This is a genomic window from Streptomyces sp. NPDC033165, from assembly GCF_055577965.1.
Genome location: NZ_JBVIPK010000010.1, coordinates 111,270 through 168,940, shown reverse-complemented (window position 1 = coordinate 168,940; position 57,671 = coordinate 111,270). Strand labels below are relative to the sequence as shown.

Here is a 57,671-nt window from a genome sequence, read left to right as displayed (position 1 = left end):
ATCCTCGTACGGCCCCGTCGGCGGCGCCGCTGACCGGACCGGCCGCGCCGTGCTGGGTCAACCTGATGACCCGGGACCTGGGGGCCGCCCAACGGTTCTACGCCGAGGTGCTGGGCTGGTCGTTCCGGCCAGGGCGGCTCGGCGCGGAGTTCTCCGTGGCGCGCCGCGGGGAGGTGCCGGTCGCCGGTGTCGTCGCCGTCTCGTCCGCGTATCAGGTCGCGGTGGCCTGGATGCCGTACTTCGCGGTGTCCGACGCGGATGTGGCCGCCGCCCGGGTCCGTGAACGCAGCGGGACGGTGGCGGTGGGGCCGCTGACGATCGCCACGGGGCGCGGGGTGCTGGCGTCGGACCGGGACGGGGCGGCCTTCGGCCTGTGGGAGCGCGCCGGGGCCGCCGCCTCGCCGCCGGCCCCGGCCGACCACGCGCACGCCTGGCTGCGGCTGCGGACCCGCAACGCCTTCGACGCGGCGATCTTCTACGGCGAGGTACTCGACTGGGCGAGCGGACGGCCCGGATGCTGCGATGTCGCGTACGAGGGCGAGGAGGTCATCGTGCGCTGCGAGGGGCGGCCGCTGGCCCGGATCAGTTCCGGGGCGGTGGAGTCCGCGGCCGATCCCCTGGTGCGCCCTCACTGGCAGGTGCAGTTCCCGGTGGCGGACCTCGCGGAGACGGTCGCAGCGGCCGGCCGGCACGGTGGCAGGCTCGTCGAGGAGCGTACGGTCCTCGACGGCACGGAGGTCACGCTGCGGGATCCCGACGGCGCGCTGTTCACGGTGACCGACGTACGTACACCGGTGGGCTCGGGCACCGTCTGAGGGCTGTCCCGCAATCCCTGGCGGGCGCGCACGGCGCCAGGGATTGCGGGACAGCCCTCAGGGCTCGCGCTGCGGTTCCTCGTCGCGCGGGCCGGACCGGTCCCGGGCCAGTGCCCAGACGGGCAGGACGAACCAGCAGATCACGAACCAGAGGGCCATCGCACCGACCAGCCACAGGGCGAGGGCGTCCGCCACGGACAGGCGCAGGATCAGCAGGAGCGTCGAGCACATCGTGCAGAACAGCATCACCAGCCCGAGGACGGTCAGCCGCGAAGCCCAGATGACCGTCTGGGGCTTCATCCGGCGGCCGGTGAGCAGCCGGTGGTACGAGACGGGGCCGATGAGCGTCGCCGCTGTCCCGGACCCCAGCATGACCGTCACCACGTAGATGGTCCGGTCGGTGTCCCCCAGTTCCGTGAACCTCGACTGGAAGACCACGGCGAGCAGGAAGCCGAAGAGGATCTGCACCCCGGTCTGCGCGACACGCAGTTCCTGGAGCAGCTCGGACCACTGCCGGTCCGCCCGCTCCTCCTGGGTCTCCTGACGTCCACTGCTGGCTGTCACGCGGCCTCCCTCTCCGTTCCGTGCACCGGGGCGTGCCGTCCGCCTAAGATCGTCCGCAGGGCATCGCGCGTCGGTCACCGGCCGGGTGAGGCGTGGAGGTAGCCCGTGAGATGCCTGTTGGAGGCATTCCACCGTGTCAGTCGAGTTGAACCACACCATCATTCATTGCCGGGACAACCGGGAGTCCGCCGCGTTCCTGGCGGATCTGCTGGGCCTGGCGGTCGGAGCGGAGTGGGGTCCGTTCGTTCCGGTCGTTCTCGCGAACAGCGTCACCCTGGACTTCGCGACGATTCCCGCGGAGTCGATCACCCCGCAGCATTACGCCTTTCTGATCTCGGAGGCGGAGTTCGACACCGCGTTCGCGCGCATCCAGGAGCTGGGCATCGAGTATTCCGCCGATCCGCACGGGAAGCGCCCGGGCGAGATCAACCACAACGACGGCGGCCGGGGGGTCTACTTCCCCGATCCGAGCGGTCACGGTCTGGAGCTGATCACCCGCCCGTACGGCGGCTGATCACCACCAGGCACTCTCGGGGCCCGGCCCGCCGCACGCGGCCGGGCCCCCGTGATGCTCAGCCGGTACGGAGCAGGAGCTCGGGGCGGTCCCACAGCACGGCGGGCGGGTTGGCCCGTACCGTACCGACGGGCTCGGCTCCCACACTGCGGTAGAAGCCCTCGGCGGGCGGGTGGGAGACGATCCGGACGCCGCTCAGGCCGGCGCTCCTGGCCTCCTCGCGCAGATGGCCGATGAGCAGGCGGCCGATCCCGCGCCCCTGCGCCTCGTCCGCGACGAACATCAGGTCCAGCTCGGACGGGTCGAGGAGCAGGGCGTAGAAGCCGAGGACCCGGTCCGTGCCGACGTCCGCGGCGACGAAGACCCGGTGCGTCTCGATGTAGTCGGGGCCGATCCGGTAGCCCTCGACCATCGGGGCGTACGGGCCCTCGTAGGCGCGGGAGGTGCGGACCAGCCGGGTCAGCCGTGCGGCGTCGCCCGCAAGGGCCCGGCGGATCGTCGCATCAGCGGATCGTGCGGCACGAGGGGGGCGCGGCATGCCTGCTGTCATACGGTGAGTATGACGCACCGCAGCGGCGGCTTCGGGCCGGTCTTCCCTGTTCAGCCACTGATCACGAGGCCCTCACGCAGCCGCCTCAGCGCTCCTTCGGGCACCCGCAGCCCGTTGCGCACATAGCCGTCGAGGCCGCCCCAGCGCTCGTCCATGGCGTCGAGCGCCGCCTCCAGGTAGCGGGGACGGACCTCGATGATCGCCGCCGCCGCTGCGGGGTCGCCGCCGCCGTCGAGGAACTTCTGGACGTAGGGGGCGAAGGCCCGCCGCACCGCGGGATTCACCGCGAGGAAGTCCGCCCGCACGCTCTCGCGGGACGCCCCGAGGATCATCAGCAGGACGGCCGCCGCCCAGCCGGTGCGGTCCTTGCCCGCCGTGCAGTGGAAGAGCACCGGACGTGCGCCGGGGTCGGCGGCGGTCTCCAGGAAGGCCCGGTAGGCGGCCGCGGCACCGGGCGAGAGCACCATCTTGCGGTAGGTGTCGGCGAAGAGTTCCTCGGCCCGGCCGCCCCCGAGGGTCCGCTCCGCCTCGTCCGGGTCGGCGAGCAGGGACCGCAGTCTGGCGGGCGCGACGCCCGGGTGGTCGCCGAGCACATCGGCGACGAAGAGCCTGGCCCGGTCCGGGAGCCGGTCCGGGGCCCACTGGCGTTCGTCGGCGGTGCGCAGGTCGACGACGGTCCGGATGCCGAGCGCGGCCACCGCCCGGTCGCGGGCCGGGTCGAGCTCGCTCAGCTGTCCAGAACGGAACAGGACGCCCTGCCGCACCCTGCTGTCACGGCCCAGGGTGATACCCCCCAGGTCGCGCAGATTGACAACGGTGGCGGCCGGAACGGTCCGGGCGGTCTGCACGATGAACTGCCTCTTTCCCCGATGAATTCCAGGAATTCCACATACCAGGCGGCGTCCGGACCCCGGGTCCGGCAGGAGTCCGGTCCGGCGGGAGCGTCAGTCCGACAGGAGCTTCGTCTTCTGCTGCACGAACTCCTCGTCGCTGAGCACGTCCCGCTTCCACAGGTCGGCGAGCCGCTCCAGCCGGTCGATGATGTCGTCGCCCACGGCCTCCTCCGCGTCGGTCCCGTCCGTGCCGAGGCGCTCGTGCGCGACGAACGCGCCTCCCGCCGCACGGACGGCACGGGCGACCGGGGTGGTCCACAGGTCCTCCCGGACGACGAGCGCGGCGAAATCGCCCTCGGGCACGCTGCCGCCGAGCACTTCGATGTCCTCGGGGTTCAGCTCCGGCGCCGCCCCGCCCTCCTCTGCGTCGAGCGGCACGACCCCTTCCGGGTCCAGCTCCCGCAGCCCCGCCCGGACCAGTGAGCCGTCCTCGGCCCGGCGGACGAAGGCCAGGTCCGCGGCGCGCGGGGATCCGGACGCCACGGCGTCGGCGAGGGCGGGGGCGACGGCCCCGGTGAAGCGGCTGCCGGGGAAGGCGATGACGAGGTACTCCACAGGTCCGACGGCCACGGTCGCGTCCTCTCCGTATCCCGGCGGCCTCGGGCACGCCGGGGTGGATACGGGCATTCCAGGGATTGCACAAGAAATCAGGAAACTTCGCACATAATATGCATCTACGTCCCATTTCACGCCGATGTCGAGAGCCGCCGTGTTGCCCGGAGCCCGGCCACCGCGCCGGTTACGCGACCGTACGTAAAGGATCAAGTGCATACCCGAGAGGGCAAGGTCACAGCACGTGCCCCTGCTGCTCATTCCGCGCACTGGCCTAGCATCTGAGCATGACGGTCCAGCCTGCTGACGGGCTCTCTCAGGCCGCCGCGTTCCCCGACCCCTCCCATGACCAGTGGCAACGCCTCGTCGAAGGCGTACTGCGCAAGTCGGGCAAGGAAGTCTCGGGCTCGGCCGCCGAGGAAGCGCTGTCCACCACACTGGAGGACGGGCTCATCACCCGCCCCCTCTACACCGCGCACGACAGGTCGCCGGACACCGGCTTTCCCGGCTTCGCCCCCTTCACCCGGGGCAGCAGGGCCGAGGGGAACGCGGCGGGCGGCTGGGACGTGCGCCAACGCCACACCCTCACCGACCCCGCCCGGCTGAACGAGGCGGTGCTCGGCGATCTGGAGAACGGGGTCACCTCGCTCTGGCTCACCGTGGGCGGCCCGGCGGGTGTCCCCGCAGACGCGCTGGCCCGCGCGCTGGACGGGGTCTACCTCGACCTCGCCCCCATCGCCCTGGACGCCCCGGCCGACACCGACGCCGCGGTGGGCGCGCTGCTCGCGCTGTACGAGGAGCGCGGCGTCGCCAAGGGCGAGGCGCGCGGCACGCTGGGCGTCGACCCGCTCGGCCACGAGGCGCGGACCGGCGTCGAGGGGGACCTCGCCGCCGCGGTGCGCTGGGCGCGGGTGTGCGGCGCGGAGTACCCGGGCCTGCGGGCGCTGGCCGTGGACGCGCTGCCGTACCACGAGGCGGGCGGTTCGGCCGGTGAGGAGCTGGGGCTCTCCCTGGCCACCGGCGTCGCCTATCTGCGGGCGCTGACCGAGGCCGGGATGAGCGTGGACGCGGCCTGCGGCCAGCTGGAGTTCCGTTACGCGGCCACCGCCGACCAGTTCCTGACCATCGCCAAGCTGCGCGCGGCGCGCCGGCTGTGGGCGCGGGTCGCCGAGGCCTCGGGCGCGCCCGGGGCCGGGGCCCAGCGGCAGCACGCCGTCACCTCGCCGGTGATGATGACCCGCCGCGATCCGTGGGTGAACATGCTGCGCACCACGCTGGCCACCCTGGGCGCCGGGGTCGGCGGCGCGGACTCCGTGACCGTGCTGCCGTTCGATCACGCACTGGGCCTGCCCGACGCGTTCGCGCGCAGGATCGCCCGCAACACCTCCACGATCCTCATGGAGGAGTCGCATCTGGCCCGGGTCATCGACCCGGCGGGCGGCTCCTGGTACGTGGAGCGGCTGACCGACGAGCTGGCCGCGGCCGCCTGGGCGTTCTTCCAGGAGACCGAGCGGGCGGGCGGGCTGCCCGCCGCCCTGCGCTCCGGAATGGTCGCGGAGCGGCTCGCCGCCACCTGGACGGCGCGCAGTGCGAAGCTGGCCCGCCGCAAGGAGCCGGTCACCGGGGTCAGCGAGTTCCCGATGCCCTCCGAGCGCCCGGTGGAGCGCGAGCCCGCGCCCGACCCGTACGCCGGGGCTCCGGGCGGTCTGCCCCGGGTCCGCCGGGACGAGGCGTTCGAGGCGCTGCGGGCCCGCTCCGACGCGCACCTCGCCGCGACGGGCGCCCGGCCGAAGGTGTTCATCGCCGCGCTGGGACCGGCCGCCGCGCACACCGCGCGGGTCTCCTTCGCCGTCAACCTCTTCGGGGCGGGCGGGATCGAGGCGGTGCACGATCCGGTGTCCGTGGACGCGGAGACGGCGGCCGGCGCGCTGACCGCCTCCGGGGCGGGCGTCGCGTGTCTGTGCTCGTCGGACGCGCTGTACGCCGAACAGGCGGAGCAGGTGGCCGGGGCGCTGAAGTCGGCGGGCGCGGCACAGGTGTTCCTCGCGGGACGCCCCGGCGAGTACGCCGGTGTCGACTCCTACGTCTTCGCGGGCTGCGACACGGTCGCCGTTCTCACCTCCGTACTCGACCGCATGGGAGTGGCGTGATGCCGACACCGCCCACGGACCGGACGTCCTCCGTTCCCGACTTCTCCGACGTGCCGCTCACGTCCACCGCAGCACCCGCCGGCTCGGCCGAGGAGTGGCAGGCGGCCGTGGCGAAGGCGGCGGACGGCTCCGAGGCCGCCCCGCTGTGGGAGACGCCCGAGGGCATCACGGTCAAGCCGCTCTACACCGGCGACGACCTCGAAGGCCTGGACGCGCTGCACTCGTACCCGGGCATCGCCCCGTATCTGCGCGGGCCGTACCCGACAATGTACGTCAACCAGCCCTGGACGATCCGTCAGTACGCCGGGTTCTCCACGGCCGAGGAGTCCAACGCCTTCTACCGCCGCAACCTCGCGGCCGGGCAGAAGGGCCTCTCGGTCGCCTTCGACCTGCCGACCCACCGGGGCTACGACAGCGACCACCCCCGGGTGACCGGCGATGTCGGCATGGCCGGGGTGGCGATCGACTCGATCTACGACATGCGCCAGCTGTTCGACGGCATTCCGCTGGACCGGATGTCGGTGTCGATGACGATGAACGGCGCGGTGCTCCCCGTACTGGCCCTGTACATCGTGGCCGCCGAGGAGCAGGGCGTACCGCCCGAGAAGCTGGCCGGGACCATTCAGAACGACATTCTCAAGGAGTTCATGGTCCGCAACACCTACATCTATCCGCCGACGCCCTCGATGCGGATCATCTCCGACATCTTCGCGTTCACCTCGCAGAAGATGCCGCGCTACAACTCCATCTCGATCTCCGGGTACCACATCCAGGAGGCCGGGGCGACGGCCGATCTGGAACTGGCGTACACGCTGGCCGACGGGGTGGAGTACCTGCGCGCCGGTCAGGAAGCAGGCCTGGACGTCGACGCGTTCGCCCCCCGGCTGTCGTTCTTCTGGGCGATCGGCATGAACTTCTTCATGGAGGTCGCCAAGTTGCGGGCGGCCCGGCTGCTGTGGGCGCGCCTGGTCGAGCAGTTCGACCCGAAGAACGCCAAGTCGCTCTCCCTGCGTACCCATTCGCAGACCTCGGGGTGGTCGCTGACCGCGCAGGACGTGTTCAACAATGTGACGCGTACGTGCGTGGAGGCGATGGCCGCGACGCAGGGGCACACCCAGTCGCTGCACACCAACGCACTGGACGAGGCGCTGGCGCTGCCCACCGACTTCTCGGCGCGGATCGCCCGCAACACCCAGCTCCTGCTCCAGCAGGAGTCGGGTACCTGCCGGGTCATCGACCCGTGGGGCGGCAGCGCGTACGTGGAGAAGCTGACGCGGGACCTCGCGGAGAGGGCCTGGCAGCACATCGAGGAGGTGGAGGCGGCCGGCGGGATGGCGAAGGCGATCGACGCGGGCATCCCCAAGCTCCGGGTGGAGGAGGCCGCCGCCCGTACGCAGGCGCGGATCGACTCCGGGCGGCAGCCGGTGATCGGGGTGAACAAGTACCGGGTGGAGACCGACGAGCAGATCGATGTGCTCAAGGTCGACAACTCCTCGGTGCGCACCCAGCAGATCGAGAAGCTGCGGCGGCTGCGCGAGGAGCGCGACGAGGTGGCGTGCCAGGAGGCGCTGCGGGCACTGACGGCCGCCGCCGAGCGGGCCCCGGGGCCGGGCCTGGAGGGCAATCTGCTGGCGCTGGCGGTCGACGCGGCCCGCGCGATGGCCACGGTCGGGGAGATCTCGGACGCCCTGGAGAAGGTGTACGGGCGGCACGCCGGGCAGATCCGTACGATCTCCGGTGTGTACCGCAAAGAGGCAGGGGAATCCCCTTCGGTGGACCGCACCCGCAAGCTGGTCGACGCGTTCGAGGAGGCGGAGGGGCGCCGTCCGCGCATCCTGGTCGCCAAGATGGGCCAGGACGGCCACGACCGGGGCCAGAAGGTGATCGCCACGGCCTTCGCCGACCTGGGCTTCGACGTGGACGTCGGCCCGCTGTTCCAGACGCCGGGCGAGGTGGCGCGGCAGGCCGTCGAGGCGGACGTGCACATCGTGGGCGTCTCCTCGCTGGCGGCGGGGCACCTGACCCTGGTGCCCGCGCTGCGCGAGGAGCTGGCCGCCGAGGGCCGGGAGGACATCATGATCGTGGTGGGCGGGGTGATTCCGCCGCAGGACATCGAGGCCCTGCACGCGGCGGGCGCGGCCTCGGTCTTCCCGCCGGGGACGGTGATCCCGGACGCGGCCCACGATCTGGTGACGCGGCTCGGCGCCGCGCTCGGCCACGAGCTGTGAGCCGCTGACCGGATGGCTGTGAAGATCGACATCGACGGTTATGTGCAGGGAGTGCTCGGCGGCAAGCGGGCCTTCGTGGCCCGTGCGATCACGCTCGTCGAGTCGACGCGGGCCGAACACCGGGTGCTGGCGCAGGAGTTGCTGAGCCGACTGCTGCCGCACGCGGGAGCGGCGCGGCGGATCGGGATCAGCGGGGTGCCGGGCGTGGGCAAGTCCACGTTCATCGATGCGCTCGGCACGATGCTCACGGGGCTCGGGCACCGGGTGGCGGTGCTGGCCGTGGACCCGTCCTCCAGCCGTACGGGCGGCTCCATCCTGGGCGACAAGACCCGGATGGAACGCCTCGCGGTGGACCCTGCGGCCTTCGTCCGCCCCTCCCCCACGGCGGGCACGCTGGGCGGGGTGGCGAAGGCGACCCGGGAGTCCATCGTGGTGATGGAGGCGGCGGGGTACGACGTGGTGCTCGTGGAGACGGTGGGGGTCGGGCAGTCGGAGACTGCGGTGGCCAACATGGTCGACACGTTCCTGCTGCTGACCCTGGCCCGGACCGGCGACCAGTTGCAGGGCATCAAGAAGGGCGTCCTGGAGCTGGCCGACGCCATCGCGGTGAACAAGGCCGACGGTCCGCACGAGCGCGACGCCCGCTCGGCCGCACGCGAACTGGCGGGCGCACTGCGGCTGATGCACCCGGCGGACGCGGCCTGGACGCCCCCGGTACTGACGTGCAGCGCACGCGAGTCGACGGGGCTCGACACGCTCTGGGACCGCCTGGAGCAGCACCGTACGGTCCTGGAGTCGACCGGGCGGCTGGCGGCCAAGCGCCGGGACCAGCAGGTCGACTGGACCTGGTCGATGGTCCGGGACGAGCTGCTGGAGAGCCTGCGGTCCCATCCGGCGGTGCGGAAGCTCACGCCGGAGCTGGAACAGCGGGTCAGGGAAGGCACGTTGACGGCGACGCTGGCCGCCGAGGAGATCCTTCGGGTGTTCCGGGGGGACGCGGGGACGTCCGGCTGAACCGTCCGGCGCGACGACGTGCGGGACGGCGGAGAGAGAAGCGAGGGGCCCCCGCAGGGAGGGGCCCCTCGGCGCTCTCGGGCGCCCGCGGCGGGCACGGGACGTCGCGCGTCCGGCTGTCAGACGCCGACGGCGGGCACGCGGACGGTCGGGACGGCCGGGGTGTCCCGGAGGCGCTGTTGGGCAAGGTCCGTCGTACCCCGGACAACGCGACGTTCCTGCGTCAGGTGCAGCCGCCCCCGTGCCAGGCGCCTGAGGACCGGGGCCGGTACCGCCTCCGACGCGTCACCGGGGGTCTCCTCCACGGCCGCCACGGCCCTCCGGGACGAGAGGACCGGGTACGCGCGATCGCTGCGGGGCGAATCGGCCGATCAGCGCGGGGAGTTCGTCCGGGCCCTCGACGGGCTCCGCAGGCACATCGCCAAGGTGGAGGACGGTCTCCTCCCGGCCTCCCCACCGAACCGACCGGGGATCAGCGGGACCGGTCCATAGACGCCTGGCGCACGGTCCGCTCCCGCCGCCCCGTACGCGCCCGAGGGCCGGTCCGCCCCGGACGCGTACGGTCCGGATCAGGCGCTGCCGAGCGCCTCCGAGACCAGGGCGCGCGCCTCTTCCTGGACCTGGGCGAGGTGTCCGGGCCCCTGGAAGCTCTCCGCGTACACCTTGTAGACGTCCTCGGTGCCCGAGGGGCGGGCGGCGAACCAGGCGCTGTCGGTGCAGACCTTGAGGCCGCCGATCGGCGCCCCGTTGCCGGGTGCCTCGGTGAGGACGGCGGTGACGGGTTCCCCGGCCAGGGTGTCGGCCTTGACCTGCTGCGGGGAGAGCTTCGCCAGGACCGCCTTCTCCTCGCGGGTGGCGGGCGCGTCGATGCGCGCGTACGCCGGGCTGCCGAAGCGGGCGGTGAGCTGCGCGTAGTGCTGGGAGGGGGTGGAGCCGGTGACTGCGGTGATCTCGGAGGCGAGGAGGGCGAGGAGGATGCCGTCCTTGTCCGTCGTCCAGACGCGGCCGTCGCGGCGCAGGAACGAGGCCCCTGCGGACTCCTCGCCGCCGAAGCCGAGGCTGCCGTCGTAGAGGCCGTCGACGAACCACTTGAAGCCGACCGGGACCTCCACCAGGCTGCGGCCGAGGTCGTGGGCGACCCGGTCGATCATCGAGGAGGAGACCAGGGTCTTGCCGATGCCTGTTCGGGCGGGCCAGGCGTCGCGGTGGGTGTAGAGGTAGTCGATGGCTACGGCCAGATAGTGGTTGGGGTTCATCAGACCGCCGTCGGGGGTGACGATGCCGTGGCGGTCGGCGTCCGCGTCGTTCCCGGTGGCGATGGCGTACGCGTCGCGCTGCTCGATCAGCGAGGCCATGGCGTGCGGGGACGAGCAGTCCATGCGGATCTTGCCGTCCCAGTCCAGCGTCATGAACCGCCAGGTGGGGTCGGCGAGCGGGTTGACCACGGTGAGGTCGATCCGGTGGCGTTCCGCGATGCGCCCCCAGTACGCGACGGAGGCGCCGCCGAGCGGGTCGGCGCCGATCCGGATGCCCGCCTCCCGTACAGCGTCCAGGTCCAGGACGGCGGGCAGGTCGTCGACGTACGTGCTCAGGAAGTCGTGCCGGTGCGTGGTGCCGGCGGCCAGGGCGCGGGCGTACGGAATGCGGCGGACCTCGCCGAGTCCGGCCTCGATCAGGGCGTTCGCCCGGTCCTGGATCCAGGAGGTGGCGTCCGATGCGGCCGGTCCGCCGTTGGGCGGGTTGTACTTGAAGCCGCCGTCGGCCGGCGGGTTGTGCGACGGGGTGACGACGATGCCGTCGGCCAGGTGCCCGGTGCGCCCCCGGTTGTACGTGAGGATGGCGTGCGAGACGGCGGGGGTCGGGGTGTAGCCGTCGGCGCTGTCGATGAGGGCGGTGACCCCGTTGGCGGCGAGCACCTCCAGGGCGGTGACCCGGGCCGGTTCGGACAGGGCGTGGGTGTCGGCCCCGAGGTACAGCGGCCCGTCGGTGCCCTGGCGGATGCGGTAGTCGCAGATCGCCTGGGTGGTGGCGGCGATGTGGTCGTCGTTGAACGCGGCGGCGAGCGAGGACCCGCGGTGGCCCGAGGTGCCGAAGGTCACCCGCTGGGCGGGGTCGGCAGGATCGGGGTGCAGGGCGTAGTAGGCCGTCACCAGTCGTGCCACGTCGACCAGGTCCGCGGACTGCGCCGGCTGCCCGGCCCGTTCGTGCGCCATCGGGTCTCCTCGTACGTCTTCGTCGTCGGCCGGGCCGCGGGGAGACGGGCCCGGCGCACCGGGGACGAGGATCGCCCCCGGTCCGTACCCGATTCTGTCGCCTCGGCCGCCCCGGTGCGCGACCGGTTCGCGCCTTCCTTGCGTCGCTCCCCCGGCCGGGGCGGCACCGCGCCCCGGGCCGCGGGGGACCCGGTGGCGGGGAGAGCGTGGGCACGCGTGCTCAACGGCCTTGCAGGGCCTTCAGGTTGTCGCCGAAGGTCCAGCCCCTGGAGCCGTCCCAGTTCAGGGACCAGGTCATCAGTCCCTTGAGCGCGCCGTCGTAGTGGTTCCACGCCTGGGCGACGAGGCCGGTGGACATGTGGCCGCCGCCCGCTCCGACCTGGGCGGGCAGGCCCGGGGCCTGCTTGTCGTAGGGCACCTTGATGGTGGTGCCCTGGATGACGAGCCCGGCGTCGAGGCAGTCGGTCTGGGCGATGAAGCCCTCGACCGTACCGGCGGAGTAGGAGTCGCCGGAACAGCCGTACATGCTGCCGTTGTAGTACTGCATGTTCAGCCACCACAGTCGGCCGTTGTCGGCGTACTTCTTGATGATCGGGAGGTACGCGCCCCAGATCGAGCCGTAGACGACGCTGCCGCCGGTGACGTACGCCGTCTCGGGGGCCATGGTGAGGCCGAAGCCGGGGGGCATCGCGGCGAGGACGCCGTCGATGATGCGGATCAGATTGGCCTGGGAGGCGGAGAGTTCGTTGATGTTGCCGGTGCTGATGAGGCCGGTCTCGATGTCGATGTCGATGCCGTCGAAGTTGTACTTCTTCAGGATCGGGACGATCGTCTCGACGAACCGGTCGGCCACCGTGCTGGAGCTGAGGTCGATCCCGGCCGTGGCGCCGCCGATCGACATGAGGATGGTGCTGCCGGAGGCCTTGGCCTCGCACATCTCGGCGGGGGTGGCGACCTTGACGGTGTTGTCCATGCCGTCCTCCCACAGCACGGTTCCGTCGGAGCGGATGACGGGGAATGCCGCGTTGATGACGTTGTAGCCGTGTTCGGCGATACGGGAGTCGGTGATCGGGATCCAGCCGAGCGGCGGGTGCACTCCGTTGGCCGCGCCGTCCCAGTTCTCCCAGTACCCCTGGAGCACCTTGCCGGCGGGCTTCGACTTGACCGCGCAGGTCTCGTCGGCGGCCTTCGGGGGTGCGGCCCCGACCAGCATCGGTACGACGAGTGCCGCGGCCAGTGCGGTGCCCAGCAGCCGTGATGTCCTGCCCATGACGCGTGTCCTTCCTGCCCGGGTCTGCCGCGCCGGTGCGAAGGGTTCGCACCGCCCACCCCATGTCGTGACCCTGACAAAACGTAGAATGGTCCAGACCTACGGTCAAGAGGTCTGGACCAAGTCGGGCGGCCGGGCGTCCCGCCGACGCCGTATGACGTGACGGCGGGGTGGTGAGCAGCACAGTCAACTGCCCCCACCCCGCTCGACGCCGGTCGCGGCCCCTCAGCCGCGGCCCGGACCCGGGCCCCTCAGCCCCGGTCGTACGTGTGGAACCCGCGCCCGGTCTTCCGGCCGAGCAGCCCCGCCTCCACCATGCGCTGGAGCAGCGGCGGCGGGGCGTAGAGCGGTTCCTTGAACTCCTCGTACAGCGATGCGGCGATGGAGGCCACCGTGTCCAGGCCGATCAGGTCGGCGAGCTTGAGCGGGCCCATGGGGTGGGCGCAGCCCAGCTCCATCCCGGCGTCCACGTCGGCGGCGGTGGCGAAGCCGGACTCGGCCATCCGGATCGCGGAGAGCAGGTACGGCACGAGGAGCGCGTTGACGACGAACCCGGCCCGGTCCTGGGAGCGGACCACCGTCTTGCCGAGCGCCGAGGTCGCGAACTCCTCGACGGCGGCGACCGTCGCGGCGGAGGTGTGCAGGGAGGTCACCACCTCCACCAGCGGGAGGACCGGCACCGGGTTGAAGAAGTGCAGACCGAGGACGCGGTCGGCGCGCTGGGTGGCCATGCCGAGCCGCATGACGGGGATGGCGGAGGTGTCGGTCGCCAGGATCGCTTCCGGGTCCTCGACGATCTTGTCGAGGGCGGTGAAGATCTCCGTCTTGGCGGCGGCGTTCTCGACGACGGCCTCGACGACGAGCTGACGGTCGGCCAGGTCGTCGAGGCTGCCGGTGAAGGCCAGCCTGCCGAGCGCGTCCTCGGCGGTGAGACGGTCGAGCTTGCCGCGCTGGACGGCCCGTTCCAGGGAGACCGCGACCCGCTCGCGGGCCCGGTCGGCCGCGGTGGCGTCCGCCTCGCAGACGATGGTGTCCAGACCGGCGCGGGCGCAGACCTCGGCGATCCCAGCCCCCATCCGGCCGCCGCCGACGACGCCCACCCGGGCGATGGCGGCGCTCATGCGCGCACCGCCGGACGGCCGACGAGGTGGCGGGCGTACGCCTCGGTGGTGAAGAAGGCGGGCAGCTCCTTGGCGAGGGCGGTACGTTGGAACAGGTCGCGGACCTGGTCGAGTCGGGCCCAGGGGTAGATGGCGCCGAGCGCGGCCAGCTCCTCGTCCACGAGTCCGAGCACCGTCTCGCGGTCGACGGCCCCGTGCTTGAGCCACTGCCAGATCTGGACCCGGGCGATCTCTGCGGTGGCCGCGTCCTCCATGAGCCCGTTCAGCGCGACGGCCCCTTGTCCGCGCAGCCAGGCGTCGTAGTAGCGCACGGCGACGGCGATGTTGTCGCGCACGCCCTCCGGGGTCGGGCGCCCCGCGGTGCGCCGGACGGCGACGAGCTCCTCTGCGGTGACATGGACATCGTCGCGGGTGCGTTCCAGCTGGTGCGGCCGGTCGCCGAGCACGCCGTCGAAGACGGACCGGCAGACCGGGACGAGGCCGGGGTGGGCCACCCACGATCCGTCGAAGCCGTCCTCCGCCTCGCGCTCCTTGTCGAGCCGGACCTTCGCCAGGGCCGCTTCCCGGGCCGCCGGTTCGCCGCCGGGGATCTGGGCGGCCATGCCGCCGATGGCGTGGGCGCCGCGCTTGTGGCAGGTGCGGACGAGGAGTTCGGTGTAGGCGCGCAGGAAGGGGGCGGTCATGGTGACCGCCGACCGGTCGGGCAGGACGAAGTCGGGGCGGTGCGCGAAGTTCTTGATCAGGCTGAACAGGTAGTCCCAGCGGCCCGCGTTGAGGCCCGCACTGTGTTCGCGCAGCTCGTAGAGGATCTCCTCCATCTCGAAAGCGGCGGTGACCGTCTCGATGAGGACGGTGGCGCGGATCGTGCCCCGGGGGATGTCCAGCAGGTCCTGGGCGAGCAGGAACACGTCGTTCCAGAGGCGGGCCTCGTACCGGTTCTCCAGCTTGGGGAGGTAGAAGTACGGTCCGCTGCCCGCGTCGATCTGCCGCCGGGCGCAGTGGAAGAAGTAGAGGCCGAAGTCGACGAGGGCGGCGGGGACGGGCCGTTCGTCGATGACGAGGTGCCTCTCGGTGAGGTGCCAGCCGCGCGGCCTGACCATGATGGTGGCGGGCCGGTCGGTGAGCCGGTACTCCCTGCCGTTTCCCGCGGTGAAGTCGATACGGCGGTCGATGGCGTCGATCAGGTTCAGCTGCCCCTGGACGATGTTCTCCCAGGTGGGCGAGGTGGCGTCCTCGAAGTCCGCCATCCACACCCGGGCGCCGGAGCTGAGGGCGTTCACGGCCATGGAGCGCTCGGGCGGTCCGGTGATCTCCACCCGGCGGTCGGTCAGGCCGGGGGCGGGGGGTGCGACGCGCCAGTCGGGGTCGTTGCGGATGGGCCCGGTGGCGCGGGAGAAGTCGAGCGGGGTGCCGGAGCTCAGCAGCGCGGAGCGGCGGCGGCGCTCGGTCAGCAGGTCGAAGCGGCGGGCGGCGAAGGCCGCGTCGAGGCGGCCGATGAAGTCGAGGACCTCGGGGGTGAGGACCTCCTCGTGCCGGTCCCCCGGTACGCCGAGGACCTGGACGCGGCCGGTCGTGGCAAGGGTGGTCATGCGGTTCTCCTCAGCGGGGGCGATGGCGGAAACGGACCCCGGCCGCGGGGGGGTACGGGCCCCGCGGCCGGTGGGAGCGCCGGGGCCTGTCGTCGGGGCCGGGCCGGACCCCGCGAGCCCGGCCTGACACGAACGGCAGGCTCTAGTGGAACTGCTCCTCCTCCGTGGAGCCGGTGAGCGCCGTGGTGGAGGAGGCGGGGTTGATGGCGGTGGAGACCTGGTCGAAGTAGCCGGTGCCGACCTCGCGCTGGTGCCTGACCGCGGTGAAGCCCTGCTCCTGGGCGGCGAACTCGCGCTCCTGGAGGTCGACGTAGGCGGTCATGCCCTGCTCGGCGTAGCCGCGCGCCAGGTCGAACATGGCGTGGTTGAGGGAGTGGAATCCGGCCAGGGTGATGAACTGGAAGCGGTAGCCCATCGCGCCCAGCTCGCGCTGGAACTTGGCGATCTGGTCGTCGTCGAGCGCGGCCCGCCAGTTGAAGGAGGGCGAGCAGTTGTACGCGAGCATCTGGTCCGGGTGCTCGGCGTGGATCGCCTCGGCGAACTCGCGGGCCTGGGCGAGGTCCGGGGTGCCGGTCTCGACCCAGATGAGGTCGGCGTACGGGGCGTAGGCGAGGCCGCGGGCGATGACCGGGGCCATGCCGTTCTGGACGCGGTAGAAGCCCTCGGCGGTCCGCTCCCCCGTGACGAACCGGGCGTCGCGCTCGTCGACGTCGCTGGTGAGCAGGTTGGCGGCGAGCGCGTCGGTGCGGGCCACGATCAGGGTGGGCACATCGGCGATGTCGGCGGCGAGGCGGGCCGCGTTGAGGGTGCGCACGTGCTGGGCGGTGGGGACGAGGACCTTGCCGCCGAGGTGGCCGCACTTCTTCTCGGAGGCGAGCTGGTCCTCGTAGTGGATACCGGCCGCACCGGCCTCGATCATCGCCTTGGTGAGCTCGAAGGCGTTGAGCGGTCCGCCGAAGCCGGCCTCCGCGTCGGCGACGATCGGGGCCAGGTAGTCGGTGGTGTCGCCCGCGTTCTCGGCGGTGGCGATCTGGTCGGCGCGCAGCAGGGCGTTGTTGATCCTGCGGACGACGCCCGGCACCGAGTTGGCCGGGTAGAGGCTCTGGTCGGGGTAGGTGTGACCGGCCAGGTTGGCGTCGGCGGCGACCTGCCAGCCGGAGAGGTAGACGGCCTGAAGCCCCGCCTTGACCTGCTGAACGGCCTGGCCGCCGGTCAGCGCGCCGAGCGCGTGGATGTAGTCCTGCTCGTGGAGCTGGCGCCAGAGCCGCTCGGCGCCGCGCCGGGCGAGGGTGTGCTCCTCACGGACGCTGCCGGAGAGCCGGACCACGTCCTCGGCACTGTAGGTACGCTCGATGCCCTTCCAGCGGGGGTCGCTCGCCCACCGCCGCGCCAGCTCTGCCGCCGTCGTCCGTGCCTGCGCCATGGCGTCTCTCCCGAAGTCGTGTGGGTCGACCGTGAAGTCGTACGGGTCGATCGTGTGAACAGTGCGAAGCCGAAGTCACGGAGTGACGTGACCTGTCGGTGCGGCCCACCGGACCTCCGAGGCGGAACGGTAAGCAATGCGCCCGGCCGATCGGTCCGAGATCCCGAGGAGTACGACGTCAGGGCTTGAAATCGTGCTCGGAACCCCGGTACGGGGCCGGTGCCCGGTGGGCCGCAGGAACAACTCTGACAGTGGCACTGAGTGCCATCAACGGTGGACAGATGCCAAGTTCTGCAAATCTTTCGGCGCACTTTGCCAAGGTTGCGAAGCCCACTGGCGGCATCGTGGCGGCTAGGGTTGTCGACACGTTGACGACGGCGGGAGGGGGCTCCGGGGTGAGCAAGACCTACGCGGGCGCACGGCTGCGCAGGCTGCGCGAGGAGCGCCGGCTGAGCCAGGCGGAGCTGGCCCGGATGCTGGCGATCTCGCCGAGCTATCTGAACCAGATGGAACACGACTCCCGGCCGCTGACCGTGCCGGTGCTGCTGCGGCTGACCGAGGCCTTCGGGGTGGACCCCGGCTTCTTCTCGGAGCGCGACACCACCCGCGTACTGGCGGATCTGCGGGAGGCGCTCGCCGACGAGGTGGGGGCGGCGCGGGTCTCGGCCGCCGAGCTGTCCGAGCTGGCTTCGCGGCTGCCGGGCGTCGCGTCCGTGCTGCTGGACCTGGGCCGCCGCAACCAGGCGCTGGCCGGGCGGCTCGCGGAGGCCGCCGAGCTGCGGGGCGGCGGCGGGCCGGACCTGCCGCGCTCCCCTCACGAGGAGATCCGGGAGTTCTTCTACCGGCGGCAGAACTACCTCCACGACGCGGACCTGGCGGCGGAGGAGCTGGCGGCGGAGATCGGGGTCCGCCCCGGCGAGGCGGTACGGGCGCTCGCCGCCCGCCTCGCCGAACGGCACGGCATCCGGACGGCCACCGGGGCCGACGGCGACCGCCGGGGCCCGGCCCGCGAGGCGGACACGGGACGGCTGCACCACTACGACCCGGACGCCCGGGTCCTGTACCTGTCGAACCGGCTCCGGCCGGGCCAGCAGGCGTTCCGGATGGCCACCCAGCTGGCCCTCCTCGAATACGGCCGGGAGATCTCACAGCTGGCCTCCGAGGACTACGACGAGGAGTCCCCGACCTGGCCGCTCGCGCGGATCGGGGTCGCCAACTACTTCGCGGGCGCGCTGATCCTCCCGTACCGGGCGTTCCATACGGCGGCGGAGGAGGTGCGGTACGACATCGAGCGCCTCACCGACCGCTTCGGGCTCGGCTACGAGACGGTCTGCCACCGGCTGTCCACGCTCCAGCGTCCCCGGCTGCGCGGGGTCCCGTTCTCCTTCGTCCGGGTCGACCGGGCCGGGAACATGTCGAAGCGGCAGTCCGCGACCGGGTTCCACTTCTCCCGCGCGGGCGGCACCTGCCCGCTGTGGAACGTGTACGAGGCGTTCGCCGCGCCCGGCCGCATCCACGTGCAGATCGCGGCGATGCCCGACGGACAGCGCTATCTGTGGACCGCGCGGGCGGTCACCCGGCACCGGGGCGGCTGGGGCGAGCCCGGCAAGACCTTCGCGATCGGGCTCGGCTGCGAGATCCGGCACGCCGGACGGCTGGTCTACTCCGACGGCCTCGACCTGGACAACGCCTCGGCCGCCACACCGATCGGGATGGGCTGCCGGATCTGCGAGCGGCTGGACTGCCCGCAGCGGGCGGTACCGCCGCTGGGGCAGCCGCTGGCCATCGACGAGAACAGCAGCACGTTCGTGCCGTACCCGGTGAAGGGGAGGCCGCCCGCGTAGGCGGACCCCCCTCAGCCAGGGCGCCGGGCGCCAGGGCACGCATGGCCCTGGCGGGGGCGGACGAGCGGCCCGACCAGGGATGATGCCCGTACAATACGACTGCCAGGGACCTCAGTTCGATACCCGAAAGGGTTGCAGTACCACTTGACATGCGATAGGCCGACCATAGCCGCGAGCCGCGAGCCGCGAGCCGCGAGCCGCGAGCCGCGAGCCGCGAGCCGCGAGCCGCGATCGAGCGGTGTGCCCGTAGCCTTTCGGGGTGGCCATGCACGCTAGCCAGCCCCTCCGCGTCCCTGTCGGGACGGACGCCGAACGGTGGAACACCTTTCAGGGTGAGAAGACCCTGGTCGTAGCGGCCCGTACGGTCACCTCGACCGTACGGGTCCTCGAATGCCTCCCCGCCCTGCTGCGCGGGGACGCCCGGGTGACGGTCGTCTTCGCCCATGACCCCACCTCCGCGTTCAACGACGGAGTGCTGGAGCTGCTGCACGACGCGGGCTGCCGGGTCATCCCCTGGGAACAGGTGGGTCACGCCGAGCCCGACCTGATCCTCACCGCCAGCGAGAACATCGAGGTTCCCGAGGGGCATTGCCCGGTCCTCGTGCTGCCGCACGGCATCGGCTTCCAGAAACAGGTACCGGACTCCCGGGGGCCACGCGACCGGCTGTCCGGGGTCGTACCGGACAGCCTCCTGGAGTCCGGGCGCGCATGGCTGGCGATCTCGCATCCGAGCCAGGAGGAGCAGTTGCTCTCCTCGCACCCCAAGGCGGCCGGGCGCACCCTGCTCGTGGGCGACCCGTGCTACGACGAACTGCTCGTCAGCGCCGAGCGGGCGGGGGCGTACCGGCGCGCGCTCGGGGTTCCGGCCGGGCACCGGCTGGTGGTGCTCAGTTCCACCTGGGGCGGCAGTTCGCTGATCGGCCGGGACCCGGGGCTGGCGGCCCGGTTGCTGGCGGCACTGCCCTACGACGAGTTCCGGGTGGCGGCGATCATTCACCCCAACGTCTGGGCGGGGCACGGTTCCTGGCAGATCCGTACCCTTCTGGCCCCGGCGCTGGAAGCCGGTCTGATGCTGGTCCCGCATGTGCATGCCTGGCGGTCGGCCCTGGTCGCGGCGGATGTCGTGGTCGGCGATCACGGTTCGGTGACCTTGTACGGGGCGGCGCTCGGCAAGCCCGTCCTGCTCGGGGCCTTCGGCAGCGAGGCGGTCGACGGCACCGCCGTGGCCGCGCTCGGGCGGGCCGCGCCCCGCCTTCACGGTCCGGGGGACCTGTACGCACAGATCACGTCCGCACTGGCCGGCCGGGACCGGTTCACCGCGGTCGCGGAGGGGGCGTTCGACCAGCCGGGACGGGCCCTGGCCCGGCTGCGTACCGCCCTCTACCACCTGCTGGACCTTCCGGAGCCGACGCACGCGCCCCCGCCCGACCGTTACCTGGGCGAGCCCGAGGAGACGGGAGCGGCGGTCACCTCCTGGCGGGTCACCACCACCGTCTCGGCGGACACCGTCACCGTACGCAGGCGGCCCGCGGCGGTGTCTCCGGGCGAGGACGAGACGGCCGGGCGCTTCGTCCACCTCGCCTGCGACGAGCGGGAGGCGGACCGGAACACGAAGGAGAACGCCTCGGCGCTGCTCCGAAGCGCTCCCGCCCCTGCCACGGCGGCGCTCCAGTGGATCGGGGACACGCTGAGCCGCTTCCCGGGGTGTCGTCTCGCGGCGGCCGCCGTGCGCGGAGGCGGGCATCTGGTGGGCCTGCGGGACGGGCGGATCGTGGAGGCGGCGATGACCGGACCGGCGGCCGGTCCGGGCCTGCCCGCCGCAGCCGTCTACGCCCTGCTGCGGGCCGCCGCTCCGCTGGCGGACGCCCAGCTGACCGTCCGCTTCGGAGCGCGCGACGAGGACGTGGCGCTCAGGCTGCGTACACCGCCGGCGGGCGGCATCTCGGCCTGAGCGCATGGCTGTCGGGCGGGTTAGTCCTGCGCCGTCCCTTCCCCCAGCCGCTCGCGGAGTTCCTCCGCCCGGGGGCTGCCCCCGGCCTCGAAGATCGCGAGCGCCCGTTCCAGGTGGTCGCGCACCCGGCGGGGGTCGCCCTCGGCGCGCTGTTCGATGTCGGCCAGCGCGACGAGTGCCTGGGCCTCGTAGTGGGTCGCCTCCTGCGCGCGGAGGACCTCGGCGGCTTCGCTCAGGGACCGGACCGCTTCCTCGGTCTCGCCCAGGCGGCCGTGTACGAGGCCGATGGCCATGCGGACCCGGGCCGCCATTCTCAGGTCCTCGCGGGCGATGAGCTGTTCGTGCGCGCCGCGCAAGGTGTCCAGCGCCTCGGCGGGGTTCCCGGCAGCGTCCTGGGCACAGCCGAGGAAGTAGGACGCTATGGCGGCTCCGCGCCCCTCGTTCGCGGCCGTGTTGAGTTCGAGGGCGCTGCGGTAGGCCTCCATGGCCCGGACCGGGTCGCGCTGGTCCCAGTACCGGCCGGAGAATTCCTGTACGGAGGCGCGGACGACCAGGTCTCCCGAGACCTCGGCGCAGGCCTGGGCCCGCTCCAGCTGGCTCCGTGCGGCCGCGTGTTCCCCGAGGTCCATCAGGGGACGGGAGAGGAGACTGCGGAGCCTCGCCTCCGCCGCGGGCGCCACGGACTCGGCGGCCGCCGCCGCACCCAGTTCGAGCGACTCCTGCCAGTCACCGAGATGCCGGTGGTGGAGGAACAGCACGGTCAGCGCCTCGGCGAGCTGCCATACCTCGGTCTGCAACGTCTCCTCGCGCGCGGCGGCCCGCAGTACGCCGAGGATGTTGCGGTGTTCGGCCTCCAGCCAGTCCACGGGGTGCGGTGCGCCCTCGGCGGCGAAGGGGTCGGGAACGCCGGCGAGCAACCGCGTGTGGTCCGCGATGCGGAGCCGGTCCTCCCGCACGGCCCGGTCGGCCAGCGCGGTCAGGGCCAGGTAGTGCAGGGTCACCCGCCGTACCAGCGCGAGCCGTTCGCCGGGGCGCTCATCCTCCGTCGCACGTTCCCGGGCGTGCAGCCGTACGAGGTCGTGGAAGCGGAGGCGTCCGTCCGCCGTCCGGTCGAGGAGGCCTGCCCGGTGGAGGGATTCCAGCGCGTCCGCGGCCGGGCCCGGGGCCAGGTCGGCCGCCACCGCGGCGACCCCGGCGTCGAAGGAGGCGCCCGGGTGCCAGCCCAGCAGGCGGTAGAGCCGGGCGGCTTCCGGAGCGAGTTCACGATAGGCGAGGTCGAAGGCAGCGGACACGGACCGTTCCTCTCCCAGGGACATTCCTGCCAGTCGGCGCGATTCCGTGGCCAGCTCAGCCACGAGCGCCGCGAGGGTCAGCCGGGTGTCGGCCGCCAGCCGGGCGGCGACCACGTGCAGCGCCACCGGCAGCCCGCCGCACAGCTGCACGAGGCGTTCCGCCGAGGCGGGGTCGGCCTCGACCGTGCCGGTTCCGCACCGGTCGGCGAGCACCTTCAGGCCACTGTCCTGGTCGAGCGGCTCCACCGGCAGCAACCGTGCCCCGTCCAGGGCGAGTTCCCCGATGAGGCTTCCGCTCGCGACGAGCAGCGCGCTGCCCCTTCCCTTCGGCATGAGGGCGGCTGCCTGGGCGGGGCCCGAGACGTTGTCCAGGAAGATCAGCAGCCGTCGGCCCGCCGACCGGGTCCGCAGCAGCCGGGTCCGGTCCTCCAGCGTCGCCGGGATGTAGGGGTCGTCGACCCCCAGGGACTTCAGACAGCGCCGTACGGCCTCGGAGATGTCGGGGGCCTTCGACTCCGTGCGCAGGGAGGCGTAGTCCACGTAGATCTGCCCGTCGGGGAACCGTTCCCGTTCGCGCTCCGCCCAGTGGGTCGCGAGGGCGGTCTTGCCGACGCCGGGCAGGCCGTACAACGCGGCGAAGCCGACGCTCGCCCCGCCGTCGGCTCCGCTCCGGGCCAGCCAGGTGTCGAGCGCGGCCAGGCCCTTGGTCCGGTTGACGAACCGTACGGCCAGTGGCGGGATCTCATCGGGTGGAACATACGTTCCGGACGGTGGCGCCTCCTGGACGTTGAACGTGATGCCGCCGTGGATCGCCCCGGCCTGGACGGTCGGCCCGTAGATGGTGCCGGACAGGTCGTTGCGCGAGGAGACCGGCTCGGACCCGCCGGGCCGCCCCGCCGTCACTCCGCGCCCGGCCGCTGCTCCGGGGGCGTCACACCGGAGCCGTTCAGCGTGAAGTGGGAGATGTTCTGTCCCTGGACCACCGGGGCGTACTGGGTGCCTCCGCTGACGGAGTTGGAGACCGACACCGTGGGGGCCGACGGCCGGAGGGGCGCCAGTTCGTCGAGCAGCGTCCGCAGCTCCTCTGCGGCCTCCGGGTTGGCGCGCAGGGCCCGGCGGAGCCTGGTCCGCCACTCCGCCTCGATGTCGGCCGCCGTCGCCTCGTCGGCGTCGGCCCGGGCCGCCGTCAGCTCGGCGCGGGACACCTCCAGCTCGGCGTCGACCGCGTCGGTGTCCTCGCCTCGGGACAGGAACCGGGCCAGCCGCCCGCGCACCTGCGTCCAGGCCTCCGTCGCCATCAGCCCCACGACGGTCGTCGCACCCGATGCCGCCAGTGTCATCAACTCGGCTTCCACCGAACCCCCTCTGCCTCGCTCCTCACACCGTACGGGCGGGTGGCCCGTCACTGGTAGCAACCGTAGAGAGCGAACAGTCCCCGCGGAAGCGGAATCGAGGGCGCGGCGCGGTGCAGTTCCGGCCAGGTCGCCCGTGGCGTACCGGCCCTGGGGAGGCCGGTGCCGCGGCGGGGCCGCGAGGCCGGTCACTGACCGGCGTAACCCGAGATCGCGTAGTGAGTACTCACTCCGCCTGCTGCCCGCGGGCCGCAGGCTCCCTCGCGGCGGTCTCTCCGCAACCGCCGGACCGCCCGGCGCGTGATGATGGGTAGGGGGCCGCGACGCGGCAGCGTTCCGCCGGCACCGCCGGCCGGTACCCAGAAAGGGCGGTCGTCATGTCCCCATCCGGAGTGAAGACGTGGGCCGCAGCGCTGCTCACCACGCTCGTCCTGGCCCTCCTCTCGGTCGGGTGCACGGGCGGGGACGGCTCGGGGCCGACGCCCCGCGGCAGCTCTCCGCCCGGGACGGGCTCGGGCACGGAGGGCCACGTGCTCGCCGTGAAGATCGACAACGTGGCACCCGCCCGGCCCCACACCGGGCTGGAGCGGGCCGACATCGTCTACGTCGAGCAGGTGGAGGCCGGGCTCAGCCGCATCCTCGCCGTCTACTCCTCGGATCTGCCACCGGCCGTCGGCCCGGTCCGCAGCGCCCGGGAGACCGATCTGGAGCTGCTGCGCCAGTTCGACCGGCCGACGCTGGCGTTCTCCGGCGCCCACAGCAGGCTGCTGCCGGTCATCGACCGGGCGCCGCTGGAGGCCGTACCGCCGTCGGAGGCACCGCAGGCCTACTTCCGGGGGCCCGACCGGCCCGCCCCGCACAATCTCTACCTGCGGCCGGAGAAGATCCCGTACACCGCGTCCGGTGTCAACGCCGTCGAGGCGCTGGGGCTGCGCTTCGGGGCGGCTCCGCCGGGCGGGGAGCCGGAGGACAGCCATACGGTCCGCTACCCGTCCGCCTCCGTCAGCTTCGTCTGGTCCGACGAGCGCGGCCGGTGGCTGGTCTCGCTGGACGGCTCCCCCGCCCTCACCTCCGACGGGGCGCGGATCGGGGCCGGTACGGTCATCGTCCAGGACGTGACCGTACGCCCTTCGGACTTCCACGACCGGTCCGGGAGCGTCAGCCCGTTCACCGAGACCGTGGGCTCGGGCGAGGCGCTCGTCCTGCGTGACGGCCGCGCCCACGAGGCCCGGTGGTCGCGCGCCTCGGCCGACGACCCCACCGCGTTCAGCACCCCGGACGGCGAGCGCGTCGATCTCGCCGACGGGCCGCTGTGGATCCTCTACACGCCGAGCGGGGAAAGCGCCGCCCGCTGAACAGGCGGGGGCGGGGCAGGCGCGCCGGGGCCGGGCCGACGGTCTACGGTCGACTGCGTCGGCGGGCCGCAGCCCGCCGACGCAGCCGCGCGCAAGGAGCACGTACGTTGTCGTCGTCCCCGTCCGGCCTGGTCGCAGCCATGGAACGCCACCAGGTCGCCCTCTATCTCGGGGCCCTGGCCGCCGGAGGCCTGGTGGGCCGGTTCGCTCCGGATGCGGGGCCGGGCCTGGAGCACGCCATCAACCCGGTGCTGGCCGCCCTGCTGTACGTGACGTTCCTCCAGGTTCCGGCCGCGGAACTGGTGCGCTCGTTGCGGGCGGGCCGTTTCCTGGCGGCCGCGCTGGTGGTGAACTTCGTCGTGGTGCCGCTGGTGGTCGCCGCGATGTTCGCCTTCCTCCCCGACGAGCAGGCGGTCCGCCTCGGTGTCCTGCTGGTGCTGCTGGCACCGTGCATCGACTACGTGATCGTCTTCAGCGGGCTCGCCGGAGGCGACAACCAGCGCCTGCTGGCCGCCACCCCTCTCCTGCTGCTCGCCCAGATGGTGCTGCTGCCGGGCTATCTGTTCCTGTTCCTGGGACCGGGCCTGGCCGACGTGGTGGAGGCCGGACCGTTCGTCGAGGCGTTCGTCGTCCTGATCGTGATCCCGCTGGTCCTGGCCTGGCTGACCCAGGCCTGGAGCGCACGCCGCCCGGCCGGGCGGAAGGCCGCCGACGCCCTGGGCACGGCGATGGTGCCGCTGATGGCCGCCGTCCTGTTCACCGTGGTCGCGTCCCAGCTGCCGAAGCTCGGCGACACCGGCAGCGTGGCGGACGTGGCCCGCGTCGTCCCGTTCTACGTGCTCTTCCTCGTCGTGATGGCGTTCGCGGGGCTCGGCGTCGCCCGCGCCTTCCGTCTGGACGTCCCCGCCGGGCGGGCGATCGTGTTCACGGGCGCGACCCGCAACTCCCTGGTCGTCCTCCCCCTGGCCCTGGCGCTCCCGGACGCGCTGGCCGTCGCCGCGGTGGTCGTGGTCGCGCAGACCCTGGTCGAGGTGATCGGCATGGTGGCCTACGTGCGGGCCGTACCCCGGCTGCTTCCGCTCCGGGACTGACCCGCACCCGCCGCGCCCGCGTGGGGGCGCGCTTCGGCCCACCTGGGCAGGGGCGGGCACATCGGGACGCAAGTGCTTTGGTTCATCGGCCAGTTCGGGTGGACCACCCCTGCGCCCGTTGGGTTAGGGTCACCTGATGACGAGTGCCTCACCGCCTCCCTCCTCCGGCGCGACCGCCGACGACAAGCACCCCTTCGCCGCGTTCGGGCTGCTGTCCCCGCCCGGTACCGACGCGTTCTGGGCGGCGGCACGGACGCCCCTGTCGGTACCCGCCGACGGCGGGGGCTGGCTGACCCTCTTCCTGTGGCGCGGCTCCGAGGCCGTACTCGACTTCGAGAGCTGGTCACCGCCCGTGCCGCTGCGCCGCTGGGGCGCCACGGACTGCTGGTACGCCGAGGTGCGCATGCCCGCACGGCTGCGGGTGACCTACCGCGTCCTCGCGGGAGGGGCCGCCCACGCCGATCCGTTCAACCCGTTCGGCGCGGGCGGCGAGCGGTCCATCGCCGCGACGCCGGACGCCCCGCCCCAGCCGCACTGGCCCGCACTCGGCCCGGACGACGTCCTGCCCCTCCCCCGTACCCGGCTCCGCTGGAACAGCGACCGGCTCGGCGGGCGGCGCACCGTGCGCGTCCACCCGGTGGGCGGCGGCGGTCCCGTGGTACTGCTGCTGGACGGGGACGACTGGCTGTATCTGCACCCGGCCATGACCGCCTTCGACGCGGCCTTCGACGCGGGTGACGTGCCTGCGGTCACCCTCGTCTTCGTGCCCGCCAAGGACCGGGAGGCGGAGTTGGGTTGCCGCCCCGAGCTGTGGGAGGCGGTCCGGGACGAACTGCTGCCGCTGGTGGCCGAGTCCGGCGTGGTGGCCGATCCGGACCGGCTGGTGGTGGCCGGGCAGAGCCTGGGCGGGCTGAGCGCGCTGTACGCGGCTCTGGAGTTCCCGGAGCTGGTCTCCCGTATCGCCTGTCAGTCGGGCTCCTTCTGGTGGGCGCCCGGGGCCGTGGAGGCGGCGCATCCGCTGGGCGGGGCCGTCGGGGGCGCGATCGCCGAGCGGCTGCGGCGGGGCGCGGACCTGTCCCGGCTGCGGTGCGCGTTCGACGTGGGGGAGCACGAGGCCGCCATGCTGCCCCACTGCGAGCTGGCCGAGACGCTGACCGAGGGATCGGGTGCCACCGTGCGCGTGTCACGTTCGGCTTCCGCGCACGACCGCGCGGGCTGGCGGCAGGCGCTGCTGAGGGATGTGGCCTGGGCGCTGGGCTGAGGGGTTCCCGGGGCGGGAACCCCTCGGTTCACCTCGCCACGGCCAGGCAGTACGCCTCGTCCCGCGCCAGCAGGTTGCGGTGCGTGTCCTCGGCGGTGATCACTCCCTCGTCGAGGACCAGGACACGGTCCGCCGCGTCCAGGAGCGGCGGGCTGCTGGTGATCACCACCGTCGTACGGCCTCGGCGCAGTTTCGCGATGTTGCGCGCGATGAGCTGCTCGGTGACCGCGTCGACGGCCGTCGTCGGGTCGTGCAGGACCAGCACCTCTGTGTCGGCGGCCAACGCGCGGGCCAGTGACAGGCGTTGCCGCTGGCCTCCGGAGAGATTCGCCCCTCGGTCGCGGACCGCGTAGTCCAGGCCCTCGCGGTGAAGGGCGACGACATCGGTGAGCATGGACGCCTCGACGGCCTCCTCGATCGTCCGGCTGGTGCCCGAGGGGTCGATGTTCGTCCGGAGGGTACCGGCGAAGACCTCCCCGTCGTACGGGTTCACCAGCATGTGCTCGCGTACGGCCTCGACCGACAGGTCCGCGATCTCCTGGCCGCCGATGCGCACCACTCCCCCGTACGTGTGGGGGGCGGTGTTCACCGCGAGGACGGCGGCGAGGTCCGCCGCCGCGCGCGGCTGGTAGGCGGCGATCGCCACGAACTCGCCTGGATTCACCGAGAACTTGAGCTCCCGCAGGGTGCCGTGCCGTACGCAGTCGACCTCCAGGGTTCCGCCCGGCTCCGGGCGGCCTGGGCCCGGTGTGGCCACCGGCGGGGCGGAGAGCACCAGCGCCATCCGTTCGGCCGAAGCCCGGGCGATCATCACGTACTTGGGCATCTCGGAGAACATCTTCAGCGGTTCCATGATGAACTGCGCGAGGCCCACGGCCATGACCAGTTCCCCGATGGTGATCCGGCCCTCGAACGCCAGCCAGCCCGCCGTCAGGGAGACCGCCGCGGCGAGGACCGCGTTGAGGGCCAGCGCGGTGCCCGCGTACCGGCCGTTCACCCGGGCCACGGTGACGGCCTGGCGCTTCGCGTCGGTGCTGACCTTGCGGTAGGAGCCGAACGCGGCGTGGTTGCCGCCGAAGCCGTGGAGGGGGCGCAGGCCGATGATGAGGTCGGCGACCTTGGCTCCGGCCCGTGCCACCTTGGCCTGCTGCTCCTGGGTGCTGGCGCCGATCCGCTTGGACATCACGGCCAGGACCGACAGGATCGCGACGGTCCCCACGACCACCAGCAGGCCGAGCCGGAGGTCGGCCAGGCTCAGTGCGACGGCCGCGACCACCACGGCGACCAGGGAGCTGACCAGCAGCGGCACCACTTCGATGATGTCGGCGGTCTGGTCGGCGTCCTCGGTGGCGATGGTCAGGATCTCGCCGGACTTGAGTCCGTCGACGTCCCTGGCCACCGGCTGGAGCCCGCAGGCCGCGACCTGGACCCGCCAGCGGTGCGCCTCGGTCGTGTTGGCCTTCTGCAGCACCCGCATGCCGAACCGCCACGACAGGGACACCGTCGTGATGATCACGGCGAGCGCGCCGATCGACACTCCGAGCGAGGGGAGGCTGCGGTCCTGCATCGTGTGCTCGACGATCATGCCGAGCGCGATGGGGAACGCGGTCTCCGCCGCCTGGTACAGGCCCATGAGGACGGTGCCCGCGATCATGGCGCCGATGTTGCGGCGCAGGGCGGTTCGCAGGATGGCGGCGCCCGGGCGGGGCCGCTGCGTGTCGGTCTTCATCAATGGGTGTCAGTTCTCATCGAGGTGGCGGGCCATCGCTTCCGGGGTTCGCAGGGTGAACAGATCACGGATGGTGATCACAGGACCGTACTCCCGGCGGAGCAGCCCGATCAGCCGCACCGCCAGCATGGAGTGTCCGCCGAGGGACACGAAGTCGCTCACCGCGCTCACCTCGTCGTCGTCCAGATCCAGCGCCTCGGCGAAGAACTCGCAGACCACCCTCTCGGTTTCGGTCTCCGGTCCGCGCTCCTGCGCCGTGGTCAGCGCGCCCAGCGGCCTGGCATCGGGGAGCGCCTTGGTGTCAGCCTTCCCGTTCACGGTGAGGGGGATGCTGTCGACCTGTGCGTAGTGGGTGGGGCGCAGGAAGTCCGGCAGCCCCGCGCCGACTTCGGCGGCGACCCGGGCCAGGTCGGCCATGTCCGCCAGGACGAGATAGGCGGCCAGCCGGTGAGCCCCGTCCACCTGGGGGTCCGGCTGGGCGACCGCGGCGACGAAGCGGACCGCCGGGTGGGCCGCGAACACGGCCTCGACCTCGCCCAGTTCGACGCGGTGGCCGCGGATCTTGACCTGTTGGTCGGTGCGGCCCAGGTAGGCGATGTTCCCGTCGGGCCTGCGGAGCACCAGGTCCCCGGTGCGGTACATGCGCTCGCCGGGCGCGCCGAAGGGGCAGGCGACGAAGCGGTGCGCGGTCTGGGCGCTCTGGCCCAGGTAGCCGCGGGCGATGCCGACGCCCGCCACGTACAGCTCGCCGGGCACTCCGTCGGGCAGCGGCCGCAGCCAGGGGTCGAGGACGTACACGTCGGTGTTGTCGATGGCCACGCCGACCACCGGGTCCTGGCATTCGAAGGTGCCGACGCCGAGGGTGTTGATGGTGTACTCGGTGGGCCCGTACAGGTTGTAGCCGACCGTGCCCTTCGTCCCGGCGAGCCGCCGCCACAGCGTCGGGGTGACGGCTTCGCCGCCCAACAGCACCAGCGCGGGGCGTCGTTCGGGGTTGTCGAGCAGCCCTTCGGCGACCAGCTGCTGGGCGTAGGTCGGGGTCACGTTGATGACGTCGATGCCGTGCTCGCCGCAGTACTCGACCAGCCGGGGTGCGTCGCGGCGCAACTCCTCGTCGCAGATGTGGACTTCGTGGCCGTCGGCGAGCCACAGCAGTTCTTCCCACGACATGTCGAACGCGAACGACACGGTGTGCGCGATCCTGAAGGTCCGGTGGCCGTGGTCGGCGAGCACCGGTTCGAAGATCCGGCGCTGATGGTTGATCAGCATGTTGGTGAGCCCGGCGTAGGCGGTCACCACACCCTTCGGCTTCCCGGTCGATCCCGAGGTGTAGATCGTGTACGCGGGGTGGCACAGCCGGTCCGGGTCCTCGGGCGTGAACGTCACGAACGGCTCCGCCTCGGGCAACGGGCGGTCCAGTTCGATCAGTTCGCCGCTCAGCCGGGGCGACACGCTGCTCACGGTGAGGATGACCTCGGGCCGCGCGTCCTCGACGATCGCCGCGATCCGCTCGTCGGGGTGGTCCAGTTCCAGCGGCACGTACGCGGCACCGACCCGCAGGACGGCGAACAGCGCCGCGATCCAGTCGGGGGAGCGCGGGATCGCCAGCCCCACGGTGGTCTCCGGGCCGATGCCCCGCCCGGCGAGTACGCCCGCCACCGCCCGGCTGCGGTCCCGGAGTTCGGCGAAGGTCATGGTCGCGCCGTCGGCGACGAGCGCGATCCGTTGCGGATCGCGGTCGGCCGCGAGGTCGAAGCGGTCGACGACGGTGTCCGTGCCGATGTCCGTGCGGTCGGCGGGCTCGGGGGCCGGTGCCGGACCGGGCAGCGCGCCCATCGGGCCGGTCGCCCCCGCCACGTCCTCCAGGACGCGCAGGTAGTCGTCGAGGAGCCGGCGGGCGGCTCCGGGGTCCCCGTGACGGTGCTCCAGCTTGACCGTGAGCCGGTCTCCCGGCGTGACGACCCAGGTGTACGGGTAGTGGGTGGAGTCCTCCGCCCGGACGGAGGTGATGCCGTGGCGGGCGTTCATCGCGGCGAAGGCGTCCGGGTCCAGGAAGTTCTGGAGCACGAACAGGTTGTCGAAGAGGGTGTCGTGCCCGCTGGCCCGCTGGATCTCTCCGAGCCCCAGGTGCTCATGGTCCATCGCCGCGACGCGCGCCGCCTGCACGGACGCCAGGTAGGCGCCGACCGTGTCGTCGGGCCGGGCCCGCGTCCACATCGGGACGGTGTTGAGGAGTACGCCGACGATGTCGGAGTGCCCCTCGCCCTCACGGCCGGAGACGGTGACGCCGAAGACGGCGTCGGCGCGGCCGGTGCGGGCCCCGAGGAGGAGGCCGAAGGCCCCGGTCAGCACCGAGTTCAGGGTGACGCCGTGGACCCGGGCCGCTTCCCGCAGCAGCTCGGTCAGTTCGGCCGAGAGGGTGTGCACGAGCGGCTGCGGCAGCTCCTGGGCCAGGGCCGGGGCCGGTCCGGCGAGCAGCGTCGGCCCCGGCAGGCCCGTGAGGTGCTCCGCCCAGAAGCGCTCGGACTCGGACGGATCCTTCGCGGCGAGCTCCCGGGCGTACTCCTCGAAGCCCGGCACGGCGGGGGCCGTGTCCCACGGCTCGCCCGCGACGACGGCCTCGTACGCGTCGAACAGGTCGCGCAGCAGGATCTCGCGGGACCAGCCGTCCCAGAGCAGCAGGTGGTAGCTGAGCAGCAGGTCGTCGTGGCCGTCGGGCCGCCGTACGACGGTGATCCGGATCAGCGGCGGCTCCCCCGGGTCGAAGCCTCGCTCGCGGTCCCGGGTGCGCAGGGCCTCGGTCTCGGCGTCCGTCGTCGCCTCGACCGCCCGGACGCCGACCCGGCGGCCCGCCTTCAGGACCTGGACCGGGTTTCCGTCGTCGTCGGTGGTGAATCCCGCGCCGACGACCGGGTGTCGCGCGATGACGTAGGCCATGGCGTCGGCCAGCGCGTCGGTGTCCAGGCGGCGGTCGAAGGTGAAGTAGCTCTGGGCGACGTAGTGCCCGGCCTCGCCCGCCATCTGGGCCTGGAAGAACAGGCCCCGCTGGAGCGGGGTGACCGGGGCTGTGCGCTCGGCCGTCACGGAGGCGTGGTCGATCTGCTCCAGGGCGGCGAGCCAGTGTCCGGCGATCGCGTCCGGTACGCCGTCGGCGAGGGTGAAGGACGCGTGCAGGCTTCCGGTGGCCTCGTCGGTCCAGGCGTTGACCTCGACGGCGTACGGGCTGTTCCGCTCCCCGCCGGTGAGGTGGGGGGCGCTGGATTCGGCGCCCCGGCCGAGGTAGTTGAAGAGGATCTGCGGGCGGGCGGTCAGCAGTGGGGCGGTCTGCGGGTTGAGGTACCGGAGCCGGCCGTAGGCGGTGTGGCCGTGCTCGTCCGGCTGGCGTTCGGCGACCTCGCGGGCGGCGGTGACCGGGTCGGTGTGGGCCGTGAGGCGTACGGGGGCGATGGAGGTGAACCAGCCGACGGTACGGGAGTAGTCGTGGTGCTCCAGGGCCGGGACCCGGCCGTGCCGCTCAAGGTCGACGGCGAGGTCGGTGGGCGCGGCGGCCTGGATCCGCGTCAGCGCGGTGCGCAGGGCGCCGCACAGCAGTTCGGTGAGGCCGAGGCCGAGTGCGCCGGGCGCGGTGCGCGTCACCCGGTCGCTCGCCTCGGGCGGCAGGACCGCCGTGATCTCGCGCGCCCCCGTGACGGCGGGCAGCAGCGGCGGCGACTGAAGGGTGGTGATCCAGTGGCCGAGGGCGGTGGCCGGCTGCCCCGACCGTGCGGCCAGTGCTTCGGCGTACTCGGCGTACGGGGTCGTCGGCGGCGGCAGCGGGGAGCCGCCGAGGGCGGTGGCCAGGTCGTCGAGGAGGACGAGCCAGGAGACGGCGTCCACGGCGAGGTGGTGCACGGTGACGACCAGGGTGCGGCTCGGCTCCAGCCAGGAGAAGGCGATGACCTCTCCGGTCTCGGGGTCGAGCCGTCCGGCGGCCTCGTTCGCGGCGGCCGTCGCGTCGGTGGTGTCCACCCGTACGACGTCGGCCTCGCGGGCGGGTTCGGTGCGAAGGGCCCACACGCCGTGCTCGACCTGGAGACGCAGGCGCAGGGCGGGGTGCGCGGCCAGGACGGCGTTCGCCGCGCGCCGTACGTCCGCGAGTCCCGTTCCTTCGGCGGCGACGAGGGTCCTGGCCTGGGCGAACCGGGCGAGTGAGCCGCCGAGTTCGCGTTGACGCAGGATGATCGGTGTCGCCGGGAACGGGCCGTCCTCGCAGCGGGGCGGCACGGGTGCGGGGCGTTGCGGGGCGCGCGTGGCGAGGTGGTCCGCGAGGGCGCGCGGGGTCTTGAGGAGGAACACGTCCCGGGGTGCGATCGGCAGGTCACGTGCGCGGGCCCGGTTGATCACGGTGATGGCGACGATGCTGTCGCCCCCGGCGGCGAAGAAGTCGGTGTCGGCGTCCACGGTGGCGCCGGGCAGTGCCGCGGCGAAGATGTCGACCAGGGCGGTGAGCGCGGAGTCGCCGGTGGCCTCCCCCCGCTGTCCGACCTCCTGCTGTGCGGCGCGCTCGGCGAGGGCCTTGCGGTCGAGCTTTCCGTTGACCGTCAGCGGCAGCGCGTCGACCGGCAGCACCCGGCCCGGGACCATGTGTACGGGCAGCTTGGCGGAGAGCCGGGCGGTGCAGTCAGCGGGCACCTCTCCCACGACATGGGCGACGAGGTGGTCACCGCTGTCCGCCACGGTGACGGCCACATCGATGATCCCGTCCAACTCCCGTACGGCTCCCTCCACTTCGCCGAGCTCGACCCGGAATCCCTTCAGCTGTACCTGGTCGTCGGCGCGGCCCGCGAACTCCAGCTCGCCATCGAGCGTCCGCCGGGCGAGGTCTCCCGTGTGGTACATGCGGGAGCCGTCGGCCGCGAACGGGTCGGCCACGAACCGCCCGGCGGTGAGCCCGGGCCGGCCCAGGTACCCCAGGGAGACCTGGTCGCCCGCGACGTAGATGGCTCCCACCCGGCCCGGCGGCACCGGGCGGAGCCGGTCGTCGAGCAGATAAGCGGTCAGGCCGGGGATGGGGCCGCCGATGGGGCTGGCGTCCGTGCCCCGGGCGAAGTCGTCGTCCGTGAGCACCCGGTGGGTGACGTGGACGGTGGTCTCGGTGATGCCGTACATGTTGACCAGTTCGGGCGTGCCGGTGCCGTGCCGTTCGACCCAGCCGCGCAGCCGCCCGAGGTCGAGGGCCTCGCCGCCGAAGATGATCCGGCGCAGCGCCGTGACCGGCCGGTCGGCGTGCAGGTCGGCCTCGATGAACCGGTAGAAGGCGGACGGGGTCTGGTTGAGTACGGTCACGCCGCGCTCGCGGACCAGCCGGTGGAAGTCGACCGGGGAGCGGGTCAGGGCGTACTCCGGGACCAGCAGCTCGCCGCCGTGTGCCAGCGCGCCCCACAGCTCCCAGACGGCGAAGTCGAAGGAGAAGGAGTGGAACTGGACCCACACGTCGTCGGGTCCGAAGCCCATGTCGGGGCGGGTGTTCGCGAGGAGCGCCGACACGGCGGAGTGCGGGACGACGACGCCCTTGGGCCGACCGGTCGAGCCGGAGGTGTAGATGATGTACGCCGGGTCCTGCGGGGTCGCTTCAGGCGCGGCGGTCTCCTCACCGGCCGGGAGCCGGTCGCCCTGGACGAGGACGCGGGCCGCCACGCCCGCCCGTTCCAGGAGCCGGGTGAAGCGGCCCTGCTGTTCGCGGTCCACGAGGACGACCTGCGGGGCGGCGTCGGCGAGGATGTACTCCAGCCGCTCGTCCGGGTAGGCGAGGTCCAGCGGTACGTACGCGCCTGAGGCGGTGGCGACCGCGATCAGGGCGACGACCTGCTCCAGGGAGCGCGGGACGGCGACGGCGACCCGTCGGCCGGGGAGGACTCCGGCCGCGCGCAGGGTTTCCGCCAACGCGTCCTTCTGCGCGGCGAGTTCTCCGTACGTCAGCGAGCGGGTACCGCCGCCGAGGGCGCATTGCGTGATGGCGGTGGCCGCCGGGTCGCGCCGTGCCGCGGCGTCGAACAGCGCGCCCAGGGTCGCCGGGGCGGGCCGTTCCGGTGTCCTGTCGGTCTTCGGGGCCGGCTCGTCGACCGGGGTGTCCGGGTCGGCCAGCACCTCGGCGAGGGTCCGGGTGAAGGTGTGCAGGATCGCCTCGGCGCTCTCCCGGCGCAGCAGCTCACCGTCGTAGATGAGGTTGAAGCGCGGGCGGCCGTCGCCTCCTCGCTCGACCACCAGCGTCAACGGGTAGTGCGGGGCCCCCTCGTTGACGATGTCGGTGATGACGAGGGTGTCGTCCGGTCCGCGCAGGGCGTCCACGTCGGTCGCCACGTCGAACACCACCAGGGTGTCGAAGAGGGAGCCCGCGCCGCTCTGCCGACCGATCCTCGCCAGGGAGACATGCTGGTGGGCCAGCACCCTGCCCTGGTGCGCCTTGACCGCATCGAGCAGGTCCCGTGCGGTGTCGGTGGCTTCCCAACGGACGCGTACGGGGACGGTGTTGATGAACAGGCCCACCATGTCCCGGATGCCGGGCACGTCCGCGTCGCGCCCCGAAACCGTGGAGCCGAAGACGACGTCCCTGCCGCGCAGGATGCCGCCCAGCGTCACCGCCCAGGCGCTGTGGACGGCCACGCTGAGGGGCACCCCGGCCGACCGTGCGGCGGCGTCGATGTCCTCGGCGGGCTCGGCGGCGAGGTCGGCGAACCGCGCGGAGGGGGTGTGCCCTTCGGCCACGAGGGACGGGCCGGGCAGTCCGTCGAGTTCCTCGCGCCACACGCGGTCGCTCTCGTCCTGGTCGCGTCGGGCGAGCCAGTCCACGTAGTCGCGGTAGCCGCCGAGTGGGTACACCGTCCCGGGCGCGTGGTATTCGGCCAGCAGCGTACGGAGCATCGGAGGCACCGACCAGCCGTCGGCGATGATGTGGTGGACGGTCTGCACCAGGACCGTGCGGCCCGCGCCGGCGCGGATGAGGGTGTATCGCATCAGCGGCCCGGTGGCGAGGTCGAACCCGGCGCGGCGGTCCCGCTCCGCGAGGTCGCGGATCTCGTCATCGGTGATGGAGGGGCGGTCCAGTGTGGTGAAGGGCGCCCGTATGCCGCTCTCGACGACGGAGACGACCCGGCCGTCGGCGAGGGATGTGAACCGGGCGGCCAGGCCTGGGTGGAGCGTGAGCAGCCGGGTGGCCGCCGCGGTGAGCCGTTCGGGGTCCACCTCGCCTTCCAGCGTGAGGAGTTGCTGTTCGACGTAGCTGCCCGTGGTGTCGCCGTCGAAGACGGAGTGGAAGTAGAGGCCTTCCTGCAACGGGGTGAGCGGCAGGATGTCGCGCAGGGCCGGTCCGTCGAGCTCGTCCACGTCGGCCTGGGTGAGCGGCACCAGCGGGAAGTCGCTGGGCGTGTGACCGCCCGTTTCGAGGGTGGCGAGTGCGGTGAGGGCCGAGCGGAAGTAGTCGGCGAGGGTGTCGATGTCGTCGTCGGTGAAGACGCCTTCGGGCCAGGAGATGGTGGTGACCAGTGCGTAGTGGCCGTTCGGGCCGGGCTCGGCGATCGCGTTGAACTCCAGGGCGCGCGGCAGGCGCATGTCCGGGTCGCGCTTTTCTCCCAACTGCCCTGTGGTGCCCGCGAGCTGCCAGTCACCGCAGGCTCCCGCGTCGTAGCGGCCCAGGTAGTTGAAGAGGACCTGGGGGGCCGGTCCGGTCAGGCCCGCTCCGGACAGATAGCGCAGGGCGCCGTAGGAGAGGCCGCCGGACGGGGTGCGGGCGAGGTCCTCCTTGACCGCCTTGAGGGCGGTGGCGAGGTAGGCGGGTGCGGTGAGGTCGGTGGCCGTGCCGGGGTCCACGGTGACCGGGAAGAGGGTGGTGAACCAGCCGACCGTACGCGACAGTTCGGGTTCGAATCCCGCCGCCTCCGCGACGAAGCGCCCTTCTCGGCCGTGGCCCTCCAGCTCGATGTGGGCGAACGTCTGGTCCTGCCCGTGGTCGCGGCGCCAGCGGGCCAGGGCGACGGCGAGGGCGGTGAGCAGGACGTCGTTGGCGCCCGCGTGGAACTTCGCGGGGACCTCGCCGAGCAGCGCGGCCGTGTGCTCGGGCCCGACGGAGACGGTCCGGGTCCGCTCGCGGGCCACGGTGTCGGTCTCGGCCAGGGCCCGCCTGCCGAGCGGCGCGTCCGGCGCGGGCAGCGGGGTCTCGTAGTGCCTACGGTCCGCGTCGAAGGGGGCGCGGGCCAGCAGCTGGGTCCAGCGGCGGAACGAGGTGCCGACGGGCGGCAGGTCGACGGGGGTTCCGGAGGCCCACTGACGCCAGGCCGTGGCCAGATCGTCCATCAGGATGCGCCAGGACACGCCGTCGATCACGACGTGGTGGGCCACCAGGACCAGCTGCCGGGCCTCGCGGCGCCAGACGGCGCGCAGCATCACCCCGCCCGCCGGGTCGAGCCCGTCGGTGGCGAGCGCGACGCACTGCTCCAGCGGGGCGTCGCTCTCCTGCCACCCGGTGGCGCCCTGGCCGGGCTGCGGGATGGCGAAGCCCCAGCCGTCGCCGCGCACCAGCCGGGCGCGCAGCATGTCGTGCCGGGCGAGCACGGCGGCGAGGATGTGGTCGAGCGCGTCGGCGGTGAGGGCGGCCGGGGTGTTCAGGACGACCGACTGGACGAAGCCGTCGATCGCGTCCGTGGTCTCGCCGAGCCACTGCACGATGGGCGATCCCGTGACCGGGCCGGTGGCCACGTCACCGTGGTCCACGGCGGTGACGTCCTCACGGCTCGCCACCGCCGCCAGTGCCCCGATGACGGTGTTGGTGAAGATCTGGCGTGCCGTCACATGGAGGCCCACGTCCCGCAGGGCGCTCAGCAGGGAGATCGCCAGGATGCTGTCTCCGCCGAGCTGGAAGAAGTCCTGGTCGACTCCGACCTCGTCCCTCCGCAGCACCGCCGCGACGGCCGCGCACACCAGGCGCTCGTTCTCGGTGGCGGGCGCCACCACCGTGCCGGCGCCGGTCGCGGGCTCCGGCAGGGCGGCCCGGTCGACCTTGCCGTTGGCGGTGAGCGGGAACCTGGCCAGCACCACGAGGTGGGCGGGGACCATGTAGTCGACCATGGCGGCGGCGGCCCACGCCTTGACCTCGTCACCGCTCAGGCCCTCGTTCCCGGCGGATGGGATGACGTATCCGACCAGGTAGGTGCCGCCCGCCGTGTTCTTCTTCGCGACGACGCAGGTGTGCCGTACCCCGGGGTGCTCGGCCAGGGAGGCCTCGACGTCCTCGATCTCCAGGCGCATGCCGCGGATCTTGACCTGGTTGTCGGCCCGGCCGAGGAAGTCCAGCGACCCGTCCGGGACGTACCGCGCCAGGTCGCCGGTGCGGTAGAGCCGTGACCCGTCCGAGGCGAAGGGGTTGGCCACGAAGCGGGAGGCGGTGAGGCCGGGGGCGCCGACGTATCCGCGCCCGAGGAGGAGCCCTCCGACGTACAGTTCGCCGCCGACGCCGACCGGGACGGGGCGCAGTTCGTCGTCGAGGACGTAGAGCTGGGTGTTGGGGTTGGCCCGGCCGATCGAGGTCGACAGGCGTTCGGCCGCGCCCCGGTAGATGACGTGGGAGACGCCGATGGTCGTCTCGGCCGGTCCGTAGCCGTGGTAGAGGGGGATGTCGAGGCGGCGGCGGAACCGCTCGTACAGCTCCGGGGTGAGCACCTCGCCGCCGCACCAGACGTGCCGCAGGCTGTCGAGTCGGCCGGAGTCGCCCGCGATCTCCAGCAGCACGTCCAGCATGGACGACACCAGATAGGTGAAGGTGACGCGCTGTTCGGAGATGACGCTCAGCAGGTGGTGGGGGTCGCGTTCGCCGCCGGGCCGCAGGACCACCAGGCGGGCGCCGGAGACCAGCGGCAGGAAGATCTCGTTGACGGAGATGTCGAACGAGAGGGGCGCCTTGAAGAGCGAGGCGTCGTCGTGGCCGAACCGGAGGATCTCACCGGACTGCCACAGGAGGCGCTCGCTGATCGCGTCGTGGCGGATCATGGCGCCCTTGGGCCGTCCGGTCGAACCGGAGGTGAAGATCACGTAGGCCAGGGCGGCGCCGGGGACGGCCGTGTCGGGCGCGTCCACCGGGTGGGCGCCGTACTTCCAGTCACCGAGGTCGACGGCGACGGCGTCCGGTTCCCCGGCGTCGGCCTTGCCCGTGGTGTTGAGCTGGAGCACGACCCGGGCGTCCTGGACGACGACGGCCCGGCGGGCGGTGGGCCACTGCGGATCGAGCGGCACGAAGGCGCCCCGCGCCTGGAGTACGGCGAGGAGTCCGACGACCATGTCGGCGGAGCGGCCCAGCGAGATGCCGACGGCCTGTTCGGAGGTGAGGCCGCGCTCGATCAGATGGTGGGCCAACTGGGCTGATTTCTCCGCCAGCTGCCGGTACGTCAGGGAGCGGTGCTCGTCGACGACGGCGATGGCTCCCGGCCTCAGGCGTGCCTGTTCGCGGAACATCTCCATGATGGTCGGGCGGGCCCGGTCGGCGCCGGTGTCGTTCCACCGGGCGAGGGCCTCGATCCTCGCTCCGGGGCCGGACGGGCCTATGGTGCCGAGGGGCCGGTCGGGGAAGTCGGCGAGGTCGTCCAGCGCCTGCTGCGCGTCGGCCTGATGGACGCCGGCCGGCAGGGCGATGCTCCGGCTGTCCACGTCGATCTCCCAACCTCCCTCCATGCGGCCGCCGTTGTCGACGCGTCCGAGGACGTCGGGGAAGGGTGTGGCAGGCGTGAGGCGCATACCGTCCGGGCCGCTGCCGGTCGCCCAGTAGGCGAGTCCTACGGCGCACGCCTCGATGACGCTACGGTCGCTGTAGTCGCCGATCCGCCTGCGTACGGCGGCCAGTCGCGCGGGAGAGAGCAGTACGCAAGGAGCGGTCGGTTCGGTCATCGAAGTCTCAGCACCCTTCCAGGACATGCGAGTTAGCCTAGCCTTCGTTAGGCTTACCTAACTACCTTCTCGCCATGCGCGCCACAGTCGCGCGTACGGGCCGCCCAGGGCCACCAGTTCGCTGTGTGTTCCTTCCTCCACCACGCGTCCCGCGTCCAGCACGGCGATCCGGTCCGCCGACATGGCCTGGGTCAGCCGGTGGGCCACGAACAGCGTGGTCCGGCCCGAGCACGCCGCCAGCACGGCACGTTCCAGCTCCGCGGCGCCCTCGCTGCCCGCCTCGGCGGTCGACTCGTCGAGCACGACCACCGGTGACCGGCTCAGGACCAGCCGGGCCAGGGCGATCTGGGCGACCTTGGTGACGTCCAGGCGCTCGCCGCCCTCGCCGACCCTGGTGTCCAGCCCGTCGGGCAGCAGCTCGACCCACCCTCCGGCGCCCACCGTCCGCAGGGCGTCCAGCAGTTCGGCGTCGCTCGCCTCGGGTGCGGCGAGCCGCAGGTCGTCGCCGAGCGGGCCGGAGAACACGTGGGTCTCCTGGGTCAGGATGCTCACCAGGGCGCGCGCGCCGGCCTCGTCCAGGTCGGCGAGGTCGTGCGAGCCGATGCGTACCGATCCGGCCCCGGGTCTCCCGATGCCCGCGATGAGCGCGGCCAGGGTGGACTTGCCCGCCCCTGTCGCCCCGACCAGGGCGAGCGATCCGCCCGCGGGAATGGAGAGGGACACCTCCCGCAGCACCGGTTCCTCGGCGCCCGGATAGCGGAAGGTCAGCCCCTGTACGGTGACCGGATGCGGCGCGACGTCGGCCGGCCGGACGGACCTGTCGCCCACCAGCCGCTCCTCGGCGGGCTCCTTGAACACCCCGACCAGGCGGGTGAGGCTCGCGCCCGACTTCTGCGCCTCGTCGAAGGTGAACATGATGGCGCCCAGCGGGGTGAACAGGCGGTGGAACATCAGCGGGGCGGCGGACACCTCGCCCAGCGTGGCGGCGTCGCCCTCCAGGAGTGCGTACCCCACGACCAGGATCAGGACGAGCCCGATGAACTCGGCCCGGTTCTCGCGGCCGACGAACCGTCCGAAGAAGCGGAACACCTCGACGCCGAGATTGCGCACCCGCCACGACTCGCTGGTGACCTTCTCGCGGACGTCGCCCTCCAGCCGGTACGCCCGTACCGTGTCGATCCCGTTCAGTCCGCTGATGAGGGCCTGGGCGCGGTCCGCCTGGGCCGTCCTCTGCTGCCGGTAGAGGGGGGCGGACCGGGGCAGGTACCAGCGCAGCGCCAGTGCGTACGCGGGCAGCGCCCCGGCTCCGGCCAGGCCGAGGCGCCAGTCCAGGCCGAACATGCCGATGGTCGCGATGACGACCAGGACGCCCGCGGAGAACACGGTGGGGACGGCCGTGCGGATGCCCTTGGAGAGCACGGCCACGTCGTCCCCGACGCGGGACAGCACGTCACCCCGGCCGACCTGTTCGACGCGGGTGCTCGGCATGCCCAGCACGGCACGGACGGCTTCCTCACGGAGCCGGGCGAGCAGTTCGGCTCCGAGTCTCCCGATCAGGTAGGTCGAGGCCGCGGTGGCCGCCGCGCCGAGCAGCGCGGCGGCCACCATCAGCACCCCGACCGTGAACAGTATCGACCGCGACGCACCCCCGACCACCCCGTCGACGACCCGGCCCAGCAGCAGCACGGGGAGCACCTGGAGCGCCGCCCCCGCGACCGTGGTGAGCACGGTGGAGGCCGTCAGCCAGGGGGCCTGCCGGCAGTGCCCGGCCACCCAGCGGGCGGCCTCGCCGCCAGTCGCCGTGTGCAGGTTCACCGGGGTTGCTCGGGTGTCGGTGGCAGTCACTCGGGAACCACATCTCGCCGGGGAAGGGGCCGTCGGTTCGTCACGCTACTTGACCGAAGCGACGAGCTCGTCGATCGCGTAGGGCAGGGAGAGCAGGGTGCCCTGGGACATCGCCGCGCCGACCGCGGGGCCTTCGCTGTCCAGGAGGTAGGACACCTTGCCGTTCTTGACGGCGGGCAGGTTCGTGAACAGCTCGAACTTCTTGAGCGCTTCCGTGTCCGCCTTGTCGTTGATGACGAAGATGCGGTCGACGTCGATCAGGTCGACACGCTCGGGCGAGAGCGCGACGGAGAAGCCGCCGTCGGCGATCTTGTCGATCTCGGACTGGTACGTGAATCCGGAACCGGTCACGAGCCGTCCGCGGACGTCGGTGGAGGTGAACGCCGAGATCGAGTCCTTGTACCAGGACAGCGCGACGGCCTTCTGCCCGGCGAACTCGGGGTGGGCCTTCTTGGCCGCGTCGAGTTTGCCCTGGATGCCCTTCACCAGTTCGGCGCCCTCCTCCTCCTTGCCGAGCGCCTTGGCGATGTGCACCGCGTTGTCCTGCCAGGGGGCGCTGAAGAGCTCCTTCTCCCCCTTGGTGCGGCCCACGGTCGGGGCGATCCTGGAGAGCTTCTCGTAGGCGGCCTTGTCGACCTCGGAGTAGACCGCGATGATCAGGTCCGGACGCAGGGAGGCGATCTTCTCGAAGTTGGGGCCCGCGTCCCCGTTCTTCATGACGACCTCGGGGCGGGCGTCACCCCACTTGTCCTTCACCCAGGGCCACTGCGTGTTGATGTCGGGCGACTGGCCGACCGGGTTCGGGTACTGATCGACCATGCCGACCGGCTTGATGCCGAACGCCAGGACCGCCTGGTCGTCGGTGTAGCCGACGGTGACGACCCGCTCGGGGGCCTTGGCGACCTCGGTGGATCCGAAGGCGTGCTCCACGGTGACCGGGAACGCGCCGTCGGCCGCGGCGGGCGCGTTGTCGCCGTCCTTGCCGCCCTTGCGGTCCTTGCCGTCCGCCGAGTCGGAGCCGCATCCCGCGAGGAGACCGACGCCGAGGGTCGCAGCGGACACCGCCGCGGCCAGTTTCCGCCACGGCTTCACAGGCGTCGTTCGATGAAGAAGCATCCGCAATCCCTACTTTCGCGCTGTCCACTGCGCCCTGTCCGAGGGCAGCCAGACTGTATCCCGGAAAGTGAGGCCAGCCTAGCCTAACCAGACAACTTCCTATCGCTCAGCACGAGTTGACCGAGGTCAACGCATCACGAACCGACGGATTCATCTGCCACTCCGTCAAGAACGGTTGTACACACAGGTGTTCGGGTCAGGGTTGCTGTGCGTCGAGCCGGACATGCGTGCGGCCGATGGGCACGATGAGGGGCCGGTCCCCCACCGGGTCGTCGATCACCTTGGCGTGCAGTCCGAACGCCTCGCGCAGCAGTTCGGCGGTGATCACGTCCCGCGGGTGCCCCTGCGCCAGGACGGCCCCCGCGCGCATGACGACGAGGTTGTCGCTGTAGCGCGTGGCCAGATTCAGATCGTGCAGCACCATGACCACAGTGCGGCCCGACTCGTGCAGATCGTCCACCAGGTCGAGTACGTCGATGGCGTGCGCCAGGTCCAGATAGGTGGTCGGCTCGTCCAGCAGCAGCAGATCGGTGCCCTGGGCCAGGGCCATCGAGATCCACACGCGTTGGCGCTGACCGCCGGAGAGCGAGTCGACGGGGCGGTCGGCCAGGTCCGACACCCCGGTCATGGCGAGCGCGCGTTCCACGACACCGGCGTCGTCCGAGGACCACTGCCGCAGCCAGCTCTGGTGCGGGTGGCGTCCGCGGGCCACCAGATCGGCGACGGTCAGCCCCTCCGGCGCGACCGGCGCCTGCGGCAGCAGGCCGAGCTTCTTGGCCACGTCCTTGGTCCGGAGCTTGACGATGTCCTCGCCGTCCAGCAGGACGGTGCCGCCGGTCGGCTTGAGCAGCCGGGTCAGGGTGCGCAACAGGGTGGACTTCCCGCAGCCGTTGGGGCCGATGATCGTCGTGATCACTCCGGCCGGTATCGCCACGTCGAGCCCGTCGATGACGGTGCGGCCGCCATACCCGACCGTGACGCCCCTGGCTGCCAGCCGTGCGACGTCCTTGACGCCGGCATCGGCCGGGACGGTGAACTGAGCGGCCACAAGCCCCCCTTATTGAGGTTCGCCTTACTGACTACCATCTACCTGACGTTCGCCCGTACCAACAGGTAGACGAGGAACGGCCCGCCGATCGCGGCGGTGACCACACCGACGGGGAGACCGATCGGCAGCGCCGCGCGCGCGACCAGGTCCGAGCCGATCAGCAGCAGCGCGCCCACCAGCCCGGAGGCGATGATGGGCGGCGTCGGCCACTTCGCCAGGCGCATCGCCACCTGGGGCGCCACCAGCGCGACGAACGGCACCGGGCCCGCCGCGCTCACCCCCACGGCGGCCAGCAGCACCGCGCACAGCAGCAGGACGGCCCGCACCCGGGTATACCGGACACCCAGCCCGGCGGCGACCTCGTCGCCGAGGTGCATCGGCTTGAACGAGAAGGCGGCGGCGGCCACGACGACGAGGAGGACCAGGGCGCACCAGAACGCCACGCGGACCTCGTCCCACGACCGGTTGTCCAGGGAACCGACCAGCCATGCCTGGGCCCGGGCCACGTCCCTGAGGTCGGCCGAGACCAGCAGCCAGTTCTTGATCGCCTCCATCACCGCCGTCACCGAGATGCCGATGAGGATGAGCCGGAAGCCGTCGACCCCGCGCCGCCACGCGAGGAAGTACACCAGCAGACCCGTGCCGAGACCGCCCAGGAGCGCAGCGGCCGACAGCCCGATCGACCCGGAGACCGCCGCGCCGGCCCCGCCCGACACCGTCACGAGGAACACCGCGACGGCGCTCGCTCCGCCGGTGATCCCCAGGATGTCCGGGCTGGCCAGCGGATTGCGCGCCACGGACTGGGTGATCGCCCCGGACATGCCCAGCACGATGCCCACCAGGAGACCGGCCAGCGCGCGCGGCATCCTCAGGTCCATGACGACGAACTCGTCGACCTGTTCGCCCTGGCCCAGGAGGGTGGCGATCACCCGGGACAGGCCGACGGGGAAGTCCCCGATGCTGATGGAGAGGCAGAAGACCAGGAAGGTCGCCGCCATGAGGACCAGCGTGAGGAACACGAGCCAGGGCCGCCAGAAGAACGACACCCGGCCGAGCCGCACGCCCGGCGCCACCACTGTCCGCGTCTGCACTTCGGTCCCGTTCATGCGCTCCTGAACTTTCCTCGCCACACCAGGACCGCGAAGAACGGGGCGCCGAGGAGCGCGACCACGACGCCCGCGTCCAGCTCGCCGGGCCGCACCACCAGACGGCCCACGATGTCGCAGACCAGCAGGACACCCGCGCCGAGCAGACCCGCGTACGGCACCAGCCAGCGGTAGTCCGGGCCGGTCAGATAGCGGGCCACATGGGCCACCATGAGCCCGAGGAAGGCGATGGGCCCGCAGGCCGCGGTGGCCGCGCCGGCCAGCAGCGTGATGGAGACGATGCCGATGGTGCGGCTGGCCGCGAGGTTCACTCCCAGCCCGCGCGCCACGTCGTCGCCCAGGTTGAGCAGGTTGAGGGCGGGCAGGGTGACCAGCGCCAGGCCCAGCCCGGCGGCGATGAACGCGGTCACCGGCCAGATGACGTCGAACCCGACTCCGGCCACGGAGCCCGCGTTCCAGAACCGCAGCGCGTTCAGCGACTTCTGGTCGGAGAGCGCGACCGCTGTGGTCATCGCCGCGAGGAACACCGTGACGCCCTGTCCGGCGAGGGCGAGCGTCAGCGGGTTGCCCGCGCCCCTGCCGATGCTCGCCAGGCCGAAGACGACGACACCCGCGACCGCCGCGCCCAGGAAGGCGAACCAGACGTACTGGAACGGGTTGCTGAGCCCGAACACGGCGATCACCGACACCACGGCGAAGGAGGCCCCGGCGTTCACCCCCAACAGCCCCGTGTCGGCTATGGGGTTGCGCGTGTATCCCTGGATCAGCGCGCCGCCCACCCCGAGGGCCAGGCCCGCCACGAGCGCGAGGACCGTACGGGGCAGGCGCACGGTCTGCACGATGAGCCGGATCTCGGTGAGCCGCTGGTCGGGATCGGGTTCCGCGAACAGCCCGTGCCAGACATCGGCCGGGGTCAACGCGCGTGCGCCGACGGCCAGGGACACCGCGACCGCTGCCACCAGGGTCGCGGCGAGGACTCCCAGCCCGGCAACCCGCCTTCTGCGAGGGTCCGTTGCCCCTGCGGGCGCGGGGCGTTCCACTGCAATCGCGCGCATATCGACGAACGATATCCCTTTGATCGGAACGGGGACGCGGGCTTCAGCCCGCTGCCGCCTCAGCCGCATCCGCGCCCCCCTCGACGACCGGCCGGGACTCGTCGGAGGTGGACTTGACGCGGCGGTCGAGCAGCGAGTCCAGGATTTCCCCGACCCGTATGGCGGTGTTGGACAGCAACGACGTCGTGATCCCGTGCGTGTGCTCCGTACCGCCCTGGAGGTAGATGCCGCAGCGCAGTTCGGCGTCGGTGGCGATCCGGTAGTCGCGCTCGACACGGACGCGGCCCGCGTCGTCGCGCAGGCAGCGCCCGGCGACCTCGCCGAGCAAGGCGAGCGGATCGGCGGGGCTGTAGCCGGTGGCGAAGACCACGACATCGGCGTCCAGGGCGGATTCCTCGTCCGTCACCAGGGACTTCACCGTGGCGCGCACCCGGTCGCCCGCCGTTTCCACTCCGGTGACCCGGGACACGTTGAGGAAGCGCAGCCGTTCGGTGCCGAGGACCTTTTCCCGGTACATCTGCCGGTAGAGGTCGTCGATCAGGTCGATGTCCACCACGGAGTAGTTGGTGTTGCCGTGGTAGGCCATCAGTTGGCTCTTGACGTCCTCGGGCGCGGCGAAATAGTCGTCGACCGCCGCGGGGTCGAAGATCCGGTTGGCGAAGCTGCTGTCGTCGGCGGGGCTGTAGCCGTATCGGGAGAACACCGCGCAGACCTCCGCGTCCGGAAAGCGGCGGTGCAGATAGGCGACGTTCTCGGCGGCGCTCTGACCGGCTCCGACGACGACGAACCGGGAGGGTGACGCACCCTCCAGGCCGTCGACCTTCCGCAGCAGGTCGGAGTTGTGCCAGACCCTCTCCCCGCGCTCGACGCCGTCCGGCATGAGAGGGCGCAGCCCGGTGCCGATGACGAGGTTGCGGGCCCGGTGCACCTCAAGTCCCTCTCGGGAACGGACGGTCACATCGAGGTGTTCCACCACGCCGTCGCTGACGAACGGCGTGACGGAGACGACTTCGTGGCCGTAGGAGACCAGATCCTCGACCTGGGCCGCCGCCCACTCGAAGTAGTCGTGGAACTCCACCCGCAGCGGGAAGAGGTTCTTGTGGTTGATGAAATCGATCAGCCTGCCCCTGCTCTGCAGGTAGCAGAGGAAGCTGTACCGGCTGGCCGGGTTCCGGAGCGTCACCAGGTCCTTGAGGAAGGACACCTGCATGGTGGCGTCGTCGATGAGCATGCCGCGGTGCCAGCCGAAGCCCGCCTGCTGCTCGAAGAAGTGAGCGGTGACCGGCTCCTGCCCGTCGACGCCGGCGTTGTGCTCGCTGAGCGCGATCGCCATGGCCACGTTGGACGGGCCGAAGCCGATGCCGATGAGGTCGTGGACCAGCGGTGTGTCGCCAGGAAGAACCTGTGACATGTCACTCCCATCGTCCGGGAAGGACGCCTGTCAGGCGTGGTGGGGAAGCGAAGGATGGGCATGCCGAAGAAGCCGCCCCATGTGAACTTAGGTGAGCCTAAGCTCACTTTGCAGCGTTGTCGATAGGACAAACTGGCCGAGACATTAGCTGATGGAGCGTCAACTATGGCTTGAAACAAGCCCTGTTGCAGCACCAGGTAAGGCTTGCTTTACTTGCCGCGGTCCATCCCTGCTCCAAGGAGGTACCCCATGCGGGTCGTCATGTTCGGTTACCAGACCTGGGGGCACCGCACCCTGCAAGCCCTCCTCGAATCCGAGCACACGGTGGTGCTGGTCGTGACGCACCCCAAGAGCGAGCACGCGTACGAGAAGATCTGGAGCGACTCCGTCGCCGACCTCGCCGAGGAGCACGGCGTGCCGGTCCTGATCCGCAACCGGCCCGACGACGAGAAGCTGTTCCAGCGCCTCAAGGAGGCGGACGCGGACATCATCGTGGCCAACAACTGGCGGACCTGGATCCCTCCGCGCATCTTCGGCCTTCCCCGGCACGGCACGCTGAACGTCCATGACTCACTGCTGCCGAAGTACGCCGGGTTCTCGCCGCTGATCTGGGCGCTGATCAACGGCGAGAGCGAAGTCGGCGTCACCGCGCACCTGATGGACGAGGAGCTCGACGCGGGTGACATCGTCCGGCAGGAGGCGATCCCGGTCGGTCCGACGGACACCGCCACCGACCTCTTCCACCGGACCGTCGACCTCATCGCCCCGGTCACCATCGGCGCCCTCGACCTCATCGCCTCCGGGCAGACCGAGTTCACCCCGCAGGACCGCTCCCGGGCGACCTTCTTCCACAAGCGCTCCGCCGAGGACATCCGCATCGACTGGAGCTGGCCGGCGGAGGACCTCGAACGCCTGATCCGCGCCCAGTCCGCCCCGTACCCCAGCGCGTTCACCTACCACAAGGGCAAGCGGCTCGAAGTCCTCACCGCCGTCGTCTCCCGGAACAACTACGGAGGTACACCCGGCCGCATCTTCTACCGGGAGGGCGAGGGCGTGGTCATCGTCGCCGGAGCCGATGCCCGCACCGGCCGCAACCGCGGCCTCGCCATCACTCGCGTGCGGACGGAGGACGGCCGCGAACTGCCCGCGACCGACTACTTCACCTCCATGGGCGGGTACCTCACGGGGCGCCCCTGACACACCCGGGGCACACGACCGGTGATCCGCTTCGTGTACCGCAGGAAGTCAAGGAGTTGACGGTCAGTCAGCCGTACTCGGATGCCCATGATCCGCCTGGCGCGCGCTCAGGGCACGGAACCCGGCGTGACCGGCCTGACGACGGCCTCCACGGTGACGGGACCGGACCGCTGGAAGTCGAGGGTGAAGGTGACGCGGTCTCCGGGACGCCACGTCGCGTCGGCGGCAAGGGTCACAGCCGCTCCGTGCGGGGACATCTCCGCCTCCCCGTACGCCGGGACTTCCACGCTTCCGGCCCGTTCGCGGTAGGCCCCGTTCGCCGCGTTCATACGATGCACGGTCAGCTCGGGGTCCGATGCGGCCCAGGAGGAGACCGAGCGGAGCCGGTCCGGCGCGCCGCCGGTGTTGGCGAGGTGGAAGTAGGCGTTGGTGTTCCGCCCGGGCACCACCGGCAGCAGGACCCTGGCCTCCCGCACCTCGATCCTCGCGGGGCTGCCCGCGTATCCGGCGACGGTCCAGGCGGAGAGGCCGCCGACAGCGGCAAGGGCGGCGGCCACCACTGCCCCTGTCCCGGCCCCCTGTCCCGACCGCCTCCCGTGCACGACGGAGGCGGCCGGGGCCCGGATGGAGGGGCTTCATGAGCGCGCGCTCCCTTGCGGAGAGGACGGGGATATGAGCTTCGCCGCCACGGTGACGGCGGGGTCGGACGGAGGCGTCACACCATGCTCCGTGAGGCGGTACGGCTCGCGGCGAGCTGGGCCAGCGACCGCAGTGCCGCCCCGGTCCCGGCCCGCGCCCGGGCCTCCAGGAACCGGCCCAGCAGGACGAACAGCGGTACGCCCACCGCCGCTTCGAGATAGACGTGTGCCGTTCCTTCGGAGGCCGAGGGCACCAGGGTGAACGGCATCCGCATGCCGGGCACCCCCGCTCCGCCCAGGAACAGCGCGTACGCCGACCAGAGGAACGACGCGAGCACGCCGAGCGAGACCAGCGTGTCCATGGTGGCGGCGGCGTGCCGCAAGGCGCTCAGGGCACGGCGGTGGAAGGGCCAGGCACCCCGGGCGGCCACGGGAGCGGCGAGCACGAAGCACAGCCACTGCCAGTTGTCGAACTGCAGCGGAGGGGCCATCGACAAAGCAAGGACGGGCAGGGACAGCGCCGCGGTGACGAGCAGCCGCTCACGTTCCCGCCGGGCGTCCTCGTCGGGCGGTCTTCGCTTCGGGCCCGGGATCTGCCGTCTGCTCCACAGAGTGCTCCTCGACGTTCTGGACGCGAGCCGTGGTGCGACGGCTCGTGGCACCGAAGAAGTCGGAGGTGGCCAGGCCGGAGTTCCCCGGCGTACGGGTGAACGGTGTCACAGCGCCTTTACGGGCGATGCGGCCGGAGCTTCGGCAGGGGTTTCCGGAGCGATCGGTGCGCGAGGAGGGAAGGCCGTGCGGGCTCCCAGGAGGCCCGCGCGCTCGCCCTGGTGCCGCGGGGCAGGGCGGGAATCACGGGGCTCCGCCCGCCCGTAGCGTCGCGCGCATCGACGGGAGCGGGTCCGGGGAGCCCCGCTGCCCGGACCGCGCGGCTGTCATGCGCTGACGGCTGCGTCGAGGCGGCCGGCTTTGGCCTCCTCGATCAGGGACCCGAACTGGTCCGCGCTCATCTCCACCCGCTGCCCGAAGTCATCGGTGATCACGATCCGGCGCTCCGGCGGAGCACTCTCGTCCACGAACAACTGCGGGCATCCGCAGTCGCAGTTCCCGCAGAAGGTGGCCAGGGGTTCGGGGGACTGGGTCATCGCACTCTCTCTCCTCCACGCTCGCCGGGCTCCGGGGAGAACAAGGAGCCCGCGTAACGAGGTGATGCCCACGGCCCCCGGGCGGCAAGCCTCGTCGGCCTCCGGTGCGGGAGCACGAAGAGGCGGCCGCGCGCACCCGATGCTCCCGAAAGTCCGAGGGCGGCGGGAACTGAAAGGCACCGGCCCGCGACCTCTCCCGTGTCGGCGGTGCGGGACCGCCAGGCCGCCGAAATGTCGGACCAAAGTGCGGAACACCGGACAGGGGACCCGGCCTGGAGGTACCGCGGCGGCAATGCCAGGATCAGGAGCCATGTCGGTGGGATGGCGGTTTCGCGCCACACGGTCCGCGCTCTTCGCGGTCGTGTGCGTATCGCTCGCCGCCCTTGGCCACGTCCTCATGTCGGACGCCCCGCTTCCTTGGTGGGCTCTGGGCCTGTGCGTGGCGGGAGTCGGCTCACTGGCCTGGCTCGCCGCTGGACGGGAGCGAGGCCAGGCCGCCGTCGTCGCTCTGACCGTCGCCGTACAGGGAGCCTTGCACGGGAGCTTCACGCTCGTTCAGAGCGCGCAGCAGGCAGCCACGGCACCCGGAGGTGATTCCGGGCTCGCCGTGAAATGGGCGGACGCCCTGCTCTGCGGCCCGCACAGTGACACAGCCGCCGCGGCGCGCGCCTATGACGTGGCCGCCCAGGCCGGGCTGATCGACAGCATGCCGCTGCCCCGCCTCGACGGTGGTTCCGCCGCCATAGCGGCGCTCGGACACACCGTCCACGGAGCCCACGCGGCGCAGCCCGTGCACGGCATGGGAGCGATGAGCGGCACCGCCTCCTGGGGCATGCTCGCGGCACACGTGGTGGCAGCGCTGCTGTGCGGCCTGTGGCTGGCCCGCGGCGAGCGCGCCGCCTTCCAGATCCTCCGCGCCTTGGCGGACCGCTTCCATCTCCCCCTCGGACTACTCGGCGCGCTGTGCCCGCCGCCGTCCGCGCCTACCGCGCCCGCTGTCGATCGCTCCGCCACGTGCGCGCGTGCGCGCTTCCTCGTCCACACGCTCGTCACCCGGGGACCTCCGGTGGAGACCGCTGTCCGCTGACAGCTGGATCACGTCGGCCTCGCCATCGCCGACGTGCGTCCGTGCACGTGCTGCACGGTCGCGATCTCCCACCTCCCGGACCGGGGCAGGCCCGTGGGGCCGCGCCCCGTCCGGACATCCGGAAGGAACCGCACCTCCCATGCTTCCCGCCCAAAGACGACCCGAGGTGACGGATGACGATGTCACCGCCTGGGCTCTCGGCGCCGCATCCGGCGACGCCGATGCCCTTGAGCATGTCTTCCGCGCCCTCCACCACGACGTACGCCGCTACGTCTCCGCGCTGGCCGACGACCCGCAGGTGGCCGAGGACCTGATGCAGGAAACCTTCCTGCGCGCCGTCAGCTCGGTCCATCTCTTCCAGGGCCGCGGCTCGGCCCGCGCCTGGCTGCTGGCCATCGCCCGCCGAACCGTCGTCGACAGCCTGCGGCGCGCCGCTTCCCGGCCGCGTCTGGCCGACACCTCCGACTGGCAGTACGTCGCGGAGTGCGGCCAGCCGCGTGACCTGCCCGGCTTCGACGAGGGCGTCGCCCTGATGGCCCTCGTCCACTCCCTGCCGGACGACCGCCGCGAGGCGTTCGTCCTGACCCAGCTCCTGGACATGCCGTACGACGACGCGGCCCGGACCAGTTCGTGCCCCGTCGGGACCATCAGGTCCCGGGTCTCACGAGCCCGCACGGCGCTCTGCGCCATGCTCGACGACACGGCGGAGCCGGCTCTGGCCCGCTGATCGGAACCGGTCCCGTCACAGGTGCGACCGCTCGGGGCGTCGATCACGCCCCGAGCGGCGATACGGCGGTGCCGACGAGCCCGCGAGCAGCTGCCCGACGGTCGTTCCGCACGGATGGCTCGTCCCAGCTAGGCCGCAGCGGCACATCGGCGGCCGGAGCCAGGCGCCACGTTCGAACGGTGGCAGGAGCGGCCGACCGGCAGAGGCGGGGCCCGGTTCCGGATGCGCTCGCACCGGAGCCGGTTTCCGGATCGGTTCGCGCACACCTCTTGTTGATTGGTATGGACCAATGCCATCCTGCTGGCGCGGACACCACCCCCTAACTCCCCTGACGCGGGCTGGTGTTGCCGAAACTCCCCAAGAACCTCCCGACGGCCCCTACACGTACGAGAGTGAGCCCCGATGCCCTCTGCCCGGCGCCTTATCGCCGCAGCCTCCGTTGTCGCCTCCGCCGCGACCTTCGTGTCCCTGACGCCTTCGCCCGCGAGCGCGCACGGCTCCGTGTTCGGCCCGGTCAGCCGGGTGAGCGCCTGCTTCGCCGAAGGCCCTGAGGCGCCGAAGTCCCAGGTCTGCAAGGATCTTGTCGCCGACTCGGGGACGCAGCCGCTGTACGACTGGAACGAGGTGAACATCGCCGACGCCGACGGCCGGCACCAGGAGGTCATTCCCGACGGCAAGCTCTGTTCCGCCAACCGCGAGAAGTACCGCGCCCTGGACTGGGCCCGCACCGACTGGCCCGCCACGACGGTGGCCGCGGGTTCCTACGACTTCGACGTGAGGGTCACCGCGCCCCACCTGGGCACCATGACGATGTACATCACCAAGCAGGGCTTCGACCCGGCCAAGCCGCTGAAGTGGTCCGACCTGGACCCGACGCCAGTGGGTACCCACCCCACGCCGCGCACCAGCGACAACGGCTACCACCACTTCACCGGTTCCCTCCCCGCCCGTACGGGCCGCCACATCATCTACAAGGTCTGGCAGCGCCACGACAGCCCCGAGGCGTTCTACGGCTGTTCGGATGTCGTCTTCGGCACGGCGGGCGCAGCCGCTGCCAAGGTTCCGGCCGAGAACAGGATCGAGGCGGGCGCGGCCCACTCGTCCGTCAGCCACAAGGGCCACGGCGGGGACGAGCAGGCGCCCGTACTGGTCTCCGCCGCATCACGGCCCGCCGACTCCCCGCTGTCAGGCGGCGTGGCCTGGGCAGCCGGCGCTGCCCTGTTCGCGGTGAGCGTCCTGCTCTTCGGCCGCAGTCGCCGCCGGACGAGCTGAGACACCGGCTCTCCGGGCTGCCCCTCGTCATCCCGCCTCGGACCTGGGCGCCGCTGCGAGGAGAGCCCGAGTGTTGCCCGGCCTCCGCCTGCCGACCGCGCGTTTCGCCACCTCCCGCCTCCGCGGGGCGGGTTGCGGTCGGCAGGCCGCCCGCGACCGCATCCCGATCGGGCGACGCCGCAGCCTCGCGCCGCACACCCTGCTCCGGTGTTCAGAAGTACGCGGGCGAAATCCCGCGGGCACCCGGGAACTCCGGCCCGTCGTCACCCGACTACTGGGACGCGGGCGGTGGACACCCGTCGCTCCGCAGGGTTCGGAGCCGAGGAGAGGCGTGGGATGGGCGGGCTGGACGTACGCATGAGAGGGGTGAGCTGTCGGCACGGCCGCGTCGAGGCGGTGTCCGAGGTCGACCTGGAGATCGCCGCCGGTGAGCGTGTGGCGCTGACGGGCACGAACGGCTCCGGTAAGACCACCCTGCTGCGTGCGATGCTCGGCCTGCACCGCCAGGTGACCGGATCGATCTCGGTCGGCGGCCGGGAGACCGGCTCCCCCGCAGAGTGGTCCTGGCGGCGCCGGGCATGCGCCTGGATACCTCAGAAGCCGGCCGCGGGCCGGTTCCCCCTCCTCGGTGCCGAGTTGCTCGCCAGCAGTGCGGCGCCCCGGGACGCGGGCGAAGCCGCCTGTCGGCTGGGCGTCGGGGACCTGGTCGGACGTCCTCTGCACACGCTCTCCGGCGGCCAGTTGCAGCGCATGTACCTGGCCCGGGCGATCGGCTGCGTCGCCGCGGGCGCACAAGTGCTGCTGGCCGATGAGCCCACCGCCGCCCTGGACTTCGACGGGCAGGAGGAAGCTGCGGACGTCCTCACCTCACTGCCCGTCACCCTGGTCGTGGTGACGCACGACCGCGCTCTGGCGGACCGCTGCGACCGCGTGCTGGAGATGGCGGCGGGCCGGCTGCGGGAGGTCCGGTGAACCCGGTGCACCTCGCCACCGCCGAGCTGGGCGAGCTGCTCCAGCTGCTTCCCGTCCAGCGGGCCGGACTCGCTCTGCTCCTCGCGGCGATCGGACTGCCTGTCATCGGGGTGGTCATCGTCGGGCTCGACATCATGCCGGTCCGGTTCGCGATGATGCATGTCGCTCTGCTCGGCATCGCGGTCGGACTGCTCACCGGTCTGGACCCCATGCTGTGCGCGCTCGTCGCCTGTGCACTCGCCGGAGCCGGAGTCGCCCCGCTCGCCCGCACACCCGACGGGCTGTCCGGAGCCATGGGCCTGCTGATGAGCCTGGCCATCGCTGCCGCGCTGCTGCTGCTCGCCGTCTCGGGGGTCAACGCCTCCGGGGCCTTCGCCCTCCTGTGGGGGTCGATCCTCTCGGTCGGTACGTCCGACCTGATCGTGCTCGGCGTGCTGGCCGCCGCCGTCCCCGGCCTGTTCTGGTGGCGGCGGCGTGACATCGGCCTGCTCCTGCACGACCGGGAGCTGGCCCAGTGCTCCGGCGTCCCCGTCCGCGCGCTGACCGCGATCCTCCTCGTCCTCGTCGCGATCGCGGTAGCCGGGGCGATCAAGCTCACCGGCGCCCTCCTCGTGGACGCCCTGACGCTGCTCCCCGCGCTCGCCGCTCGCCGCCTGGGCAGCTCCCTGAAGTCGATCACCCTCTGGGCGGTCGGCATCGGGGTGGCCGTCAACGCGACCGGATTCCTGCTGGCCCTGTGGCTGGACTGGCCGCCCGGCCCCGTACTCGTCCTGACGGCGGGGGCTCTCGTCCTCGCCGTGCACTTCATACCCGAACGGAGAATCAGCTCATGGCGCGCACCCGCGTCCGCATCACTCCCCTCCTCGCACTGAGCGCGGCACTCGCCCTCGTCACCGGCTGCGGAGACAGCACCGGCCCCAAGGCCTCCGACGACGCCCGGGCCGCGGCGAAGGACAAGCCTGTCGTGGTCGTGACCACGACCTGGGAGGGCGCTTTCGCGAAGGCCGCCGGAGCCGAGGACGTCAAGGTCATCGTGCCGCAGTCCGTCCACCACGCCCCGGACTACGACCCGAAGCCCTCGGACCTGGCTGCCGTGGCCGAAGCGGACTTCGTGCTGTACGCGCCCTTCGAGCCGTACGCGGCGAAGATCAAGGAGGCGGTGGGTTCCGGGGCGAAGCTGGTCGAGGTCAATCTCGACAACGACCCCGCCAAGGTCAGGGCGGAGGTCGGCAAACTGGGCGCGCTCTTCGGTACGGAGGACGCCGCCACGAAGTGGAAGGCCGGGTTCGAGACCGAATACGACCGGCTGAACAAGGATGTCCAGGGCGCGTGGCCCGGTGGCAAGGCCCCCTCCGTCGTCTCCCAGGTCTTCACCACCTGGGCCGCGACGCTGGCGGGTGCCACGGTGGCGGGTACCTACGGGCCGGAAGCGGTGACTCCGGCGCAGCTCGCCGCACTCTCCGCGAAGAAGCCGGCCCTGGTGCTGGACAACGCCCATATGTCGACCGGGACGGTGCTGCCCGAATCCGGCGCCGAGCAGGTCGACATCGTCAACTATCCGGGGGACGACCTGGACCTGCTGTCGGTCTACCGCAACGCGGCGACCGAGCTCAAGAAGGCCATGGGTACCTCCTGACCACTAAGGGCTGCCCGGGCATGAGCGGGTGGCGAGAGTGTCCGCGTGGGCGGCCACCTCACGAACCGATGGGGCCCGGCGGCCGTCAGCCGCCGGGCCCCGTCCGTCACCCGGCCTGGGCGAACGGCGCGGCTCCGGGGACGCCGTGCTGAGCCTGCTGCGGACTGTCGGCGAGGAGTTCCTTGAGGGCAGCGCGGTCGGGCTTGCCCGCGGGTGTCAGGGGTATCGACTCCACCACGAGGAGCCGTTCGGGGTGTTTGCGCCGCTCCAGCCCTCGTGCCGTCAGATGCTCGCCCAGGATGTCCAGCGTGGGAACCCGCGGGCCCCGCGCGACCACACAGGCCGCCAGCCGCTCGCCCATCAGCGGATCGGGGACGCCTACGCACACCACGTCGCGGACGTGGGGATGAGAGCGGAGTTCACGTTCGACCTCGGCCGGGCTGATGTTGGCGCCGCCGCGTATGACGATGTCCTTCAGACGTCCGACGACGTGCAGGACGCCGTCGGCGTCGAGGTGGCCGAGGTCGCCGGTGCGTACCCAGCCGTCGGGGGTGCGGTAGAGGGCGTCGAGATCCGGGGCGGCCACGTAGCACAGCGGTGTCATGGGCCCCCGGGAGACGATCTCGCCGATCTGGCCGTCGGGCAGGGGCTCGTGGGTCACGGGGGCCGCGATGCGGATCTCGGCGACCCGGGGGTCGGGGCGGCCCGCCACGACCCCCGAAGCGCTGGTCGGAGGTACCTTGCTGCCCAGTCCCGTGTGGCAGTTGACTCCGTCGGCGGAGCCGTAGAGGTTGACCACGGGGCAGCCGAAGACCTCGGCGGCGGCGAGTGCGGTGGTCTCGTCGAGCGGGGCACCGCCCAAGACCAGCGCGGTCGGGGGCGGCAGCGGCTCGCCCGCCGCGGCCGGCCGATCCAGCATCATGCGGACCGCCGTGGGAACGCCGAGGACGTGGGTCGGCTCGTGCTCCCGTACCGCCGCGAGGGCGGCCTCGGGCGAGAAGTGGTCGAGCAGGACCAGGGTGCCTCCGTGCCGTGCGAGGGTGACGGCGGTGCCGTTGGACCCGAAGGCGGAGGCGAGCGGTACGAGGAAGAGGCAGCGCGGCGGTTTCCCGTCCGGGATGAGCGAGGCGAGGAAGTTTCCGCGCCCGCCGGCCAGCGCGTTGTGCGAGTACGCGATCATCTTCGGCTCGGCCTCGGAGCCCGAGGAGACCAGGATGCGCGCTGCGCTGTCGGGGTCCGGGCGGGCGGGGACGAAATCGCGGGCGTCCCTGCGTATGAGGTCCGGCCACGGGGTCGTCCCCTCGGGTGCGCTCCCGGGCCCGACCGCCACCACGTCGCGGAGGGCGGGCAGTCCCGGGGAGAGTGCGTGCAGGTCGGCCGCGTGGCGGCTGCCTCGGTACTCGATCGCGGCGATGACGGCGACGGCTTCGGCCCGGCGGAGCAGGGACTCGGCCTCCAGGGGGCCGCGGCCGGCCGGGAAGGGCAGGGCGACAGCGCCGAGGGCGGCCAGGGCCAGGTCGGCGATGACCGCGTTGCGGTTGTCGGGCAGTTGCACTCCCACCACGTCGCCCTCGCGTACGCCGAGATCCCGGAGGCCGGTGGCCAGGCTTCGGACCTTGCGGTCCAGGGCGGTGTAGCAGAGCTTTCCTCTGTCATCCAGGACGGCCGTGTGGTGCGGGTCGGCGATCTGGCGGGCTCTGAAGAGGCTGTAGAGGTCGAGTCCCGGGCAGGTGCCGT

General features: G+C 72.2%; 39 protein-coding genes and 1 pseudogene (2 of these 40 cut by a window edge). 17 read left to right on the top strand and 23 right to left on the bottom strand.

Features of this window, described 5'->3' with window-relative positions; genetic code table 11:
* Positions 1-815, top strand: the 3' portion of a protein-coding gene (locus ACZ5WC_RS23580) for a VOC family protein (protein ID WP_468542648.1). 13 nt of this gene lie to the left of the window's left edge; the window shows 815 of its 828 coding nt (coding positions 14-828); its start codon lies off the left edge, out of view; the stop codon is at positions 813-815.
* 57 nt (positions 816-872) lie between these two features.
* Here the strand turns inward: ACZ5WC_RS23580 and ACZ5WC_RS23575 are convergent, their stop codons facing one another.
* A complete protein-coding gene (locus ACZ5WC_RS23575; protein ID WP_468542647.1) occupies positions 873-1,379 on the bottom strand; it encodes a DUF6328 family protein in 507 nt (168 codons plus the stop codon).
* Positions 1,380-1,512: 133 nt separating this feature from the next.
* Here ACZ5WC_RS23575 and ACZ5WC_RS23570 point away from each other — a divergent pair, with 133 nt between their 5' ends.
* A complete protein-coding gene (locus ACZ5WC_RS23570) occupies positions 1,513-1,893 on the top strand; it encodes a VOC family protein (protein ID WP_468542646.1) in 381 nt (126 codons plus the stop codon).
* 58 nt (positions 1,894-1,951) lie between these two features.
* Here the strand turns inward: ACZ5WC_RS23570 and ACZ5WC_RS23565 are convergent, their stop codons facing one another.
* From ACZ5WC_RS23565 to ACZ5WC_RS23555, 3 genes are all read right to left on the bottom strand, one after another.
* The gene (locus ACZ5WC_RS23565; protein WP_468542645.1) at positions 1,952-2,431 is read right to left on the bottom strand and encodes a GNAT family N-acetyltransferase; all 480 of its coding nucleotides are present in this window, start codon (positions 2,429-2,431) and stop codon (positions 1,952-1,954) included.
* A gap of 62 nt (positions 2,432-2,493) precedes the next feature.
* Positions 2,494-3,291: a tyrosine-protein phosphatase gene (locus ACZ5WC_RS23560; RefSeq protein ID WP_468542644.1), complete on the bottom strand. Its 798-nt coding sequence runs from the start codon at positions 3,289-3,291 to the stop codon at positions 2,494-2,496.
* A 96-nt stretch (positions 3,292-3,387) separates the two neighbouring features.
* Entirely contained in the window at positions 3,388-3,906 is a 519-nt protein-coding gene (locus ACZ5WC_RS23555; protein WP_468542643.1) for a DUF6325 family protein, read from the bottom strand.
* 269 nt (positions 3,907-4,175) lie between these two features.
* Between ACZ5WC_RS23555 and ACZ5WC_RS23550 the strand changes: the two genes are divergently transcribed.
* From ACZ5WC_RS23550 to meaB, 3 genes are read left to right on the top strand one after another with little or no spacing between them, the layout of a single operon-like run.
* Positions 4,176-6,038 carry a methylmalonyl-CoA mutase family protein gene (locus tag ACZ5WC_RS23550; protein ID WP_468542642.1) on the top strand — a complete coding sequence of 621 codons (1,863 nt, stop codon included), beginning with the start codon at positions 4,176-4,178 and terminating at the stop codon, positions 6,036-6,038.
* Positions 6,038-8,266 (top strand): methylmalonyl-CoA mutase, encoded by a 2,229-nt coding sequence (scpA, locus tag ACZ5WC_RS23545; protein ID WP_468542641.1) that lies wholly within the window; start codon positions 6,038-6,040, stop codon positions 8,264-8,266. Before ACZ5WC_RS23550 ends, scpA begins: the two co-directional genes overlap by 1 nt.
* 12 nt (positions 8,267-8,278) lie before the next feature.
* Positions 8,279-9,280, top strand: coding sequence for a methylmalonyl Co-A mutase-associated GTPase MeaB (gene meaB, locus ACZ5WC_RS23540; protein WP_468542640.1), 1,002 nt, complete (start codon positions 8,279-8,281; stop codon positions 9,278-9,280).
* Positions 9,281-9,849: 569 nt separating this feature from the next.
* Here meaB and pgm read toward each other — a convergent pair.
* The 5 genes from pgm to aceA form a co-directional block, all read right to left on the bottom strand.
* The gene (gene pgm / locus ACZ5WC_RS23535) at positions 9,850-11,493 is read right to left on the bottom strand and encodes a phosphoglucomutase (alpha-D-glucose-1,6-bisphosphate-dependent) (protein ID WP_468542639.1); all 1,644 of its coding nucleotides are present in this window, start codon (positions 11,491-11,493) and stop codon (positions 9,850-9,852) included.
* 220 nt (positions 11,494-11,713) lie between these two features.
* Positions 11,714-12,763, bottom strand: coding sequence for a chitinase (locus tag ACZ5WC_RS23530; RefSeq protein WP_468542638.1), 1,050 nt, complete (start codon positions 12,761-12,763; stop codon positions 11,714-11,716).
* 251 nt (positions 12,764-13,014) lie between these two features.
* Positions 13,015-13,884, bottom strand: coding sequence for a 3-hydroxybutyryl-CoA dehydrogenase (locus tag ACZ5WC_RS23525; protein WP_468542637.1), 870 nt, complete (start codon positions 13,882-13,884; stop codon positions 13,015-13,017).
* Positions 13,881-15,473, bottom strand: a complete 1,593-nt coding sequence (gene aceB, locus ACZ5WC_RS23520) for a malate synthase A (RefSeq protein WP_468542636.1) — start codon at positions 15,471-15,473, stop codon at positions 13,881-13,883. Before aceB ends, ACZ5WC_RS23525 begins: the two co-directional genes overlap by 4 nt.
* Before the next feature lie 142 nt (positions 15,474-15,615).
* The gene (gene aceA / locus ACZ5WC_RS23515) at positions 15,616-16,896 is read right to left on the bottom strand and encodes an isocitrate lyase (protein ID WP_468542635.1); all 1,281 of its coding nucleotides are present in this window, start codon (positions 16,894-16,896) and stop codon (positions 15,616-15,618) included.
* A gap of 395 nt (positions 16,897-17,291) precedes the next feature.
* Here aceA and ACZ5WC_RS23510 point away from each other — a divergent pair, with 395 nt between their 5' ends.
* On the top strand, positions 17,292-18,740 hold the full coding sequence (locus ACZ5WC_RS23510; RefSeq protein WP_468542634.1) for a short-chain fatty acyl-CoA regulator family protein: 1,449 nt from the start codon (positions 17,292-17,294) through the stop codon (positions 18,738-18,740).
* 265 nt (positions 18,741-19,005) lie between these two features.
* Positions 19,006-20,691, top strand: a complete 1,686-nt coding sequence (locus ACZ5WC_RS23505) for a hypothetical protein (protein WP_468542712.1) — start codon at positions 19,006-19,008, stop codon at positions 20,689-20,691.
* Positions 20,692-20,711: 20 nt separating this feature from the next.
* Here the strand turns inward: ACZ5WC_RS23505 and ACZ5WC_RS23500 are convergent, their stop codons facing one another.
* Positions 20,712-22,886 carry a tetratricopeptide repeat protein gene (locus ACZ5WC_RS23500; protein WP_468542633.1) on the bottom strand — a complete coding sequence of 725 codons (2,175 nt, stop codon included), beginning with the start codon at positions 22,884-22,886 and terminating at the stop codon, positions 20,712-20,714.
* The gene (locus ACZ5WC_RS23495) at positions 22,883-23,338 is read right to left on the bottom strand and encodes a hypothetical protein (RefSeq protein WP_468542632.1); all 456 of its coding nucleotides are present in this window, start codon (positions 23,336-23,338) and stop codon (positions 22,883-22,885) included. The genes ACZ5WC_RS23500 and ACZ5WC_RS23495 overlap by 4 nt, the downstream gene beginning before the upstream one ends.
* Before the next feature lie 374 nt (positions 23,339-23,712).
* On the opposite strand from ACZ5WC_RS23495, the gene ACZ5WC_RS23490 reads away from it, so the two are divergent.
* The 3 genes from ACZ5WC_RS23490 (at position 23,713) to ACZ5WC_RS23480 (ending at position 27,042) form a co-directional block, all read left to right on the top strand.
* Positions 23,713-24,690: a DUF3048 domain-containing protein gene (locus ACZ5WC_RS23490; protein WP_468542631.1), complete on the top strand. Its 978-nt coding sequence runs from the start codon at positions 23,713-23,715 to the stop codon at positions 24,688-24,690.
* 140 nt (positions 24,691-24,830) lie between these two features.
* Positions 24,831-25,781, top strand: a complete 951-nt coding sequence (locus ACZ5WC_RS23485; protein WP_468542711.1) for an arsenic resistance protein — start codon at positions 24,831-24,833, stop codon at positions 25,779-25,781.
* 136 nt (positions 25,782-25,917) lie between these two features.
* Positions 25,918-27,042: an alpha/beta hydrolase-fold protein gene (locus ACZ5WC_RS23480; RefSeq protein WP_468542630.1), complete on the top strand. Its 1,125-nt coding sequence runs from the start codon at positions 25,918-25,920 to the stop codon at positions 27,040-27,042.
* A 28-nt stretch (positions 27,043-27,070) separates the two neighbouring features.
* Here the strand turns inward: ACZ5WC_RS23480 and ACZ5WC_RS23475 are convergent, their stop codons facing one another.
* The 8 genes from ACZ5WC_RS23475 to ACZ5WC_RS23440 all read right to left on the bottom strand — a co-directional run bounded on the left by ACZ5WC_RS23475 (position 27,071) and on the right by ACZ5WC_RS23440 (position 47,260).
* Positions 27,071-28,771, bottom strand: a complete 1,701-nt coding sequence (locus ACZ5WC_RS23475) for an ABC transporter ATP-binding protein (RefSeq protein WP_468542629.1) — start codon at positions 28,769-28,771, stop codon at positions 27,071-27,073.
* 9 nt (positions 28,772-28,780) lie between these two features.
* On the bottom strand, positions 28,781-39,679 hold the full coding sequence (locus ACZ5WC_RS23470; protein WP_468542628.1) for a non-ribosomal peptide synthetase: 10,899 nt from the start codon (positions 39,677-39,679) through the stop codon (positions 28,781-28,783).
* A gap of 57 nt (positions 39,680-39,736) precedes the next feature.
* Positions 39,737-41,524 carry an ABC transporter ATP-binding protein gene (locus ACZ5WC_RS23465; RefSeq protein WP_468542627.1) on the bottom strand — a complete coding sequence of 596 codons (1,788 nt, stop codon included), beginning with the start codon at positions 41,522-41,524 and terminating at the stop codon, positions 39,737-39,739.
* A gap of 45 nt (positions 41,525-41,569) precedes the next feature.
* Positions 41,570-42,640 carry an iron-siderophore ABC transporter substrate-binding protein gene (locus tag ACZ5WC_RS23460; RefSeq protein WP_468542626.1) on the bottom strand — a complete coding sequence of 357 codons (1,071 nt, stop codon included), beginning with the start codon at positions 42,638-42,640 and terminating at the stop codon, positions 41,570-41,572.
* Positions 42,641-42,836: 196 nt separating this feature from the next.
* On the bottom strand, positions 42,837-43,688 hold the full coding sequence (locus ACZ5WC_RS23455) for an ABC transporter ATP-binding protein (protein ID WP_468542625.1): 852 nt from the start codon (positions 43,686-43,688) through the stop codon (positions 42,837-42,839).
* 38 nt (positions 43,689-43,726) lie between these two features.
* The gene (locus ACZ5WC_RS23450; RefSeq protein WP_468542624.1) at positions 43,727-44,794 is read right to left on the bottom strand and encodes a FecCD family ABC transporter permease; all 1,068 of its coding nucleotides are present in this window, start codon (positions 44,792-44,794) and stop codon (positions 43,727-43,729) included.
* The gene (locus ACZ5WC_RS23445; protein WP_468542623.1) at positions 44,791-45,849 is read right to left on the bottom strand and encodes a FecCD family ABC transporter permease; all 1,059 of its coding nucleotides are present in this window, start codon (positions 45,847-45,849) and stop codon (positions 44,791-44,793) included. The genes ACZ5WC_RS23450 and ACZ5WC_RS23445 overlap by 4 nt, the downstream gene beginning before the upstream one ends.
* 43 nt (positions 45,850-45,892) lie before the next feature.
* Positions 45,893-47,260, bottom strand: coding sequence for a lysine N(6)-hydroxylase/L-ornithine N(5)-oxygenase family protein (locus tag ACZ5WC_RS23440; protein ID WP_468542622.1), 1,368 nt, complete (start codon positions 47,258-47,260; stop codon positions 45,893-45,895).
* 249 nt (positions 47,261-47,509) lie between these two features.
* On the opposite strand from ACZ5WC_RS23440, the gene ACZ5WC_RS23435 reads away from it, so the two are divergent.
* Positions 47,510-48,457 (top strand): methionyl-tRNA formyltransferase, encoded by a 948-nt coding sequence (locus ACZ5WC_RS23435; RefSeq protein ID WP_468542621.1) that lies wholly within the window; start codon positions 47,510-47,512, stop codon positions 48,455-48,457.
* Positions 48,458-48,564: 107 nt separating this feature from the next.
* Here the strand turns inward: ACZ5WC_RS23435 and ACZ5WC_RS23430 are convergent, their stop codons facing one another.
* The 3 genes and pseudogenes from ACZ5WC_RS23430 to ACZ5WC_RS23420 all read right to left on the bottom strand — a co-directional run bounded on the left by ACZ5WC_RS23430 (position 48,565) and on the right by ACZ5WC_RS23420 (position 50,240).
* Positions 48,565-49,014, bottom strand: coding sequence for a copper chaperone PCu(A)C (locus tag ACZ5WC_RS23430; protein ID WP_468542620.1), 450 nt, complete (start codon positions 49,012-49,014; stop codon positions 48,565-48,567).
* Between the two features lie 170 nt (positions 49,015-49,184).
* A pseudogene (locus ACZ5WC_RS23425) lies at positions 49,185-49,658 on the bottom strand (heavy metal translocating P-type ATPase); the annotation flags it as partial.
* Between the two features lie 372 nt (positions 49,659-50,030).
* On the bottom strand, positions 50,031-50,240 hold the full coding sequence (locus tag ACZ5WC_RS23420) for a hypothetical protein (protein ID WP_468542619.1): 210 nt from the start codon (positions 50,238-50,240) through the stop codon (positions 50,031-50,033).
* A 310-nt stretch (positions 50,241-50,550) separates the two neighbouring features.
* Between ACZ5WC_RS23420 and ACZ5WC_RS23415 the strand changes: the two genes are divergently transcribed.
* The 6 genes from ACZ5WC_RS23415 to ACZ5WC_RS23390 all read left to right on the top strand — a co-directional run bounded on the left by ACZ5WC_RS23415 (position 50,551) and on the right by ACZ5WC_RS23390 (position 55,934).
* Positions 50,551-51,327, top strand: coding sequence for a hypothetical protein (locus ACZ5WC_RS23415; RefSeq protein ID WP_468542618.1), 777 nt, complete (start codon positions 50,551-50,553; stop codon positions 51,325-51,327).
* Positions 51,328-51,466: 139 nt separating this feature from the next.
* On the top strand, positions 51,467-52,054 hold the full coding sequence (locus tag ACZ5WC_RS23410) for a sigma-70 family RNA polymerase sigma factor (RefSeq protein WP_468542617.1): 588 nt from the start codon (positions 51,467-51,469) through the stop codon (positions 52,052-52,054).
* A 402-nt stretch (positions 52,055-52,456) separates the two neighbouring features.
* Positions 52,457-53,326 (top strand): lytic polysaccharide monooxygenase auxiliary activity family 9 protein, encoded by an 870-nt coding sequence (locus tag ACZ5WC_RS23405; RefSeq protein WP_468542616.1) that lies wholly within the window; start codon positions 52,457-52,459, stop codon positions 53,324-53,326.
* A 336-nt stretch (positions 53,327-53,662) separates the two neighbouring features.
* Positions 53,663-54,298, top strand: coding sequence for a metal ABC transporter ATP-binding protein (locus tag ACZ5WC_RS23400; RefSeq protein WP_468542615.1), 636 nt, complete (start codon positions 53,663-53,665; stop codon positions 54,296-54,298).
* Positions 54,295-55,170 (top strand): metal ABC transporter permease, encoded by an 876-nt coding sequence (locus tag ACZ5WC_RS23395; RefSeq protein ID WP_468542614.1) that lies wholly within the window; start codon positions 54,295-54,297, stop codon positions 55,168-55,170. Before ACZ5WC_RS23400 ends, ACZ5WC_RS23395 begins: the two co-directional genes overlap by 4 nt.
* On the top strand, positions 55,128-55,934 hold the full coding sequence (locus ACZ5WC_RS23390; protein WP_468542613.1) for a metal ABC transporter solute-binding protein, Zn/Mn family: 807 nt from the start codon (positions 55,128-55,130) through the stop codon (positions 55,932-55,934). Before ACZ5WC_RS23395 ends, ACZ5WC_RS23390 begins: the two co-directional genes overlap by 43 nt.
* A gap of 106 nt (positions 55,935-56,040) precedes the next feature.
* Here the strand turns inward: ACZ5WC_RS23390 and ACZ5WC_RS23385 are convergent, their stop codons facing one another.
* A protein-coding gene (locus tag ACZ5WC_RS23385; RefSeq protein WP_468542612.1) for a class I adenylate-forming enzyme family protein crosses the window boundary here: on the bottom strand, positions 56,041-57,671 show its 3' portion. It continues 58 nt past the right edge of the window; the window shows 1,631 of its 1,689 coding nt (coding positions 59-1,689); the start codon falls outside the window, past its right edge; it ends in the stop codon at positions 56,041-56,043.

Bases quoted from the DNA above. Each gene is read 5' to 3' on its own strand.
- ACZ5WC_RS23565 (WP_468542645.1), bottom strand. From the start codon at position 2,431: ATGCCGCGCCCCCCTCGTGCCGCACGATCCGCTGATGCGACGATCCGC.
- ACZ5WC_RS23550 (WP_468542642.1), top strand. From the start codon at position 4,176: ATGACGGTCCAGCCTGCTGACGGGCTCTCTCAGGCCGCCGCGTTCCCC.
- scpA (WP_468542641.1), top strand. From the start codon at position 6,038: ATGCCGACACCGCCCACGGACCGGACGTCCTCCGTTCCCGACTTCTCC.
- meaB (WP_468542640.1), top strand. From the start codon at position 8,279: ATGGCTGTGAAGATCGACATCGACGGTTATGTGCAGGGAGTGCTCGGC.
- pgm (WP_468542639.1), bottom strand. From the start codon at position 11,493: ATGGCGCACGAACGGGCCGGGCAGCCGGCGCAGTCCGCGGACCTGGTC.
- ACZ5WC_RS23530 (WP_468542638.1), bottom strand. From the start codon at position 12,763: ATGGGCAGGACATCACGGCTGCTGGGCACCGCACTGGCCGCGGCACTC.
- ACZ5WC_RS23525 (WP_468542637.1), bottom strand. From the start codon at position 13,884: ATGAGCGCCGCCATCGCCCGGGTGGGCGTCGTCGGCGGCGGCCGGATG.
- aceB (WP_468542636.1), bottom strand. From the start codon at position 15,473: ATGACCACCCTTGCCACGACCGGCCGCGTCCAGGTCCTCGGCGTACCG.
- aceA (WP_468542635.1), bottom strand. From the start codon at position 16,896: ATGGCGCAGGCACGGACGACGGCGGCAGAGCTGGCGCGGCGGTGGGCG.
- ACZ5WC_RS23505 (WP_468542712.1), top strand. From the start codon at position 19,006: ATGCACGCTAGCCAGCCCCTCCGCGTCCCTGTCGGGACGGACGCCGAA.
- ACZ5WC_RS23490 (WP_468542631.1), top strand. From the start codon at position 23,713: ATGTCCCCATCCGGAGTGAAGACGTGGGCCGCAGCGCTGCTCACCACG.
- ACZ5WC_RS23485 (WP_468542711.1), top strand. From the start codon at position 24,831: ATGGAACGCCACCAGGTCGCCCTCTATCTCGGGGCCCTGGCCGCCGGA.
- ACZ5WC_RS23480 (WP_468542630.1), top strand. From the start codon at position 25,918: ATGACGAGTGCCTCACCGCCTCCCTCCTCCGGCGCGACCGCCGACGAC.
- ACZ5WC_RS23475 (WP_468542629.1), bottom strand. From the start codon at position 28,771: ATGAAGACCGACACGCAGCGGCCCCGCCCGGGCGCCGCCATCCTGCGA.
- ACZ5WC_RS23470 (WP_468542628.1), bottom strand. From the start codon at position 39,679: ATGACCGAACCGACCGCTCCTTGCGTACTGCTCTCTCCCGCGCGACTG.
- ACZ5WC_RS23460 (WP_468542626.1), bottom strand. From the start codon at position 42,640: ATGCTTCTTCATCGAACGACGCCTGTGAAGCCGTGGCGGAAACTGGCC.
- ACZ5WC_RS23450 (WP_468542624.1), bottom strand. From the start codon at position 44,794: ATGAACGGGACCGAAGTGCAGACGCGGACAGTGGTGGCGCCGGGCGTG.
- ACZ5WC_RS23445 (WP_468542623.1), bottom strand. From the start codon at position 45,849: ATGCGCGCGATTGCAGTGGAACGCCCCGCGCCCGCAGGGGCAACGGAC.
- ACZ5WC_RS23440 (WP_468542622.1), bottom strand. From the start codon at position 47,260: ATGTCACAGGTTCTTCCTGGCGACACACCGCTGGTCCACGACCTCATC.
- ACZ5WC_RS23435 (WP_468542621.1), top strand. From the start codon at position 47,510: ATGCGGGTCGTCATGTTCGGTTACCAGACCTGGGGGCACCGCACCCTG.
- ACZ5WC_RS23420 (WP_468542619.1), bottom strand. From the start codon at position 50,240: ATGACCCAGTCCCCCGAACCCCTGGCCACCTTCTGCGGGAACTGCGAC.
- ACZ5WC_RS23415 (WP_468542618.1), top strand. From the start codon at position 50,551: ATGTCGGTGGGATGGCGGTTTCGCGCCACACGGTCCGCGCTCTTCGCG.
- ACZ5WC_RS23410 (WP_468542617.1), top strand. From the start codon at position 51,467: ATGCTTCCCGCCCAAAGACGACCCGAGGTGACGGATGACGATGTCACC.
- ACZ5WC_RS23405 (WP_468542616.1), top strand. From the start codon at position 52,457: ATGCCCTCTGCCCGGCGCCTTATCGCCGCAGCCTCCGTTGTCGCCTCC.
- ACZ5WC_RS23400 (WP_468542615.1), top strand. From the start codon at position 53,663: ATGGGCGGGCTGGACGTACGCATGAGAGGGGTGAGCTGTCGGCACGGC.
- ACZ5WC_RS23390 (WP_468542613.1), top strand. From the start codon at position 55,128: ATGGCGCGCACCCGCGTCCGCATCACTCCCCTCCTCGCACTGAGCGCG.